55 protein-coding genes (2 of these 55 cut by a window edge) are annotated in these 55,688 nt (G+C 60.2%); 22 read left to right on the forward strand and 33 right to left on the reverse strand.

Going from position 1 to position 55,688, the window contains the following annotated elements; all coding sequences use genetic code 11:
- The 4 genes in view from ASD36_RS19330 to ASD36_RS19345 are tightly spaced (at most 10 nt apart) and all read right to left on the reverse strand, a layout consistent with a single transcriptional unit that may run on beyond the window.
- Window positions 1-733, reverse strand: partial view of a hypothetical protein gene (locus ASD36_RS19330; protein ID WP_060505760.1) — the start only. Its footprint begins 1,337 nt before the window's first position; the window shows 733 of its 2,070 coding nt (coding positions 1-733); its start codon is at window positions 731-733; its stop codon lies beyond the left edge, outside the window.
- 10 nt (window positions 734-743) lie between these two features.
- A complete protein-coding gene (locus ASD36_RS19335; RefSeq protein WP_060505759.1) occupies window positions 744-3,551 on the reverse strand; it encodes a DUF4159 domain-containing protein in 2,808 nt (935 codons plus the stop codon).
- Window positions 3,548-4,468: a DUF58 domain-containing protein gene (locus ASD36_RS19340; protein WP_060505758.1), complete on the reverse strand. Its 921-nt coding sequence runs from the start codon at window positions 4,466-4,468 to the stop codon at window positions 3,548-3,550. The genes ASD36_RS19335 and ASD36_RS19340 overlap by 4 nt, the downstream gene beginning before the upstream one ends.
- A gap of 3 nt (window positions 4,469-4,471) precedes the next feature.
- Window positions 4,472-5,485 carry a MoxR family ATPase gene (locus ASD36_RS19345; protein WP_060505757.1) on the reverse strand — a complete coding sequence of 338 codons (1,014 nt, stop codon included), beginning with the start codon at window positions 5,483-5,485 and terminating at the stop codon, window positions 4,472-4,474.
- A gap of 167 nt (window positions 5,486-5,652) precedes the next feature.
- Here ASD36_RS19345 and ASD36_RS19350 point away from each other — a divergent pair, with 167 nt between their 5' ends.
- From ASD36_RS19350 to ASD36_RS19360, 3 genes are read left to right on the forward strand one after another with little or no spacing between them, the layout of a single operon-like run.
- On the forward strand, window positions 5,653-6,276 hold the full coding sequence (locus tag ASD36_RS19350) for a DUF1285 domain-containing protein (RefSeq protein WP_060505756.1): 624 nt from the start codon (window positions 5,653-5,655) through the stop codon (window positions 6,274-6,276).
- Entirely contained in the window at window positions 6,273-6,905 is a 633-nt protein-coding gene (locus ASD36_RS19355) for a CoA pyrophosphatase (protein WP_060505755.1), read from the forward strand. Before ASD36_RS19350 ends, ASD36_RS19355 begins: the two co-directional genes overlap by 4 nt.
- On the forward strand, window positions 6,902-8,152 hold the full coding sequence (locus tag ASD36_RS19360) for a CCA tRNA nucleotidyltransferase (RefSeq protein ID WP_060505754.1): 1,251 nt from the start codon (window positions 6,902-6,904) through the stop codon (window positions 8,150-8,152). Before ASD36_RS19355 ends, ASD36_RS19360 begins: the two co-directional genes overlap by 4 nt.
- A 12-nt stretch (window positions 8,153-8,164) precedes the next feature.
- Here the strand turns inward: ASD36_RS19360 and ASD36_RS19365 are convergent, their stop codons facing one another.
- Entirely contained in the window at window positions 8,165-8,350 is a 186-nt protein-coding gene (locus ASD36_RS19365) for a DUF1059 domain-containing protein (protein ID WP_060505753.1), read from the reverse strand.
- Window positions 8,351-8,632: 282 nt separating this feature from the next.
- On the opposite strand from ASD36_RS19365, the gene ASD36_RS19370 reads away from it, so the two are divergent.
- The 3 genes from ASD36_RS19370 (at window position 8,633) to ASD36_RS19380 (ending at window position 10,860) form a co-directional block, all read left to right on the forward strand.
- A complete protein-coding gene (locus ASD36_RS19370) occupies window positions 8,633-9,043 on the forward strand; it encodes a DUF4168 domain-containing protein (RefSeq protein WP_060505752.1) in 411 nt (136 codons plus the stop codon).
- A gap of 132 nt (window positions 9,044-9,175) precedes the next feature.
- Window positions 9,176-9,721, forward strand: coding sequence for an adenine phosphoribosyltransferase (locus ASD36_RS19375; protein WP_060506056.1), 546 nt, complete (start codon window positions 9,176-9,178; stop codon window positions 9,719-9,721).
- A 20-nt stretch (window positions 9,722-9,741) separates the two neighbouring features.
- Window positions 9,742-10,860, forward strand: a complete 1,119-nt coding sequence (locus ASD36_RS19380) for a hypothetical protein (RefSeq protein ID WP_060511746.1) — start codon at window positions 9,742-9,744, stop codon at window positions 10,858-10,860.
- A 9-nt stretch (window positions 10,861-10,869) separates the two neighbouring features.
- Here the strand turns inward: ASD36_RS19380 and ASD36_RS19385 are convergent, their stop codons facing one another.
- The 4 genes from ASD36_RS19385 to ychF form a co-directional block, all read right to left on the reverse strand.
- Window positions 10,870-11,337: a MaoC family dehydratase gene (locus ASD36_RS19385; protein ID WP_060505750.1), complete on the reverse strand. Its 468-nt coding sequence runs from the start codon at window positions 11,335-11,337 to the stop codon at window positions 10,870-10,872.
- Complete coding sequence (locus tag ASD36_RS19390) at window positions 11,334-11,789, reverse strand: MaoC family dehydratase (RefSeq protein WP_060505749.1); 456 nt, start codon at window positions 11,787-11,789, stop codon at window positions 11,334-11,336. Before ASD36_RS19390 ends, ASD36_RS19385 begins: the two co-directional genes overlap by 4 nt.
- 82 nt (window positions 11,790-11,871) lie before the next feature.
- Window positions 11,872-13,320, reverse strand: coding sequence for a hypothetical protein (locus ASD36_RS19395; protein ID WP_060505748.1), 1,449 nt, complete (start codon window positions 13,318-13,320; stop codon window positions 11,872-11,874).
- Between the two features lie 177 nt (window positions 13,321-13,497).
- Window positions 13,498-14,601 carry a redox-regulated ATPase YchF gene (gene ychF, locus ASD36_RS19400; RefSeq protein ID WP_060506055.1) on the reverse strand — a complete coding sequence of 368 codons (1,104 nt, stop codon included), beginning with the start codon at window positions 14,599-14,601 and terminating at the stop codon, window positions 13,498-13,500.
- Between the two features lie 188 nt (window positions 14,602-14,789).
- Between ychF and clpS the strand changes: the two genes are divergently transcribed.
- Window positions 14,790-15,101: an ATP-dependent Clp protease adapter ClpS gene (clpS, locus tag ASD36_RS19405; protein WP_060505747.1), complete on the forward strand. Its 312-nt coding sequence runs from the start codon at window positions 14,790-14,792 to the stop codon at window positions 15,099-15,101.
- Between the two features lie 6 nt (window positions 15,102-15,107).
- On the opposite strand, the gene ASD36_RS19410 is transcribed toward clpS, so the two are convergent.
- The 5 genes from ASD36_RS19410 to ASD36_RS19430 all read right to left on the reverse strand — a co-directional run bounded on the left by ASD36_RS19410 (window position 15,108) and on the right by ASD36_RS19430 (window position 20,370).
- Complete coding sequence (locus ASD36_RS19410; protein ID WP_060505746.1) at window positions 15,108-15,569, reverse strand: GNAT family N-acetyltransferase; 462 nt, start codon at window positions 15,567-15,569, stop codon at window positions 15,108-15,110.
- Window positions 15,570-15,573: 4 nt separating this feature from the next.
- Window positions 15,574-16,290 carry an aminoacyl-tRNA hydrolase gene (pth, locus tag ASD36_RS19415; RefSeq protein ID WP_060505745.1) on the reverse strand — a complete coding sequence of 239 codons (717 nt, stop codon included), beginning with the start codon at window positions 16,288-16,290 and terminating at the stop codon, window positions 15,574-15,576.
- 122 nt (window positions 16,291-16,412) lie between these two features.
- The gene (locus ASD36_RS19420) at window positions 16,413-17,129 is read right to left on the reverse strand and encodes a transporter substrate-binding domain-containing protein (RefSeq protein ID WP_060505744.1); all 717 of its coding nucleotides are present in this window, start codon (window positions 17,127-17,129) and stop codon (window positions 16,413-16,415) included.
- Window positions 17,130-17,151: 22 nt separating this feature from the next.
- Complete coding sequence (locus ASD36_RS19425) at window positions 17,152-19,533, reverse strand: EAL domain-containing protein (RefSeq protein ID WP_060505743.1); 2,382 nt, start codon at window positions 19,531-19,533, stop codon at window positions 17,152-17,154.
- Between the two features lie 234 nt (window positions 19,534-19,767).
- Window positions 19,768-20,370 (reverse strand): 50S ribosomal protein L25/general stress protein Ctc, encoded by a 603-nt coding sequence (locus ASD36_RS19430; RefSeq protein WP_060505742.1) that lies wholly within the window; start codon window positions 20,368-20,370, stop codon window positions 19,768-19,770.
- 343 nt (window positions 20,371-20,713) lie between these two features.
- On the opposite strand from ASD36_RS19430, the gene ASD36_RS19435 reads away from it, so the two are divergent.
- Together ASD36_RS19435 and ASD36_RS19440 are read left to right on the forward strand one after the other, a co-directional pair.
- Entirely contained in the window at window positions 20,714-22,801 is a 2,088-nt protein-coding gene (locus ASD36_RS19435; RefSeq protein WP_060505741.1) for a bifunctional diguanylate cyclase/phosphodiesterase, read from the forward strand.
- A 273-nt stretch (window positions 22,802-23,074) separates the two neighbouring features.
- Window positions 23,075-25,171, forward strand: coding sequence for a bifunctional diguanylate cyclase/phosphodiesterase (locus ASD36_RS19440; RefSeq protein WP_060505740.1), 2,097 nt, complete (start codon window positions 23,075-23,077; stop codon window positions 25,169-25,171).
- A 9-nt stretch (window positions 25,172-25,180) separates the two neighbouring features.
- Here the strand turns inward: ASD36_RS19440 and ASD36_RS19445 are convergent, their stop codons facing one another.
- Window positions 25,181-26,365, reverse strand: a complete 1,185-nt coding sequence (locus ASD36_RS19445) for a benzoate/H(+) symporter BenE family transporter (protein WP_060505739.1) — start codon at window positions 26,363-26,365, stop codon at window positions 25,181-25,183.
- A 197-nt stretch (window positions 26,366-26,562) separates the two neighbouring features.
- Here ASD36_RS19445 and ASD36_RS19450 point away from each other — a divergent pair, with 197 nt between their 5' ends.
- The 3 genes from ASD36_RS19450 to ASD36_RS19460 all read left to right on the forward strand — a co-directional run bounded on the left by ASD36_RS19450 (window position 26,563) and on the right by ASD36_RS19460 (window position 29,701).
- Window positions 26,563-27,510 carry a helix-turn-helix domain-containing protein gene (locus ASD36_RS19450; protein WP_060505738.1) on the forward strand — a complete coding sequence of 316 codons (948 nt, stop codon included), beginning with the start codon at window positions 26,563-26,565 and terminating at the stop codon, window positions 27,508-27,510.
- A gap of 168 nt (window positions 27,511-27,678) precedes the next feature.
- A complete protein-coding gene (gene adh, locus ASD36_RS19455; protein ID WP_060505737.1) occupies window positions 27,679-29,187 on the forward strand; it encodes an aldehyde dehydrogenase in 1,509 nt (502 codons plus the stop codon).
- Window positions 29,188-29,314: 127 nt separating this feature from the next.
- Window positions 29,315-29,701: a DUF779 domain-containing protein gene (locus ASD36_RS19460; RefSeq protein WP_060505736.1), complete on the forward strand. Its 387-nt coding sequence runs from the start codon at window positions 29,315-29,317 to the stop codon at window positions 29,699-29,701.
- A gap of 27 nt (window positions 29,702-29,728) precedes the next feature.
- On the opposite strand, the gene ASD36_RS19465 is transcribed toward ASD36_RS19460, so the two are convergent.
- The 6 genes from ASD36_RS19465 to lgt all read right to left on the reverse strand — a co-directional run bounded on the left by ASD36_RS19465 (window position 29,729) and on the right by lgt (window position 35,901).
- Window positions 29,729-30,661: a ribose-phosphate pyrophosphokinase gene (locus ASD36_RS19465; RefSeq protein WP_060505735.1), complete on the reverse strand. Its 933-nt coding sequence runs from the start codon at window positions 30,659-30,661 to the stop codon at window positions 29,729-29,731.
- Between the two features lie 223 nt (window positions 30,662-30,884).
- Complete coding sequence (locus ASD36_RS19470; RefSeq protein WP_060506054.1) at window positions 30,885-31,757, reverse strand: hypothetical protein; 873 nt, start codon at window positions 31,755-31,757, stop codon at window positions 30,885-30,887.
- An 87-nt stretch (window positions 31,758-31,844) separates the two neighbouring features.
- On the reverse strand, window positions 31,845-32,996 hold the full coding sequence (locus ASD36_RS19475) for a Xaa-Pro peptidase family protein (protein WP_060511748.1): 1,152 nt from the start codon (window positions 32,994-32,996) through the stop codon (window positions 31,845-31,847).
- Between the two features lies 1 nt (window position 32,997).
- A complete protein-coding gene (gene pgeF, locus ASD36_RS19480; RefSeq protein ID WP_060505733.1) occupies window positions 32,998-33,792 on the reverse strand; it encodes a peptidoglycan editing factor PgeF in 795 nt (264 codons plus the stop codon).
- A 158-nt stretch (window positions 33,793-33,950) separates the two neighbouring features.
- The gene (locus ASD36_RS19485; protein WP_060505732.1) at window positions 33,951-35,045 is read right to left on the reverse strand and encodes a class I SAM-dependent methyltransferase; all 1,095 of its coding nucleotides are present in this window, start codon (window positions 35,043-35,045) and stop codon (window positions 33,951-33,953) included.
- 10 nt (window positions 35,046-35,055) lie between these two features.
- Window positions 35,056-35,901 (reverse strand): prolipoprotein diacylglyceryl transferase, encoded by an 846-nt coding sequence (gene lgt, locus ASD36_RS19490; RefSeq protein ID WP_082562843.1) that lies wholly within the window; start codon window positions 35,899-35,901, stop codon window positions 35,056-35,058.
- Between the two features lie 190 nt (window positions 35,902-36,091).
- Between lgt and ASD36_RS19495 the strand changes: the two genes are divergently transcribed.
- From ASD36_RS19495 to ASD36_RS19515, 5 genes are all read left to right on the forward strand, one after another.
- Window positions 36,092-36,352: an accessory factor UbiK family protein gene (locus ASD36_RS19495; RefSeq protein ID WP_037099438.1), complete on the forward strand. Its 261-nt coding sequence runs from the start codon at window positions 36,092-36,094 to the stop codon at window positions 36,350-36,352.
- Window positions 36,353-36,784: 432 nt separating this feature from the next.
- Window positions 36,785-37,285: a YbjN domain-containing protein gene (locus tag ASD36_RS19500; RefSeq protein WP_037098689.1), complete on the forward strand. Its 501-nt coding sequence runs from the start codon at window positions 36,785-36,787 to the stop codon at window positions 37,283-37,285.
- 2 nt (window positions 37,286-37,287) lie between these two features.
- Entirely contained in the window at window positions 37,288-38,106 is an 819-nt protein-coding gene (gene proC / locus ASD36_RS19505) for a pyrroline-5-carboxylate reductase (protein ID WP_060505730.1), read from the forward strand.
- A 15-nt stretch (window positions 38,107-38,121) separates the two neighbouring features.
- A complete protein-coding gene (locus tag ASD36_RS19510) occupies window positions 38,122-38,463 on the forward strand; it encodes a tRNA-binding protein (RefSeq protein ID WP_060505729.1) in 342 nt (113 codons plus the stop codon).
- 24 nt (window positions 38,464-38,487) lie between these two features.
- On the forward strand, window positions 38,488-39,045 hold the full coding sequence (locus ASD36_RS19515; protein ID WP_060505728.1) for a dual specificity protein phosphatase family protein: 558 nt from the start codon (window positions 38,488-38,490) through the stop codon (window positions 39,043-39,045).
- Here ASD36_RS19515 and ASD36_RS19520 read toward each other — a convergent pair whose 3' ends face one another.
- Genes ASD36_RS19520 through ASD36_RS19530 form a run of 3 tightly spaced genes read right to left on the reverse strand, consistent with a single transcriptional unit; the run spans window position 39,046 to window position 41,651 of the window.
- Entirely contained in the window at window positions 39,046-40,425 is a 1,380-nt protein-coding gene (locus tag ASD36_RS19520; RefSeq protein WP_060505727.1) for an ATP-binding protein, read from the reverse strand.
- A 26-nt stretch (window positions 40,426-40,451) separates the two neighbouring features.
- Window positions 40,452-41,153 (reverse strand): response regulator transcription factor, encoded by a 702-nt coding sequence (locus tag ASD36_RS19525; RefSeq protein WP_060505726.1) that lies wholly within the window; start codon window positions 41,151-41,153, stop codon window positions 40,452-40,454.
- Between the two features lie 48 nt (window positions 41,154-41,201).
- Window positions 41,202-41,651, reverse strand: coding sequence for a MarR family transcriptional regulator (locus tag ASD36_RS19530; protein ID WP_112834496.1), 450 nt, complete (start codon window positions 41,649-41,651; stop codon window positions 41,202-41,204).
- A 307-nt stretch (window positions 41,652-41,958) separates the two neighbouring features.
- Here ASD36_RS19530 and ASD36_RS19535 point away from each other — a divergent pair, with 307 nt between their 5' ends.
- Window positions 41,959-42,849, forward strand: coding sequence for a branched-chain amino acid aminotransferase (locus tag ASD36_RS19535; protein ID WP_060511751.1), 891 nt, complete (start codon window positions 41,959-41,961; stop codon window positions 42,847-42,849).
- A gap of 105 nt (window positions 42,850-42,954) precedes the next feature.
- On the opposite strand, the gene ASD36_RS19540 is transcribed toward ASD36_RS19535, so the two are convergent.
- Complete coding sequence (locus ASD36_RS19540; RefSeq protein ID WP_060505723.1) at window positions 42,955-43,215, reverse strand: hypothetical protein; 261 nt, start codon at window positions 43,213-43,215, stop codon at window positions 42,955-42,957.
- Window positions 43,216-43,653: 438 nt separating this feature from the next.
- Here ASD36_RS19540 and ASD36_RS31045 point away from each other — a divergent pair, with 438 nt between their 5' ends.
- Together ASD36_RS31045 and ASD36_RS19545 are read left to right on the forward strand one after the other, a co-directional pair.
- Window positions 43,654-43,818 (forward strand): hypothetical protein, encoded by a 165-nt coding sequence (locus tag ASD36_RS31045; protein WP_164491969.1) that lies wholly within the window; start codon window positions 43,654-43,656, stop codon window positions 43,816-43,818.
- A gap of 135 nt (window positions 43,819-43,953) precedes the next feature.
- Window positions 43,954-44,595 (forward strand): MBL fold metallo-hydrolase, encoded by a 642-nt coding sequence (locus tag ASD36_RS19545; protein ID WP_060505722.1) that lies wholly within the window; start codon window positions 43,954-43,956, stop codon window positions 44,593-44,595.
- A gap of 93 nt (window positions 44,596-44,688) precedes the next feature.
- Here the strand turns inward: ASD36_RS19545 and ASD36_RS19550 are convergent, their stop codons facing one another.
- From ASD36_RS19550 to ASD36_RS19575, 6 genes are all read right to left on the reverse strand, one after another.
- Window positions 44,689-45,132: a BA14K family protein gene (locus ASD36_RS19550; protein WP_060505721.1), complete on the reverse strand. Its 444-nt coding sequence runs from the start codon at window positions 45,130-45,132 to the stop codon at window positions 44,689-44,691.
- A gap of 145 nt (window positions 45,133-45,277) precedes the next feature.
- Window positions 45,278-45,493: a cold-shock protein gene (locus ASD36_RS19555; RefSeq protein ID WP_037098666.1), complete on the reverse strand. Its 216-nt coding sequence runs from the start codon at window positions 45,491-45,493 to the stop codon at window positions 45,278-45,280.
- A 548-nt stretch (window positions 45,494-46,041) separates the two neighbouring features.
- On the reverse strand, window positions 46,042-46,938 hold the full coding sequence (locus ASD36_RS19560; protein ID WP_060506053.1) for a DMT family transporter: 897 nt from the start codon (window positions 46,936-46,938) through the stop codon (window positions 46,042-46,044).
- Window positions 46,939-47,079: 141 nt separating this feature from the next.
- Window positions 47,080-48,231 (reverse strand): PQQ-dependent sugar dehydrogenase, encoded by a 1,152-nt coding sequence (locus tag ASD36_RS19565; protein ID WP_060505720.1) that lies wholly within the window; start codon window positions 48,229-48,231, stop codon window positions 47,080-47,082.
- 75 nt (window positions 48,232-48,306) lie between these two features.
- The gene (locus ASD36_RS19570) at window positions 48,307-49,011 is read right to left on the reverse strand and encodes a class GN sortase (RefSeq protein WP_060505719.1); all 705 of its coding nucleotides are present in this window, start codon (window positions 49,009-49,011) and stop codon (window positions 48,307-48,309) included.
- Window positions 49,004-51,352 (reverse strand): marine proteobacterial sortase target protein, encoded by a 2,349-nt coding sequence (locus tag ASD36_RS19575; protein ID WP_060505718.1) that lies wholly within the window; start codon window positions 51,350-51,352, stop codon window positions 49,004-49,006. The genes ASD36_RS19570 and ASD36_RS19575 overlap by 8 nt, the downstream gene beginning before the upstream one ends.
- Window positions 51,353-51,811: 459 nt before the next feature.
- Here ASD36_RS19575 and ASD36_RS19580 point away from each other — a divergent pair, with 459 nt between their 5' ends.
- Window positions 51,812-53,014, forward strand: a complete 1,203-nt coding sequence (locus ASD36_RS19580; RefSeq protein WP_060506052.1) for a pyridoxal phosphate-dependent aminotransferase — start codon at window positions 51,812-51,814, stop codon at window positions 53,012-53,014.
- Window positions 53,015-53,204: 190 nt separating this feature from the next.
- Window positions 53,205-54,374 (forward strand): MFS transporter, encoded by a 1,170-nt coding sequence (locus ASD36_RS19585; RefSeq protein WP_060505717.1) that lies wholly within the window; start codon window positions 53,205-53,207, stop codon window positions 54,372-54,374.
- Window positions 54,375-54,470: 96 nt separating this feature from the next.
- On the opposite strand, the gene ASD36_RS19590 is transcribed toward ASD36_RS19585, so the two are convergent.
- Together ASD36_RS19590 and ASD36_RS19595 are read right to left on the reverse strand one after the other, a co-directional pair.
- Window positions 54,471-55,412, reverse strand: a complete 942-nt coding sequence (locus ASD36_RS19590; protein ID WP_082512257.1) for a lytic transglycosylase domain-containing protein — start codon at window positions 55,410-55,412, stop codon at window positions 54,471-54,473.
- 63 nt (window positions 55,413-55,475) lie between these two features.
- Window positions 55,476-55,688, reverse strand: partial view of a GNAT family N-acetyltransferase gene (locus ASD36_RS19595; protein ID WP_060505715.1) — the end only. It continues 291 nt past the right edge of the window; 213 of the gene's 504 nt are visible here — the last part of the coding sequence; the start codon falls outside the window, past its right edge; it ends in the stop codon at window positions 55,476-55,478.

Consider the following 55,688-nt stretch of genomic DNA (forward strand, 5'->3'; position numbering starts at 1 on the left):
CGCCACGCGGCACGGTGAAAGCGAAAGGCACATCGGTGCCAGGCTCGGCCATTTCCGTGGCGATCTCGTTGCCATTGAGGCTGATCGTCACTTCCGCCGTGCCGCCGGGTGCTGCGCCGTCATCGGCGATACGGAACGTCACCTTCTGCTCTTCGCCGACAATGCCAAAGCGCGGGCCGCTGACGATCTCGACGCGCCGGTCGAATTCATCCGGCTTGCCGGTAATCAGGCCGTGGACCGGGGCATCAAAGCCAAGCGGCTGGTTGATGTCGGGAACATCGTGGATCTGACCGTCGGTGATGAAGATTGCCCCCCCGACGCGGGCAGGCGGCACGTCGGCAAGGGCCGTCTGCAGGGCTGTGAACAGTTTGGTCGAGGGCGTTTCGGTGTTCTCGTCATCAGCGGCCTCGACGATACGCGCTTCGATCTGCGGGAATTTGGCCAGCCGTTGCTTCAGGGTCGCCAGCGCTTCATCGGTCATGGCGCGGCGGTCCGCGTTGTCCTGACTCTGGCTGCGGTCGATGACGACGCCGACGATGGTTGAGAGCGGTTCGCGTTCCTCCTGAAAGAATACCGGATTGGCGACGGCTAGGATCAAGGCTGCGAGTGCGGCTGTGCGGAAGGCAGCGCCGCGGACACCGCGCCAGAAGCCGAGTACCGACAACAGGACTGCGGCGAGCGCCAGCACGGCGATGAAAGGCCATGGAATCAGGGGCTGGAAGTCGAGTGTCATAAGCTTGCCCTCACTGGCCTAGCCGTTCGAGCAGAGCAGGGATATGCACTTGATCGGCCTTGTAGTTGCCGGTCAGCATATACATCATGATGTTGACGCCTGAGCGGAAGGCGAGTTCGCGTTGCTGCTCGTCCGGTGGCACGGTCGGCAAAAGCGGCATGCCGTTGCTGTCGATTGCCCAGGCGCCGGCAAAATCATTGCCGGTGATCATGATCGGGGAGACGCCGTCGCCGGAGCGGGCCGGCCTGCCGGTCGGCTGCGAGCCATTGTCCGGTTGCGCCTCTATCCACAGCGGGCTGCCATTGTAGCGGCCGGGAAAATTCGACAGCAGGTAGAACGACTTGGTCAGCACGTTGTCGGCCGGAACCGGTTCCAGCGGCGGGATATCGAGATCGGCAAGGATCGCCTGCAGCCGCTCGGAATTGGGGCTTGTGCCGGAACCGGATGACAGCGATGAAAACTGATCGCGCGTATCGAACAGCACGGTGCCGCCCGAGCGCATATAGGCATCGATCCGGCTGATCGCCGCAGGGCTCGGCATCGGCGCGTTGGCCGATACCGGCCAGTAGATCAGCGAATAGAATGCCAGTTCGTCCGAGGCAATGTCGAGACCGATCGGCGGGCCGGGTTCGAGCGTCGTGCGATAGGTGAGGAAATCGGTCAGGCCAGCCAGGCCGCGCTCGGAAAGCCGGTCGACATCGGCTTCACCGGTGATGACATAGGCGAGGTGGGTCTTGTCCAGTTGCCGCAGGATGATGTCGTCCCCCGGCTTGCTGTCGTCGGCAAAGGACTGGCCAGGCGTGGCGACCAGCGTGCCTGCCGCGAGTACCAGAACGATTGCCGCCGACGCTGGCATTCTCAGGCGGGCAAAGGCGCCGCCCATGAACAGCACGATGGCGGAATCGATCAGCAGCAGGATGAGCGCTGCAGCAAACAGCGATGGTTTCAGCGACCAGGCCTCGGCACCGATGAGCGGTTCCGTGGTGTAGGGAATAGACAAGCCTGCCTTGTCGATCGGCTTCAACTGGCTATCGCGGGGCAAAAGGTTTAGCGCGGTAAATCCTTCTTCCGAACCATAGAGACCAGGCGGATGCTCGACGCTGGAAACAGGGGTGCTTCCAGCGGTAACTTCCAGCGGCCGTGCCTTGCCGGTTTCGCTGATCAGCACGCCGTCGGCGTTCAAGAGGCGATACGGTGCCAACGTCTGGCCCTTTACCGCACCTTCGCTTGCAACGCCGCCGCTCCGCGACAGCTGGACACTGCGGCGAAGCATTTCGACGAAATCGCCTGATATCGGCAGGTTCGACCAGGTCGCCTCGGCACTGACATGGAAGAGAATGATGCGGCCGGTCCCTTGCGTTTTTGTTGTCACCAGCGGCGTGCCGTCGGCAAGGCTTGCCCAGGTCCGCGAGGACAGGTCTGCGGTCGGCTCGGCAAGCACCTGCCGTTTGACGAGAATGCCTTCCGGCCTTGGCATGCCGGCAAAGGGGCTGAGCGCCGGATAGTCGGCCAGCGGTTGCGGTTCGGACCAGGAAAGCGCGCCGCCAAGCGCGCGTTCACCTTGCCGCAGCGTCACCGGCACCAGTGGATCGTCGGCAGGGGCAGCGGCCAGACGCGGACCGGCAAACCGCACCAGCGTACCGCCGTTTTCGATCCATTTGGTGATCGGCGCGTACGTCTCTTCCGGCAGGCGGCCGATATCGGCCATGATCAGCATCGACGGCTTCTGTGCAAGAAGCTCGGGGATCGAAACCGCCATGTCGGCTTCGTTCGGCTGGATCAGGTCGGCATAGGGCGCTAGCGCCCGGTTGATATAGTAGAGCGGCGAAAGTAGCGGCTGCGACTGGTCGCGGGCTTCGCCGCTGAGCAGTGCCACCCGGCGGCGGCGGAAGCCGTCATCGAGCAGGAACGTGCCGCCGGCGGTTGCCAATCCATCGATGCCGACGCGCGCAAAATCATTCCGCAGTTCGAAGGGGGCGGCAAGCGTCGCCTTGGCAAGACCTTCTCCGGCAGAAAAAGCGACAGAGCCGTTGGCGATCGCCCGGCCGCGTGTGTCATAGGCGGTGACGGGCAGGGTCCGGGCGCCGGCCGTATCGAGGCGAGTGGCGCTGACCACCATCGATTCGGCATCATTGGCGGAATTGCTGATCGCCACGGCGTGATCGTTGCTGCCCTCGATCAACCGCAAATTGGCCGGTGCGAGTGCCGCCAGTTCCGCCATCACCTGACTATCATCGGCCTCGATGCCATCCGAAAGGAAGGCCAATGTGCCGGGCGTGGTGCCGTTGAGCGCTGTCCTTAATGCATTGACGGCTGTTTGCCTGTCCGGCCGCAGCGGTTGCGGTGTTGCTGCAGCAAGGCGGTTGCGCGCGGTCAAGGCAGATCCGGGTACGGCATTGTGGTCCTGGTCGGCAGTGAAGACGACGGCGACCGGCAGGTCTTTCGCTTCCGCATCGCCGATCAACGCTTCGGCGGTTTCGACGCGGCGCTGCCAGTCACTCGATGTTGCCCAGCTGTTGTCGATTACCAGCGCCAGCGGGCCGTTGCCCGAAAGCGTGTTCGTGCGCGGATTGAATACCGGGTCGGCGATGGCGAGGATGATGGCGGCGGCCATCAGCATGCGCAGCAGCGTCAGCCACCACGGGCTTTTCGACGGCGTTTCTTCACGCTTCAGGACGCTGGCGAGAATGCGCAATGGTGGAAACACCTCCACCACCGGTTTGGGCGGTGTCATGCGCAAGAGCCACCAGATCGCCGGCAGGGCAACCAGGGCTGCGAGCATTAGCGGATTGGCGAAGATGAACGGCAGGAAGCTCACAACTGGCCTCCATGGGTGGCGCGCCCGGGCATGCCCGAGAGATACATGTGCACGGCGACCAGCGCCTCGGAGGCGAGGTGATCGGTGCGATGTGGTGTGAACGTCCAGCCGAGATGGCGCAGGTTTTCGCCGAGGCTGTCGCGGCGGGCGATGTAGGCGCGGCGATAGTCGTCGCGAACGATTTCGGCGCGGCCGGCTGTCAGCTTCTCGCCGGTCTCCGGATCGGTGAATTCGGTGCGCCCGGCATAGGGAAAGCTCTCTTCGGCCGGGTCGGCAATCTCAATGACATGGCCACGCAGGCCGCGCCGGGCAAGCGGTCCGAGACGCGCCATGATTTTGTCGGCCGGATCGAGAAAGTCGCCGATCAGGACCAGATCACTGGTGCCACGGATCATGGCCGTCTGCGGCAAGCCACCCGAAAGCGGTGTATGCATCAGCGCGGTCGCCAGCCGTTCGGCGGCATTGCGGGCCGACACCGGCTCCATGACGCCGGGGCAGCCGATCCGCTCGCCGGAACGGGCAAGGATTTCTGCCAGTGCCAGCATCAGCACCAGCGCGCGGCTTTCCTTGGAGACCGAACCGAACTTTGATTTGTACATCATCGACGGCGACAGGTCGGCCCAGAGCCAGATGGTGTGGGCCGCCTCCCATTCGCGGTCGCGCACATAGGTATGATCGTCGCGGGCCGAGCGGCGCCAGTCGATGCGCGACAGGCTCTCGCCGTCGCTATAGGGCCGGAACTGCCAGAAATTTTCGCCGATTCCGCGCTTGCGGCGGCCGTGCCAGCCGGAAATCACCGTATTGGCGATGCGCTTTGCTTCCACCATGCAGTCCGGGATCAGCCGGGCGCGGCTCTGCGCACGGGAAAGGACGTCTCCAGAGGGTGTCGGTTCGACGATTTGGCCGATGGCAGCCATTCATTATCCCTTGGCTTGCTTGACCAGACCGGTAATCACGTCCCGCACCGACATGCCTTCCGCCCGGGCTGCGAATGTCAGCGCCATCCGGTGCTGCAGCACCGGCTCAGCCAGCGCCATGATGTCATCGATCGATGGCGAGAGCCTGCCGTCATAAAGAGCGCGGGCGCGGGCGCACAGCATCAGCGACTGGCCGGCGCGCGGGCCGGGGCCCCAGGCGACGTTCTTGTCGGTTGCGGCATTGCCGTTGCCGGGACGGGCCGAGCGCACCAGCGACAGGATGGCATCGACGACTTTCTCGCTGACGGGCATCTGCCGGATCAGCTGCTGGATATCCCTGAGCTGGGCGGCATCGATAACACCGCCTGCTTCGGATTCATGGGTGCCGGTGGTTTCGAGCAGGATCTGCCGTTCGGCCGCAAGCTCCGGGTAGCCGACATCGACCTGCATCAGGAAGCGGTCGAGTTGAGCTTCGGGCAGGGGGTATGTGCCTTCCTGTTCCAACGGGTTCTGCGTCGCCAGAACATGGAAGGGCTGTGGCAGGTCGTTGCGCTGACCAGCGACGGTGACGTGGTACTCCTGCATGGCCTGCAGCAGCGCTGACTGCGTGCGCGGGCTGGCGCGGTTGATTTCGTCGGCCATCAGAAGCTGGGTGAAGATCGGGCCGGGCACGAAGCGGAACGACCGGCGGCCGTTGTCGTCCTGGTCCATGACTTCGGAACCGAGAATATCGGATGGCATCAGGTCAGGAGTAAACTGGATACGGCTGGAATTGAGGCCGAGCACGGTACCGAGCGTCGAGACCAGCTTGGTCTTGGCAAGGCCGGGAACGCCGACCAAGAGCGCATGACCACCGGAGAGCACTGCCAGCAACGTCTGTTCAACAACGCTCTCCTGACCGAAGATCACCTTGCCGACTTCCTTGCGGATGAGGGCAATCTCGCCCAGCGCCTTTTCTGCCGCAGCGATGATCGCCTTGTCGTCCACCGCGCCGTCTGTCGTTTTCATCACACCCATTGTCTGTCTCCAGTGGCCGGCAACGGCGCCGAATCGCGAAAAGCGCGCTTTCCGTTTCTCTTTTTCAATCTATGCTCCGCCCGGTGGCTGACAAGACGGGGGCAACGCACTATCTCGTGAGGCAGTGCTCGATAAAAAGCAAGAATAGGGCCAAACGGGACGGAACGATGGCGGATGCGGAAATACATCAGGCGGGCGATGCTGCAGGACTGGCGGCGCTGATCACCCGCGCGGCCGGGCAGACGAACGGCCAGACCAGGGGATTACCCCCGGTCGAGCGCTGGAATCCGCCGTTTTGCGGCGATATCGACATGGAGATCCGCGCTGATGGAACCTGGTTCTACATGGGCACGCCGATCGGCCGGCAGCCTCTGGTTCGGCTGTTTTCCACGGTTCTGCGCAAGGACGAGGACGGCAAGACCTATCTCGTAACTCCTGTGGAAAAACTGGGCATCCGCATCACCGATGCACCTTTTGTCGCGGTCGAGATGAACGTCACTGAACGCGACGGCGTGCCCGTCATCACCTTCCGCACCAATGTCGGCGATGTCGTCGAGGCCGGCCCGGATCATGCGCTTCGTTTCGTCGTGCATGGCGAGAACCGTGAATTGAAACCCTATCTGCATGTGCGCGGGCGGCTGGAAGCGCTGGTGTCGCGCGCCGTGATGTACGATCTGGTGGGGCTCGGCGAGACGGTGGCGATCGACGGCACGGCGATGTTTGCCATCCGCTCTGGCGGCGTCACCTTTGCCATCATGCCCGCCCAGGAACTGGAAGCGCTGTCGGCATGACGGATTTGTTGTTTTCAGCCGATGATTTTCGCCGCCGGGCGCTCCGGCAGTCCGGCAGCCCCACGGAAGAGGCCTGGCGGGAACATGGCGATTTTCTGCTCAATCCCGACACTGTTCCCTATCTTGAGACCCTGAAACTCAGGGATGCCGCTGTTCTCGTGCCTGTCATCGACGATGGCGACGAGGCGCGGGTAATCTTCACCCGGCGCACGGCGACACTGCGCAAGCATTCCGGCCAGGTTTCCTTTCCGGGCGGCGCCATCGATCCGCAGGATGATACGCCGGAGCGTGCGGCCCTGCGCGAGACCGAAGAGGAAATCGGCCTTGACCGGCGGTTTGTCGAAACGGTTGGCCGGCTGCCTTATTATATGGCGATGTCGGGCTTTCGCATTACGCCGATTCTGGCCGTGGTCCAGCCGGGTTACGACCTCATCCCGAATCCTGCGGAAGTTGACATCGTCTTTGACGTACCGCTGTCCTTCCTGATGAACCCTGATAATCACGGCCGCGGCCAGGCGACCTGGAAGGGTGCCGAGCGGCATTTTTACAGCATGCCCTATGGCGAACAGCATATCTGGGGCATTACGGCGGGCATTGTCCGCATGTTGTATGAAAGGCTTTATGCATGACTTCCGTTGCCGCTGAAACATGGTTTTCGGCGCCCGCGCTGACGCGCATTTTCGATCTTCTCAACGCCGATGGCGGCGAGGTGCGTGTGGTCGGTGGTGCCGTTCGCAACAGCCTGATGGGGCTTGCCGTCGCCGATATCGACATGGCGACGACGCTTCTGCCGCAAGTGGTGGTCGCACGCGCCAAATCTGCGGGTATCAAGGCGGTACCGACCGGGATCGAACACGGGACGGTGACCCTGGTCATCGATGGAAAGCCCTACGAAATCACGACCTTGCGTCGGGACGTGGAGACGGACGGCCGTCATGCCGAGGTCGCCTTCGGCACGGACTGGACAGTGGATGCTGAGCGGCGTGACCTGACGATCAATGCGCTCTATGCCGATGCGAAGGGCGATGTGATCGACCTCGTCGGCGGTTTGGCCGATGTCGAGAAACGCAATATCCGTTTCATTGGCAATGCCAGCGAGCGAGTGGCCGAAGACTATCTGCGGGTGCTGCGGTTCTTCCGCTTCTTTGCGCATTACGGCTCTGGCCGCCCGGATGCCGACGGCCTTCGCGCCTGCGCCCAGGCGCGCTCGAAACTATCGACACTGTCGGCCGAGCGGGTCTGGTCCGAATTGAAGAAGCTGCTTTCGGCGCGCGATCCGGGCCGGGCGCTGCTTTGGATGCGGACATCCGGCGTGTTGAGCGAAATCCTGCCGGAAAGCGAGAAATGGGGTATCGATGCGATCCCGGGGCTGATTGCCGCCGAACAGGCTTTTGGCTGGCAACCCGATCCGCTGCTCAGGCTGGCATCGATCGTCCCGCCTGACGCCGAGCGGTTGGATGCGATGGCTAAGCGGCTGCGGTTGTCCAAGGCGGAAGCGGTCTATTTCACTGCCTGGACCAAGGCCCCACGTTTGCCGGCCGAGATTGCCGATACCGCATTCGACCGGTTGCTGTATCGGAACGGAGACAAGGGGATAGCAACGTCGCTGCGGCTTTCACTCGCCTCCGTGCGGCAGAAAGCCGAAAACGATCCGGCGCTGCTACCTGAGACGGCACGGCTGCAACGGCTTTTGACGCGGTCGGAGAAATGGCAGAAGCCCGTGTTTCCGCTGACCGGGGCCGATGTTCTGGCCACCGGCATTCCCGCCGGGCCGCGGGTCGGCGAAATTCTTGGCCAGCTTGAGGAGAAATGGGTAGACGGCAATTTCAATGCCGACCGGGCAACGTTGGTTGCCCGGCTGCAATCGACGGTCTGAAAGGGCTGAGGTTCAGGCGACTTTCGCCTCTTCGACAATGCGCGCCTTAATATTGTCGATCATGTTTTCGCGAATCAGCGTTTCTCCGTGCACCGTACGCATGTGTTCCACGGCCCGCCGGACGACTTCGGCGTCGCTGTCGGCGTGGGTGTGCCATTCGCAGCCGGGCACGAGGGTCCCGCATTCAAACAATCGCATGATGCTCCTCCTTGCGTTTGCATAGTCCGCCTGGAAGGCGTTCGGACCAGACGGATGAAGCAAGTATAACCGAAAATGGTGCCGATGGTTCCGCCGATCGCTTGCTTGGCGTTCACAATATTGCGGGCAGCCCCCGTTTTCTGAACGCGACATGGCCTTGAAGCTTCCTTTTCAGGGTCACATTGTCGCCCGATCTGTCCTCAACCCTTGGCACCGGGGGTAGCCCCTTTCGGAAAAATTGGTGAAAACCGTCTTGAGACTGACTTAAGGAAGGACACGCATATGACCATTCGCCACATGCCCGTTGCAGCCCTGACCGCTGCGGCACTCAGCCTGATCGTCATCAACTCGCCGGCCTTTGCCCAAGGTGCAGCCGAACCACAGACGACCCAGCCGATGCAGGGCACGGCTCCCGCTGCCATCAGCGATCAAAAGATCGAAGCCTTTGCCGTCGCCTATCTGCAGGTCGACAAGGTCCGCCAGGATTATGCCGCCAAGATCGGGGCCGAAAAGGACGCGGTGAACAAGCAGAAACTTCAGAACGAGGCCAACAAGCAGATGATCAATGCGGTCGAGAAGTCGCCGGACATGTCGCTTGATGAATACAAGACTATCATCACCGCAGCACAGACTGATCCCGATGTCGCAAAGAAGGTGCAGGAAAAACTCAAGACCACTGATACCGCTCAATAGGCCGATATCGCGGAGCAGGGCAAAACAGGTCCTGCTCCCGAATTGTTTCCAACAGAAAGCACTATAAAAAACGTGAGCTTTGATGTTATGCCTTCGTCTCCCTGAGACGTCCGCAAAGGCATGCCCACCATCATGAGCTCTTCTCTTCAGCAGGAACTGATCGCTTCGATCCGCAACATCGCGGATTATCCGAAGCCAGGCATCATGTTCCGCGATATCACCACGCTGCTTGGCAATCCGCGCGCTTTCCGTAGTGCGATCGATGCGCTGATCCAGCCCTTTGCCGGCACCAAGATCGACAAGGTTGCGGGCGTGGAAGCACGCGGCTTCATCATGGGTGGCGCCATGGCGCACCAGATGTCGGCCGGTTTCGTTCCGATCCGCAAAAAGGGCAAGCTGCCGCACGATATCGTCCGCATCGCCTATAGTCTCGAATACGGCGTCGACGAGATGGAAATGCACCGCGATGCCATCAAGCCGGGTGAGAAGGTGGTTCTGGTCGATGATCTGATCGCCACCGGTGGCACCGCCGAAGGCGCGACCAAGCTCTTGCAGCAGATGGGTGCCGATATCGTCGCCGCCTGTTTCATCATCGACCTGCCGGAACTCGGCGGCCGCAAGAAGCTCGAAGCCCTCGGTGTCGAGGTTCGCACGCTGATCGAATTCGACGGCCACTGAAGAAACGGCGGGAGCCATCTATGACGTCGATACAGGAAGCGATGGCCGCAGCTGCGAATGAGGGAATCATCACCTCAGCGCAGGCGGAGAAGCTGGTGCCGTTTTTGCTGGATGCGAAGATGGCAGCCGGAGGCGGAGAACGCCGGGTGGCCGGTCCGGCGGTGCTCGCCGATGACGCGCTTCTGGCAGAAGAAAGCGAGCAGCCGCGTTTCGTTCGCGGTTTCCACGATATCCTGATCACCATCGGCGTCATCGTGGCGCTCGTCGGCCTCTGGGGTATCGGCAATCTGTTTGCTGTTCTGCCGGCCATCATCATCCTGGCCGAGATCCTGATCCGGAGGCAACGTCTTGCGTTGCCCGCCGTGGCGCTGACTGTGGCTCTCCTCCACTGGACCGGCATGTTTGCTCTGCTGGTCATCGAGGTGGCTGCTCCAGAGGAACTCGACACCCTGATCAACTGGCTGATGGTGTTGCCGATCTTTGCTGCCGTTCTGGCAGCGTTTTACTGGCGATACCGGGTGCCCTTGGCGCTGGCGGCAACGCTTCTGGCGCTGTTCCTGCTCGCCATGGATATCGTGCTTGTGCTGATTGCCAAGGCCTACGGCTCGACCGAGGCTCTTGCCGAGCATTCCGGTCTGGTTTCCAGCGTGTTCCTGATCAGCGCGTTGGGCCTCTTTTCGGCGGCAATGTCCTATGATGTCGCCGATCCAACCCGCAAAAGCCGTAAATCCGACGTGGCATTCTGGCTGCATCTCGCAGCTGCTCCGGCGCTGCTCTACGCCATGCTGTCCTTCATCTTCCTGCGCAATTTTTCCAGCGAATGGTGGGGAGATGCAACATCACCGGCGGATGCGGCCGCGGTGCTTGCGATCGTCATCGTCTTCATGGTCATCGGCCTGATTATCGACCGGCGCGCCTTTGTCACCTCTGGACTGGTATCGCTCGGTCTGGCGATCTGGACGATCCTGCAGCGGGGCGGGGTGGCTTTCAGCGACTATTTTTCCGTCACCGTGCTTGCGGTCGGCGTCGTCGTTTTGATGATCGGTATTTTCTGGCAGGCGTTGCGGCGGGCTATCGTCTCGCTGCTGCCAGCCGGGATCACCTCACACCTGCACCCGGTCTATCAAGCCAAGGTCTGATGACGGTTCTCAAGGGAACTCGATGACCTTGCTTTCGAACCGGATGACCGACTGGCCATCCTGGTTTTCGCCTTCGCACAGGATGGTGTTGATCCGCCATCCCGGCCGTGATTCCAGGTCCTTTGCCGCAACGAAGGTGACGAAATAGGTGATCGTGTCGCCGGCGAAGACCGGCCGCAGCCAGCGCATGTCCTTGAAGCCGGGCGAGGGGCCAAGCTTGGGCGCAACGAGGCCCTCGGCCGCCAGCCGCTTCATTTCACCCAGCCAGTACGGCACGAAGCATTTCATCCATCCGGCGCAGGTGTGCCAGCCGGACGCGCAGAGGCCGCCGAACAACGATTGCCTGGCCAGGTCCGCATCGAGATGAAACGGCTGCGGATCGAATTTTTCGGCGAAATGGATGATGTCTTCGGGGCTGAACGTCACCGTGCCGATGGTTTCGCGCGTACCTGCGGGGTGGAGGTCGGACAGTTTCATGCAGCGTCTCCTGCCGTTTGGCAGCGGATCATGTTGGCATAGTCGCAAATCGCCACGGTCTCGCCCCGCTGGTTGACGACGACGGCGCGCAGCCGCACGATGCCGATCTCGGGCCTTGAGCGCGAGACACGCGCCTCAAGGACGGTGCAATTGCCGGACAGCGTGTCGCCGGCAAGCACCGCTTTCTTCCATTCCATGCTGTCGACGCCGGGAGAACCTTCCGACGCCGTTTCATGGATGTAGCTATCGCAGAGCATCCGCATCATCATCGCGCTGGTATGCCAGCCGGAGGCCGCCAATCCGCCGAGAATGCTGGCCCTGCCGCCTTCCTCGGACAGATGCATCGGCTGCGGGTCGAATTCCGATGCAAAGGCGATGACCTCCTCGGCCTTGACCACGACCGGTTTGAAATCGAACCGTTTGCCGACCGGAAAATCCTCGAAATGAAGCATGGCTGAATATCCTCCAACACGGACGTTCTAGCATCCGCACGTGTCCTGGGAAATGGAAACAGGATTACGGTGGCGGGCCGGATCAAGGCTGGAAAGGCAGGTCCTGACCGTTGATCTTCACCTTCTTGCTTTCGTCGACGGTAATATTCCACATCTGACGGCCATCCGGCGTCTGCTTGGCAAAACCCTTGATCATCAGCAGCATGAAGGCCGCCTGGCCGAATTCCGGCACGGTTGCGGCGTTCTTTTGCATGTAGGAAACCGTATTGTCAAAATCCTTGGCATAGAGGGTGACATCGGTGTTCTGGCGGTCCGGCTGTTCCGGATAGATAGTCGTCGTGCCCGACAGGCTGAAATCGTAGACGGCGGAGCGGGCCGAGACCTCGTCATACCGGATCGTCATGGCGCCGCCCGGCAGGAAGATGCGGCCGGCCTCGGCCGACTGTTCGTCGGTCAGCGGCTTGTCGGCGTCGAAGTTGGCGCGGTCGATCAGATAGGTGATGCCGCTGGCCAGATTGAGCTTTTCCAGTGAAATACGGGCGGTCACGGTTTGGGGAAGCGCCGAGGCAAAGGCTTCCGGCACCTGTCCGGGCGGCAGCGATGGTTTGTCGATGGTGACGCCGAAGCCGACTTTCGCATCGTCCTTCAGGCCGTTGGTGTCGATGGTGTAGCGCAAGGTTTCCGCACCATAGGTGCCGGTGGCCGTGGCGATCTTGAAATTGGCGATCTCGATTGATTCCAGAAGGTTTTCAAACATCGGCAGGTTGGCGCGTATCAGCGATTTCAAGCGAACCTGCTCGGTTGCCAGCAGCTTTTCCTTCTTCACATTGTCGAAAACGAAGAAAACAAGATCCTGCAGCGGCCGGTAGGCAAGGCCGTTGACGGCGACATCCGCTGTCACGGTATCGGCGGAAATATCCACCTTCATCTTTAAGGGATCGATGATCGTTTCGGTAAAGCCGTTCAGCGCCGTGTTGCCGCGAATGTCGATGGTCTGCGGCGTCGCCCGCGTCGAGTTCATCGTCGACGTCATCGATCCGAACCGGGCTTCGACGGATTGCTGCGGTGACACCGACGTCATGAAAATGCCATCTGCGGACATGTCGGCGGTTTTGAAATAGAACAGATCGGGATCGACAATGCCTTCGGCGCGCATCGCGTCGATCTTGTAGGTGAAGTCGGTTTTTTCGGGTCCTGTAGTGAACTGTCCCTTCACATCGAGATCAGCGGCCTGGGAGAAATGCCAGAGTCCATCGTCCATCGGGCGGATCAGCGAAAGCAGTGGCTTCAGGCCGGAAATGCTGAAGGTTTTCGGATCGATGTCTTTCAGAAGCACGGTCGGATCGAAGGTCAGTTCGTAATCGGCGGTGCCGGGCCGCACCTTGATCAGGCCCGTCTTTGCCAGGGTTTCCGGGAGGAATGAGGTGAACTTCCGCTCGAGTTCCTGCGCACCCTGATGGCTGATATCCGCGGCCTGCACTGATTGTGTGATGAGGGCGGTTGAAAGCAGAAGGGCAGGAATCAGGCGCATTGAAAACTCCTCAAATGATTGCGAGGCAACATATAGCCGATCGGCTGAAGGGCAAGCGCCAAGGCGGCCGCAACACGCTACAGACGGCAACGCCGTTCGCTAGAGTTAACGAACGGCGTTGCCGTGTCTTGAGTTTCCTGTCGGAAGCGCAGCCGCCCGTACGGCCCCACGCTCCGTTTAGGTGTTGAAGCGGAAGTGGATGACGTCGCCGTCCTGAACGACATATTCCTTGCCTTCGTCGCGCGCCTTGCCAGCTTCCTTGGCGCCGGTTTCACCGCCAAACGCGATGTAATCGTCATAGGCAATGGTGAAGGCGCGGATGAAGCCGCGTTCGAAATCCGTGTGGATGACGCCTGCGGCGGCCGGTGCCTTGGTTCCGCGCGGAATGGTCCAGGCGCGCGTTTCCTTGGGGCCGACGGTGAAATAAGTGATCAGGTCGAGCAGCTTGTAGCCGGCGCGGATCAGCTGGTCGAGACCGGCTTCATGCAGGCCTAGCGCTTCCAGGAATTCCTTGGATTCTTCTTCCGGCAGCTGCGCCACTTCGGATTCGATCGCAGCCGAGATAACGACGGTTTCTGCACCCTGCGCCTTGGCCATGGCTTCGACGGCCTTGGTATGGGCATTGCCGGTTGCAGCATCGGCTTCCGCGACGTTGCAGACGTAGAGAACCGGGTGGGCGGTCAAAAGATTGAGACCCTGCAGGATGAGCTTTTCTTCCGCATCCAGTGTCGGCAGAAGCGTGCGCACCGGCTTGCCGTCCTGCAGCAGCTTCAAAGCCGCATCCATGACCGGCAGCAAGCTGAGGGATTCCTTGTCCTTCGATGCGGCGCGCTTGCGCGTCTGCTCGGTGCGGCGTTCCAGGCTTTCCAGATCGGCGAGCATCAGCTCGGTCTCGATCGTCTCGGCGTCGCCGACAGGATTGATGCGGCCCTCGACATGGGTGATATCGTCGTCTTCGAAGCAGCGCAGCACATGTACCGTCGCATCAACTTCGCGGATATTGGCGAGGAACTTGTTGCCCAGACCTTCACCCTTCGACGCGCCGCGCACCAGGCCGGCGATATCGACGAACGAGATGCGGGTCGGGATCAGTTCCTTGGACTTGGCGATATCGGCAAGCTTGCGCATGCGCGGATCCGGCACAGCCACTTCTCCGGTATTCGGCTCGATGGTGCAGAACGGATAGTTTGCCGCCTGCGCCTGCGCCGTCTTGGTCAGCGCGTTGAAAAGAGTGGACTTGCCGACATTCGGCAGTCCGACGATACCGCATTTGAAACCCATGGTCTTGAAACCTGTCCGATCGAATTCTGTTGCTGTGCCTTTTGCGGAAACTTGGGCCGAGGTCAAGCCTCAGACCGGTTTTGCAGGCTTTATAGGGGAGAAGCCGCCCGAGTGCATCTTGTTTGAAGCCGGTTTGCGATGCACAATGGATCTTTCCTCCACTCCTGTGACCAACGGGCGGATTTCCGATGGCGGATAACGACACCAGTCTCAAACCCAAAACTGTGACCAAGCCAAAGCTGGAAAGGCCGAAGCTCTACAAGGTCACTCTGGTCAATGACGATTATACGCCGCGCGAATTCGTCATCATGGTTCTGAAGGCGGTGTTCCGCATGAGCGAGGAGACCGGCTACCGGATGATGATGACCGCCCACAAGATGGGCGTGTGCGTCATTGTCGTCTGTGCCAGGGATATTGCCGAGAGCAAGGCGAAGGAAGCCACGGATCTGGGCAAGGAGGCGGGCTTTCCGCTGATGTTTGTGACGGAGCCGGAGGAGTAGGCAGGACTAAATCCCGGCAGGCCGCCTGATCTGAAAGCCGGTCTTGTTCTGCACGAAGCCGCATCCCTCATAGAATCTCAGTGTCGCCGGTTCTTTCGAACCGGTCAGCAACATGACTTTGTAACATCCGGCGTCCCAGGCCCGCTGGAAGGCATCTGTGATCAAAGTCCGCGCATGGCCGCGCTTGCGGTATTCGGCGTGCGTGACGACGTTCTCGATCAACGCATAGGGCGCGCCGCCGCGGGTCAGGTTTGGGATCACCACCAGCGTCACCGAAGAGGTCAAATTCTCGCCCGAGACGCCGATCAGCAGCGTCATACCGGGCTGCGCGATGATCTCGGCGAAGCGCCCGGTTGCGATATCCGACGCCATCTCCGGATCGTCCGGGTTGAGGTGTCGATAGAGTGAAAGCAGGGCCGGAAGATCGTCTGGCGTTGCCGGCCGGATACGGAAATCACCGGTCTGCATGGTTCTATTCGTCCTTGTTGCCGAACAGCTTCTTGAGCATGTCGGCCATCGGGCCGGTCGTCGGCAGGATTTTTGGCTGTGCGCTGTTGCGGGCCTGGCGGATATGCGACTTTCCAGTGGCGGGCTTTGTTGGAGTCTGGACGGGCTCCGGCTTGCCGCCGGTTGCCAGCGTCAGCTTGTTGAGAAACTGCGAATCCTCGGCCTTCACGAGCATGTCGGCATTGTCAGCCAGCGCATCGAGCAGCGGTTCCAGCCAAACCTTGTCGGCCTTGGCGAAATCACCGAGCACATGGCCGTGCACTCTCTCCTTCGAACCAGGATGGCCGATACCGAGGCGCAGGCGGCGGTATTCGCGGCCGCAATGCGCATCGAGCGACTTGATACCATTATGACCACCGTGGCCGCCGCCGGTCTTGATCCGGGCCTTGCCCTCAATGAGATCGAGTTCGTCGTAGATAGCCAGAATGTCCTTAGGCTCCAGCTTGTAGAAGCGCATAGCCTCGCCGACCGCTTCGCCCGAGAGGTTCATGAAGGTCTGCGGCTTCATCAAGAGCACCCGTTCGCCGCCGATCTCGCCTTCCGAAACCAGCGCCTTGAATTTCTTCGACCAGGGCGAAAAGCCGTGACGCCGCTGGATCGCGTCGACGGCCATGAAGCCGATATTGTGGCGGTTACCGGCATATTCGGCGCCTGGATTACCAAGACCTGCGAAAATCAGCATGAGTGTATCTCTAACAGTCGGACAGACTGTCTTGCACCGCGTTGGCGGCCGGATGTCAACCGTCTGGCGTGTGCAAGGGCCGGTTTTCCGGTCTGGCCCTGCGCTTAACGCCGCTATGCGGGTTATCGGTTGGGGCGCAGTCCGTACTTTATGAAGATCTGGTCCTGCGTGCCGTCGGCGATCAGTTTGTCGAGTTGTGCCTGCATTGCCGTGACCATGCTATCCGGCAAATCGAGATTGCAGGCAAAGCCATAGAATTTGCCTTCGAGAACAAGCGCGCTTTCAAGTGCTGCACCCTGGTCGCGCATCATTTCGAAGGTCTTTTCCGAGGTCATCATCAGGTCGATGCGGCCGCTCAGGAGCTTCTTTACCGTCGTTTCCATGTCGGCGGCGAGATCGACCTTGGGGAAAGCGTTCTTGTGCAGATAGTTGGCCGAAAAATCGTCGCGCTGGGTACCGACGGTGAAGCGCTTGGCCTCCTCGGCATTGGCCGGATTGACGCCCGAGCCTGTCTTGCGGACCATCACCATACGATCGATCAGCAGCGGCTCGACCCATTTGAATCGCTTGTCACGTTCGTCATCATGACCGGTGGTGAAAAGACAGGTCCACGGCTGGTTTTCCGTCAGCGACAGCGCCCGTGCCCAGGGAAGAATTTCGAGCGAGTAGGGGGTGCCAAGTGCCTGCATCATCCGTTCGGCCTGCTCGACGGCGGCGCCGCTGATGACCCCGTTTTTGCTGAAATTGTAGGGAGGATACTCTTCCGTCAGCAATTTCAATGTTTCGGCATTCGCCGTGCCCGAGAAAAGGAGAGCGAGTGCGAACGCCATATGTCTCATACCCGTTCTTCCTTTATTGTTGTCACGCGAGGCTGGTCGCCTTTGCTTCGGATTCCATTTCCAGCATCAGCAGCATGTTCTCGATCGGCATCGGCCGGCTGAAAAGATAACCCTGGCCGTAGTCGAGACCCAGCTTGCGCAGCAGTTCCCATTGTTCCTTGGTTTCGATGCCTTCGGCAACAACGGTACAGCCCATCTGATGCGAGATCGTCCGGATGCCCTTGATCAGCATGCGGCTCTTGCGGCGGATGTCGGCTGTCCCCGTTGTCAGCGACCGGGTAAAGGACTGATCGACTTTGACGATATCGACTGGGAACCGGTTGAGATAACTGAGCGAGGAATAGCCGGTGCCGAAATCGTCGAGCGCGATCCGGCAGCCGAATTCGCTGAGTTGCTTCAACACGGCATGCACATCGGGATTGTCGGCCATCAGCACCGCTTCGGTGATCTCGATGACGATGCGGGCAGGGGAGATATGGTGCTTGAGCAGCAGCGCCGCGAGTTTGTGCGGCAACGTCTCTTCAAACTGGAGTGGCGAGAAGTTGACGGCGAGATAAGTCGCCTCGGTCCCTTCCAGCTGTGTCAGCCGCGCGAGGTGGCTGATCGCCTTTTCCAGCACGCGTTCGCCGATGCGGGCGATCGAGCCGGTTTCCTCGGCGATGCCGATGATCTTGGCCGGCGGGAGGATACCTTTTTCCGGATGGTTCAGGCGCATCAGCGCTTCGAACCCGGCGATGCGGCCGTCGCTGAGGCTGACGATCGGCTGCAGATAGGCCTCGAACCAGTCTTCCTTGAGCCCGGCTTCGATGTTCTGTTCCATCTCGTGGCGTTCGCGGGCGGTGTCGAGCATGCTGGTATCGAACAGCAGCATGCCGTTCTTGCCGTCGCGCTTGCGCGCATACATCGCCATGTCGGATTTCAACAGCAGTTCTGCCGCGTTTGCCGCGTGGTCGGGATAAAGGGCGATGCCGACGCTGGCGCTGACCGAAAGCTCGGCACCTTCGACGAGGATCGGCTGGCGAAGGCTGGCGCCGATGCGGTCGCCGATTTCGCTGGCCAGGGCCTCAACGTCCTCGGCGCTGACCAGGATGGCGAACTCGTCGCCGCCGAGCCGTGACATCGCATCGGCCGGGCGAAGCGTGGTGCGGATACGCGCAACAACCTGGCGCAATACTTCGTCGCCGGCGGCATGGCCGAAATTGTCGTTGATCCATTTGAAGCGATCGAGGTCGATGAAGATGCAGGCCAGCTGCATCGTATTCTCATCGGCCTGGCGGATGCCGTCATCGAGCGCCGCTTCGAAGCCCTGGCGGTTGAGAAGACCGGTCAGATGATCGGTGATCGCCTGCGCATGATTGCGGCTTTCGGCCTGCTTCAGTTCCGTGACGTCGGTCATGACCGACAGGGAGAGACCGCCGCGCTCGCCGCTGGTGGCACTCTTCGTCTCCAGAATGAGAACGGTCATGGTTTCACCGTTCGCCTTGATGAACGGGACGGTGACTTCGCAGATATTGGCATGGGTGGTATTGCCGTTGCGGCGGCGGGCCCGATAGGTTTCGTGCCAGTGTTCATCGACGAAATCGGTAAAGACGCGGCCGATAACCTCGGTGCGGTCATAGCCCGTGGCCGTCAGCCAGTAGTCACTGACGGCGGTGAGGCAGTTGGCCGGATCAAGCGAGAACAGCATCGATGGGGTGAGGTTGTAGATGTCGGTAGCGCGGCTATGGGCGAGCTTCAGCTCGGTTTCCTCGCGCTCCAGCTTGCTCTGCATCTCGTTGAAATTATGCGCGAGCGTGCCCATCTCGTCGTCCGATGTCCAGTCGACATGGTGGCGCGAACCGAGCCTTCTTGTGGCTTCGATTGCCGCCGTCAGCCGCATCAGCGGCCGGATGACCGTCAGGCGGTTGCCAAGGATGGCCGCTGCAAAGACAATACCGACCGCGACGATCAGGATAAAGAAGATGCTCAGTTCATCCTTGCTGAAGCGCGACAGGAGACCGGGCGTGGAGACCCATATCTCAAGGGTGCCGACGGATTTCTGTCCGTCGTTCGAATTATAAAGGATTTCCCTGGTGAGAACCTTGTGCGGCAGGCTGGCATCCACCGGACCTTCCGGAAGGCGAATGGAGATCGATTGGGAGCTGTCCTTGACATGCACCGACATGACGGCGGCGTCGCCGATCAGCGATTTTGCGATCTGCTCGACGCCGTCCGTGTCAAAATCCCAGAGGGGTTTACCAAGCGCCTGAGCGCCTGCTTCCATGAGAACCTGCGTGTTCTGCAAGCTTTCACGGGCAACCCGCTCTGACGACAGTGCCAGAAACAACACGATCAACGGAGCGATAAAGACAAGCATCGCACCACAGACGATCGCAATAAAACGATTTTCAACAGAGTGCATCATCGGATGCCCCCGGTTGCGCCACCAATTCCACGTCCCATTAGGATTCTCGTACACTGAAGTCGGATAATCCCCCAGCGCCAACACATCACGAAAATCTTAAATGTTGCTGAAACCTTGCGGCGAAAACTGGGGTGACTGCCGCGGGAGGCAAAACCTTGAGGCGAGCGAAGCAACAAAAAAGCCCGCTTCACGGGGTGAAGCGGGCTTTCAATCCTGGCCGTCAGGCCGGAATTTTTACTCGGCTACAACTTCTTCTTCCTTCGTGCCGCCAGCAGGCTGCGCGATGGTCGCAATCGTGAAGTCGCGGTCGGCGATAACCGGCGACGCGTTCTTCGGAAGCTTGATGTTCGAGATGTGGATGCCGTCGCCGATCTTCAGGCCCGACAGGTCGGCCGTCAGGAATTCCGGAATGTCGTCGGCCGGAACAACCAGTTCGACTTCGTGGCGAACGATATTCAAAACGCCGCCGATCTTGAGGCCCGGGGACTTTTCTTCGTTGACGAAGTGAACCGGAACTTCAACGGTAACGACGCTGTCCTTCGAAACGCGAAGGAAGTCGACATGCATGGTGAAGTCACGGACCGGATCCAGCTGGTAGTCCTTCGGCAGGACGCGGATCTTCTCGCCGCCAACGTCGATCGTGGCGATCGTGGTCATGAAACCACCGGCGTGAATCTTCTGGGTGACTTCCTTCGTAGAGAGGGCGATGGAAATCGGAGCCTGCTTGTCACCATAGATGACTGCAGGAATAAGACCGTTGCGGCGAAGTTCACGGGAGGACCCCTTACCAACCCGTTCGCGCGTTTCGGCCTTGAGCTCGTAGGATGCGTGGCTCATGGTCTTAACCTTTCTGGTGTTTTTGGAGAGCTCATCCGCTTATTTATAAAGACAGGATGAACCGAGACGTTTGACCGCCTCATCCGCGTTTGCCTCCAAGGGTGTCTGCGCGGACGCGCGTCCATAGCCGAGAACGCCCGCAATTGCAAGCAAAGCCCGGTTTTGCCGGCAAAAGCCCGGTTTTGCCGAAAAATCCGCTTGGAAGTGGCGATGCAACCGCGGTTGCACGCACAGCGGGATGTTTTTCAGAACTTGATAACCGTCAAATCATGAAAATCCAACCGCGTTAATCTCTCTTAGTTCTTGCGTGGCAGATTGCGGCCACGTTCAAAACAGGTGCTTCATGCTCAAGGTTCTTTCCTGCATCGCCATAGATCATCACTACGGTTTGCTGTCGCTTGCAACTCTCGTCTGCATTTTGGGTTCAGTCCTGACCATGCGGCTTTATGCCCGTGTCAGGCGCACTGTCGGCGTGCAGCGGCTGAACTGGTTGTTCATGGGAGGGGTCATCGGCGGTTCGACGATCTGGACCACGCACTTCATTGCCATGCTGAGCTTCAGGCCGACGCTCGAACATGCCTATGAACCGATCCTGACCCTGGCTTCCCTGGGCGCGGCGATCGGCATCACGATACTGGGCTTTTTCGTCACCGCCATGCGCAAGACCGGTCCGACCATCGAGCTTGGCGGCGCGATTGTCGGTGCGGGCATCGCCATCATGCACTACATGGGCATGATGGCCTACCAGATCGCCGGGCGGATGGAGTGGGATTACAGCTACTATGCTGCCTCGATCATTCTGGGTGTCAGCTTCGGCGCTCTTGCTACCAGCCGGATTGCCCGCCCGGCCACCCGATTTTGCAAATATGGTGGTGTCGTCGCGCTGATCCTGGCGATCGTCAGCATGCATTTCACCGGTATGGCAGCGGTCACCATCATTCCTGATCCGATGATCCAGCCGTCGGCAGCGCTTATTCCCGATAACCTTCTGCTCGTCATGGTCATGGTGATGATGTGCCTGATGCTGGGGCTTGGTGCATCGACCTATGTCATCGACCTTCATTCCAGCCAGGTCGCAGCCGAACGTTTCCGCCACCTGTCACTGCACGATCCGTTGACGGCCCTGCCGAACCGGGTCGCCTTTGGCGAACATCTCGAAGAGATCATCCGGCGGCAGAAGGACGACACGTCGCGTGTTGCAGTCCTGTCCTTCGATCTGGACCGTTTCAAGGACGTCAACGACGTTCACGGTCATGCGGCCGGTGATGCTGTCCTGCGGACGATTTCCGAGCGGATGGCCAGCGTTCTGGGGGAGGGAGAATATGTTGCCCGCATCGGCGGCGACGAATTCGTGGCGCTGACCTCCAATTTCTTCATGAAAAGCGAAGCAAAGACCTTTGCAGCGCGGTTGATCGCCGAAATCGGCAAACCCGTCGAATGGCAGGGCAAGACGCTTTTGGTTGGCAGCAGTGTCGGTATCTCGCTGTTTCCCGTCGATGCACGCACGCCAGAAGAGCTTTTGGCACAGGCGGATCTGGCCATGTACCGGGCCAAAGCGGCCGGCTCGAATTCAATCCGTCTCTACGAGCCCTCGATGGACGATGCCGCGCGCAGCCGAAGCGTCCTTGCCATGGACATGCGTGATGGCATCGAGCGCAACGAGTTCGAACTCTATTATCAGTATCAGAACAACTCGCTGACGCGCGACGTCATCGGTTTTGAGGTCCTGTTGCGCTGGAAGCATCCGGTGCGCGGTATGGTGCCGCCGACGGAATTCATTCCGATCGCCGAGAAGAACGGCTTTATTCACGAACTCGGTGACTGGGTGCTGTTGACGGCTTGCCGCCAGGCGGCCTCCTGGGACAATCCGATCAAGATTGCCGTCAACGTCGCGCCGGCTCAGTTGGCCGATACGAACTTCCCCAACCGGGTAAGCGAAATCCTGGAGGAAACCGGCCTTGATGCCGCCCGCCTCGAACTGGAAATCACCGAATCGGGCATCATCGCCGACCAGCAGCACGCGCTTCACATCATCCGCCAGTTGAAGCAGCTTGGCGTCAAGATCGCCATGGACGATTATGGGACCGGCTATTCGTCGCTCTCGACGCTTCAGAACTTCCCGTTCGACAAGATCAAGATCGATCGCGCCTTCATCGATGGCGTCACCAGCAACCGCCACTCTGCCGCGATCGTGCGCTCGACCATCATTCTCGCCCAGAGCCTGGATATTCCGGTACTGGCGGAAGGGGTGGAGAACGAGGAACACATGGACTTCCTGCGCAGCGAAGGCTGCCTGCAGGTGCAGGGATACCTGTTTGGCAAACCGATGCCGCTCAGCGAGATCGAGCATGTTGTCAACGCGATCAGTGCTGACCGCTCGGCGGCCGGCGCGGAATCCGAAACGGACGGAGGCAACGCCGTCGCCGCATGATGTACCAGTCGTCCGCGCCCCAATCGCGCGGCCGCAGGTGGAGCTGTTCAGCGGCGCGGACTGAGCGCATCAGGAATACACTTACTGGTTGTTTTTCTGATTCCAGCATTAAGCCTACGCAACTGACAGAACCGTCGCCGGAAGCAGGGTTTCTCCCGCATTGCTTTTGAACGCATGTCCGACATCCCGAGTTGGTCAGTTAGAATAATGTCATTCAATGATTATTAGTGGTTGCGTGAGACGATTCCATCCGTATCAGTACGGGTGGTGTCAATGCTCAAGGTTCTTTCCTGTATAGCCACCGACCATAGCTACGGACTTCTCGCGCTTGCCGCCCTTGTTTGCGTCCTGGGGTCGATCCTGACCGTCCGCCTTTATGTTCGCGTTCAGCGCAGCGCCGGGATGCAGAAGTTGAACTGGCTGTTTATGAGCGGGGTCGTCGGTGGCTCGACGATCTGGATGACGCATTTCATTGCGATGCTGAGTTTCAATCCACCCTTGGCGCATGCCTATGAGCCGATGCTGACGATGGCATCGCTGGCTGCTGCAATCGTCATCACAATTATGGGATTTCTGATCACGGCGGCAGGCAGGCCCAGTATTGTCATCGAATTCGGCGGCTGCGTGGTCGGAGCAGGGATCGCCATCATGCATTATACCGGCATGGCCGGTTACCAGATTGCCGGCAGGCTGGAGTGGGATCAGAGCCACTACGCGGCGTCCGTGTTCCTTGGCATCGGCTTCGGCGCTGTCGCCATGAGCCTGATCGCAAGGCCGGGGGCACCGGCCCGTCAATACGCGGGTATTCTCGCCCTGGTCCTGGCGATCACCACCATGCATTTTACCGGGATGAGTGCGATCACGATCATTCCGGATTCGCTCATCGTTACCTCGAATGACATGATCCCCGAAAGCCTGCTGACGGTCGTGGTCGCCATTATCGGCCTGATGCTGGCGCTCGGCGCATCGACCTATGCCATCGATCTGCAATCGACGCGGGGAGCGGCGGAGCGGTTCCGTCATCTGTCGCTTCACGACCCGTTGACGGGATTGCCAAACCGCGTCGCTCTCGGGGAGAAGCTTCAGGAGATCATCGACCGTCACAAGGACGGCACGGCCGGCATCGCCGTCCTGTCCTTTGACCTTGATCGTTTCAAGGATGTCAACGACGTGCACGGGCATGCGGCCGGCGATGCCGTCCTGCAGGGTGTGGCCGGGCGGATGTCAAAAGTGCTGGGCAAAGGGGAATTCATCGCACGCATGGGCGGCGACGAGTTCGTTGCCCTGTCCAGTAATCTGGCCCGGTATGACGATGCCACCGCCTTCGCGTCGAGGCTTGTCGAGGCGATAATTCAGCCGGTCGAATGGGAAGGGAAGAAGCTGCAGGTCGGCACGAGCGTCGGAATTTCCCATTATCCCGCCGACGCACGCACGCCGCAGGCGCTTCTGGCGCAGGCGGATCTCGCCATGTACCGCGCCAAGGCCGTGGGGTCGAATGCCGTTCGACGCTACGAGCCGGCGATGGATGATGCCGCCCGGGACCGCAGTGCGCTTGCAATGGACATGCGCCAGGGCATCGAGCGCAACGAATTCGAGCTCTACTACCAATACCAGAACAACTCTTTGACGCGCGACGTCATCGGCTTTGAAGTTCTGCTGCGCTGGCATCACCCGGTCCGGGGCATGGTGCCGCCCGCGGAATTCATTCCGATCGCCGACCGTAACGGCTTCATTCACGAGCTGGGGGATTGGGTCTTGCGCACGGCCTGTCAGCAGGCGGCGTGCTGGACGAACCCGCTCAAGATCGCGGTCAATGTTGCGCCGGGCCAACTCACCAATGTCAACCTTGCGGCACGGGTGCAAGAGATCCTGCTGGAAACGGGTCTTGAACCCTGCCGGCTGGAGCTGGAAATCACTGAATCCGGCATCATCGCCGACCAGCAAAATGCCCTACGGATCATCCGGCAGCTGAAGCAGCTCGGTGTCAAGATCGCCATGGACGACTATGGTACCGGCTATTCCTCGCTGACGACCCTGCAGAACTTTCCGTTCGACAAGATCAAGATCGACCGTGCCTTCATCGATGGCGTGACGACCAGTCGTCAGTCGGCGGCGATTGTCCGTTCGACCATCATCCTTGCCGACAGTCTCGGCATTCCGGTTCTGGCCGAAGGCGTGGAATGCGAAGAGCATATGGACTTCCTGCTGAACGAAGGCTGCCCGCAGGTGCAGGGTTACCTGTTCGGCAGGCCGATGCCACTGAGCGAGATCAGTCATGTTGTGAACAGGCCGCCATGCGGTGAGTTGCCCGGTCACCAGGCAGGCGGGATCGAACCGGAAACCTTGCCCATGCGTTCCGCCGTTGGATGACCGGTTGAGTCAGCGTTTGCGGGACTTGGTGAAGCGGGCAAGGGCAAGCATCAGACCGCCGGCCATCAGGCCCCAGAAGGCACCGGAAACCCCGGCGAAACTGACACCGGACGCGGTGACCAGAAATGTCACAGCTGCGGCCTCACGGCCGTCCGCTTCCTTGAACGCGGCCATGGCCGATCCAGCAAAGGCACTGATCAAGGCAAGGCCGGCCACCGCCTGGATCAGGATCGGCGGGGCAAGGCTGACGAAGGCCGTCACGGTGGCCGCAAGGAGACCGAAGACGATGTAACCGGCACCGGCGACGATCGACGACCAGTAACGCCGGGCCGGATCGTGATGCGCGTCCTCGCCGGCACACATCGCAGCGGTGATCGCAGCCAGATTGACCGCATGACCACCGAACGGCGCGCTCAGGATCGAGAAGACACCGGTTGTTGCAAACAGCGGGCCGGGCTGCGGTTCGTAGCCGTTGACCTTCAAGACGGCGATGCCCGGAATATTCTGGGATGCCATGGTGACGATGAACAGCGGCAGCGCGATGCTGACGAAGCCGGCGACGGTAAACGCTGGCGTGACCCACTCGACATGCGGAACCAGCGTTGCCGAAAGCCGTGTCATTGCATCGGCAGGCATATCGACCCCGAAGGCGAGCACCAGCACGAACGCCAGAAGTGCCGCCGGCACTGCAAACAGCCGGTTGATGCTGCCGACGATCACCCAGGCGGCGGCGATGGGCAAGCCGAGCAGCGGATTGAAGGCAATCGCCTTGACCGGCGCAAAGCACAGCCCGATCAGAACCCCCGCGAGCATCGCGTTGGCCAGCGCCGCCGGGATTGCCGCAACGGCGCGGCCCAGCGGTTTCCATAGTCCCGCCACGACGATTAGCGCGCCGCAAATCAGGAACCCGCCGACTGCGGTGTTGAACCCGCCCGCCACGGCACCCGAACTCGCAAGCAGTGCGGCGCCCGGCGTCGACCAGGCTATGCTTACCGGTAGTCGCGTCGAAAGGCTGAGTACGATCGCACACAGTCCCATCGATACCGATAGTGCCATCAGCCCGGAAGCGGCCTGCGCCTCGGTCGCGCCGACGCCCGTCAGCCCGTGCAGTACGACGGCAAAGGAACTTGCAAATCCAACGAAGGCAGTGAGCAGGCCCATGAACAGGCTCTGAAGGGAGAAGTCTCGAAGCATTGTCTGGGACCTGGCTGTAGGACGTGTCTTGAAGACAGATTCGCCTATCATATCGTCATGTTCGTGCAATACCATGTGCTTGCCCTGGCCGATATTTCGGGTCACGGCCGTTTTATCTTTGACCTTTGTTCAACTGGACGTTTTACTGTCACTAAATCTATGGTGAGGTTCGCGTCAGCCCTCAGGGAGGAGAGCCGGTGAAACATTCGGATCATGTTCAAGCCGTTGCGCACCATGTGTCGGCCGCTGCCAGTTCGCCTGTCGCCGCTTCCTGGCGCCGCTGCCTGACCGTGCATGGATTGTCTCCCGAAGATGTCCGCTCACCGCTCAGGCTGTCGGAACAGGAGTTCCGTGCGGCGCGGGAAAAATCCGGGCACCTGATCGAGGAAGCGCAAGCGGAACTGGACCGGCTGTTTTCGACGGTCGGCAAGGCGGGATGCTGCCTCCTGTTGACCGACGAGAACGGCATTGCACTCGAACGCCGCGGCGCGCCGGGCGACGACCACGACTTTCGCGGGCTGGGCCTCTGGTCCGGCACGGTGTGGAGCGAGGCGAGCGTCGGCACCAATGGCATCGGTACGGCAATCGCCGACGAGCGCGCCGTCGTCATCCAGCGTGACCAGCATTTCTTGAGCTGCAATACCGGCCTCTCGTGTGTGACTGCCCCCATCCGCGATCATCTGGGAAGGGTCGCTGCCGCCATCGATATCTCCACCTGCCGCGACGATGCCGGCGAAATGGCCATGCTGTTGTTGTCGCAGGCCGTCCGTGACTCCGCCGCCCGTATCGAAGCCAATCTGTTCCATCGCGCCTTCAACGGCGCGCGTATTCTTTTTGTGCCGGCCGACAACAAGAGCAGCCCGGCGCTCATCGCCATCGACCGAGACGATCTTGTACTCGGCGCTACCCGTGCCGCCCGGTTGAAGCTCAATCTCGACGACAGGCGCATTGCCAATGGCATTCCGGCCGCCGACCTGTTGAACGAGGCTCCGGCGGGGCAGGGGGAGGATCTCCTCGATGCCGAGCGCGCCGCGCTTCGCCGCGTCTTGTCGAGAGCGCACGGCAATGTGTCCTTGGCGGCTGGTACGCTGGGGATCAGCCGGGCGACGCTTTACCGAAAGATGAAGAAACTGTCGGTCAACTGATGGCGCGGTGCTGGTTGCCGCGCTGCAGCATGTTTGCTGTAATTCACCTGTCGCACATCTGAAACACTTGTGGTCAGGCGCAGGCATTGCGCCCCTACGCGTTCCGAAAGTTCCGGCGCACATTTCCTCCCAGCAGATGTTGGAGTCTGTTTCAGGAGGAGAAATTACATGTTGCATCAGAAGATCGTCGAAAATCCGTTCAAGCAGAAATATGGCAACTACATCGGTGGCGATTGGCGCGAGCCGGTCAGCGGCCGCTATTTCGACAACACGACCCCGGTCACCGGCGGGGTGTTGTGCCAGATCGCCCGTTCAGAGGCTTCTGATATCGAACTGGCACTGGATGCTGCCCATGCCGCCAAGGAAAAGTGGGGCCGCACATCCTCGACGGAGCGCGCCAATATCCTGATGAAAATCGCCCAGCGAATGGAAGACAATATCGAGCTTCTGGCAAGGGCCGAGACTTGGGACAACGGCAAGCCGCTGCGTGAAACGATGGCAGCAGACATGCCGCTCGCCATCGACCATTTCCGCTATTTCGCGTCCTGCGTCCGCGCCCAGGAAGGCTCTATCGGTGAGATCGACCACGACACCGTCGCCTATCATTTCCATGAGCCGCTTGGCGTCGTCGGCCAGATCATTCCGTGGAATTTCCCGATCCTGATGGCTGCGTGGAAGCTTGCGCCGGCGCTTGCTGCAGGCAATTGCGTGATCCTGAAGCCGGCCGAACAGACACCGGCCTCGATCCTCGTCTGGATCGAACTCGTCGGTGATCTCCTGCCGCCGGGCGTGCTCAACATCGTCAACGGCTTTGGTCTTGAGGCCGGCAAGCCGCTTGCGACCAACCCCCGCATCAACAAGGTGGCATTTACCGGCGAAACCTCGACCGGCCGGCTGATCATGCAGTACGCCAGCCAGAATCTCATCCCGGTGACGCTGGAACTCGGCGGCAAGTCGCCGAACATCTTCTTCGAAGACGTCATGCGCGAGGACGACGATTATCTCGACAAGGCGCTCGAAGGCTTTGCAATGTTCGCGCTCAACCAGGGAGAAGTCTGCACATGCCCAAGCCGTGCGCTGGTGCATGAAAAGATTTACGATCGCTTCATGGAAAAGGCCATTGCGCGTGTCGCTGCTATCAAGCAGGGCAACCCGCTCGACATGTCGACGATGATAGGCGCCCAGGCGTCCAGCGAACAACTAGAAAAGATCCTGTCCTACATGGATATCGGCCGCCAGGAAGGTGCCGAGGTCTTGATCGGCGGCGAGCGTAACAATCTGGAGGGTGAATTTGCCGGTGGCTTCTACGTCAAGCCGACGGTGTTCAAGGGCCACAACAAGATGCGCGTGTTCCAGGAGGAAATCTTCGGGCCGGTCGTGTCGGTGACAACCTTTAAGACTGACGAGGAAGCGCTGGAAATCGCCAACGACACGCTCTATGGCCTCGGTTCTGGCGTCTGGAGCCGCGATGCCAACCGCTGCTATAATTTCGGCCGCAACATCCAGGCCGGCCGCGTCTGGACCAATTGCTACCATGCCTACCCGGCGGGTGCTGCTTTTGGCGGCTACAAGCAGTCCGGCATCGGCCGCGAAACCCACAAGATGATGCTCGACCACTACCAGCAGACTAAGAACATGCTGGTGAGCTACAGCCCCAAGGCGTTGGGTTTCTTTTGATTTTTTCCTTCTCCCCGCTAGCGGGGAGAAGGTGCCCGAAGGGCGGATGAGGGGCCACTTGAGCTTGCCCCTCATCCTAACCCTCTCCCCGTAGGCGGGGAGAGGGGATTAACTCGGAAGGAAACTCATGACAGACACCATCAAGGGCGAACCACGGGTGCTTGCCACCGACGCGGCACTGGCGTTCCTTAAGGAGATCCGTCAGGATCATCCCGATGTGCTGTTTCATCAGTCCGGTGGCTGTTGCGACGGTTCGTCGCCGATGTGTTATCCCGCCGACGACTACATTGTCGGCGATAACGATATCAAGCTGGGAGAGATTGGCGGCGTGCCGGTCTATATCAGCGCCAGCCAGTTCGAGGTCTGGAAGCACACACAACTGATCATCGACGTCGTGCCGGGCAGGGGCGGCATGTTCTCGCTCGACAATGGCCGCGAGCGCCGGTTTCTCACCAGGTCGCGGCTGTTCGCAGGCGGCGAGGCCTGCGCCATTCCGATTGTCAAAAGAGCATAGCGCCGGCCATGCCGCCGATTGAGCGGATCAATCGAACAGGCTGGAGACCGATTCTTCCTGGCTGGTGCGGTTGATCGCTTCGCCGATAAGGCTGGATGTCGAGATGACGCGGATATTGTGGGCCGATTGGACCGCCGTGGTTGGCTGGATCGTGTCGGTGATCACCAGTTCCTTCAGCTTCGACGACGTGACACGGGCGACAGCACCGCCGGACAGAACGCCGTGGGTGATATAGGCCGTGACGCTGGTGGCGCCGTTCTTCAAAAGTGCTTCTGCGGCGTTGCAGAGCGTGCCGCCGGAATCAACGATATCGTCGATCAGCAGACAGTCCTTGCCGGTCACGTCACCGATGACGTTCATGACTTCGGATTCGCCGGCGCGTTCGCGGCGCTTGTCAACGATCGCCAGCTGGCAGTCGAGACGCTTGGCCAGCGCCCGGGCGCGGACCACGCCGCCGACGTCGGGCGAAACGACCATGACGTTTTCAAGATTGTAATGTTCCTTTACGTCACGCGACAGGATCGGCACGGCGTAGAGGTTGTCTGTCGGGATGTCGAAGAAGCCCTGGATCTGGCCTGCATGCAGATCGAGTGTCAGAACGCGGTCGGCGCCGGCTTCGGTGATCAGGTTGGCGACCAGCTTGGCCGAAATCGGCGTGCGCGGGCCGGGTTTGCGGTCCTGGCGGGCATAGCCGAAATAGGGAATGACGGCGGTGATGCGGCGGGCTGAAGATCGGCGCATGGCATCGATCATGATCAGCAGTTCCATCAGGTGGTCATTGGTCGGAAACGAGGTCGACTGGACAACGAAGACATCTTCGCCGCGCACGTTCTCCTGTATTTCCACGAAGATTTCCTGGTCGGCAAACCGTCTGACGGTCGCTTTGCCCAGGGGCAGGTTGAGATAATTGCAGATCGCTTCGGCCAGGAGCCGGTTCGAGTTGCCTGCGAAAACCTTCATCGATGGTCCGCCTGTGCTGGCGCGAATATTTATTACGCGCAAATTCCGTAAGCCAGCCTGGGTCTCGATCGTCCCAAGCTTATGCGCGCTTCATAACGCGCTTGACTTCGAATGCAAGAGGATTGCCGCGTTGCAGCGTAGTTTATCCTAAAAAGATTTGCTCAAACGTGGTGAAGTGAGGATATTTCGCCTCACACCAACGGATTTTCCATCCCGCCGCTTGTCAACCGGCGTTGCTGTCACGCCAGCTGAGATATTCGTTGATGGTCTTGGTGGCGATCGCCTGCATCGTCTGCGGCGGGACGGCGGACCAGAGATTGGCGGCCGTGGCATTCACCGTGTCCTGCCCCTGGATGCGGTGCAGCCGGTTGCCGGCGCCATCCAGTACGTCCCAGACATAGACCACAGTCGTCTTGCCGCCGTCGTTCAGTGCCGAGAAATAGCCTTTCAGGATATGCTGGCTGCTGGTGTCGGATGCGGCCTTGATCGTCAGGCCGTGCGAGCGGGCCTCGCTGCCGAGCTGTTTGGAGAGCGGCGTGACGACCTCCACCGGCGCACCGATGATCGGCAGGAAGCGGATGGTGCCCGCTGCCGCAGGGGCGATCGCTGCCGCCTTCTGCGGCTGCTGGGCTTGTGGTTCCTGCTCGGCAACCTGCTGTTCGGGCTCTGTGGGCTGGTCGTTTCGTGTGGCGCCATCGTCCTGCGATGTCTCAGCCTGCCCGGTAGCAATTGATCTGCGGCTGACCTGCTGTTCCTGTGCCGGAATCTGGCCTTGCTGCAAACGGTTGGCCTGTGCATCCAGCGACCCGGCCGGATCGGTATAGTCGACATCGCCCTGCGCCATCACCGTGCCGCTTGGGCCTTCCGAAAAGCCCTCCTGTTCCGGCGAGGCCAGTTGCGCGCTTTGCACCGGCGTGGACGCCTGTGGCGTAACGTCAACCGTCTGCATGGAATCGAGATCGGACTGGTTGACCGGCGGCGAGCGGAAGGTGCCTGCGCCAACATCGACCTGCGGGGTGAGATCGTCCATGCTGTTGCAGCCCGTCAGGGCCACAATCATTCCAAGGCTCGCAAGAAGCATGATCCGCTTGTGCATCGTCCTACCGTCCGGTTCGTCGGTGACGGAATAGGCGAAGGCCCCCACCTTCTTTCCGCCGTTCAAAGGGACGATAGATCAATTTTCCTAAGCAGAGATGAAGTCCAGTCCATAGCGCGACAATGCCTTGGGCGCGCCGTCTGTGGTGAGGTAAGTCTGGCCCAGCGTCATGGCCGTGCCGCTGTCTGAGTCCATGATGATCATGTGGACGAACAGGGACATGTCGGGTGCGATCTCCTGTGGATTGCCCATGTGGAACATCTGATGCTCCATCCAGGAGGGTGAGAATCGGGCGCCAAGCGAGTAGCCGCAGGCGTTCAGCCGGTGCCGTGTCAGGCCGCGTTCGTCCATGATCTTCGAATGAACGTCGAAAACGGTGCCGAACGTGTTGCCGGGACGAAGCACCATCTCGATGGCCTGGATGGTGTCGCGGCAGGCGCTGTAGAGCTCGCGGTGACGGTTGGTCGGCTCTCCGACAACGACGGTGCGCATCATCGCGGCATGATAGTGGGCGCTGACACCCGCCCATTCCAGCGTCAACTGGTCCTGTGCGTCCAGTGTACGGCGGCCGGCCTTGTAGCGGCAAAGCAGGGCATCGGCGCCGGAGCCGATGATGAATTCGTTGGCGGGATAGTCGCCACCGCCGGCAAAGACTGCGCCCTGCATGGCGGCCAGGATAGCGGCTTCGCTGCCGCCTGCATGGATCAGCGGAATGGCGGCATCCAGCGCGTCGTCGGCAAGGCTTGCGGCCTTTTCGACATAGGCGATCTCGGCGGGGCTCTTGATCAGGCGCAGGCGGCTGACCAGCAACGAGGCATCGACCAGTTCGCCGAAACTCGTCAGCTGCTGATCGAGCAGCCGGGCAATGCGGCCGGTCATGCCATGGGTGTCATATTCTATGCCGATCCGGGCTCCGAGCAGGTCGAGGTCGCTCAGCAGGTTTTTCAGGTCCATCGTCGGGTCGGCGTTGACCCGGTCGACCCAGACCTCGACGCGCTCGATATTGGAGGTGTGCTTGGCCTGGCGCAGATCGGCCGAACGGGTCAAAAGCACCATCGAGCCGTCGGCTTTCACCACCAGCGTCTGGAAAAAGCAGTAGCCGAACGTGTCGTAGCCGGTCAGCCAATACATGCTTTCCTGCGCAAACAGCAGCATGGCAGCCAGCTTTTCTTCCTTCATCCTGGCCGTCAGCCGTTCCAGCCGCGCTGAAAATTCGTCCTGCGTGAAATGCAGTGCCATGTCATGCCTCCCGTATGGATATTGCAGAAATTTGCCGGCCGTAATCCGGCTCGCTGCGATGCGTCGTGCGGCGGTAGGAAAAGAAGCGTTCCTCATCCGCATAGGTGCAAAGATCGAGGTTTTCTGCGATGACGCCGGCATCCGTCAACCGCCTGGTGGTCAGCCCCGGCAGATCGAACATGGCGTGGCCCTCGCGGGTGGATGGCGTAAAGAAGACGGCGTAGGCGGGATCTTTCTCCAGAAAGCGTTCGACGAATTCGGTGCCAACCTCGTAATTCCGGCGGCTGATCGAAGGGCCGAGACTTGCGGCGATACGCTCGCGGCGCGCCCCCAAAGAAATCATCGCCTCGATGGTACTTTCGAGCACGCCGGTCAGCGCCCCCTTCCAGCCGGCATGGGCGGCACCAATCACGCCGGCCTCAGCGTCGGCAAACAGAACCGGGCCGCAATCGGCCGACAGGACGCCGATGACAAGGCCGGGCGTCGCGGTCACCAGCGCGTCGGCTTCAGCGCGCGTGCCGTCATAGCTGGCGTTGACGATCACGGCGTCTGGCGAATGAACCTGATGCACCGTTGCCAGTTTTTCTGGTGGGGCACCAAACCAGGCGCTGACGCGGGCGCGATTTTCTTCGACACGGCTGCGCTCGTCCCGGGATCCAAGCCCGACATTCAGGCCTCGGTAGATGCCGTCCGAAACGCCGCCTTCGCGGGTGAAGTAGCCATGTCTGATGGCGTTTCCCGCTGTTGAAGAGAGAAGCGGGCTTTGCACAGGCGATAGCAAGGCATCATCCTTCATCGGTTGTTTTGCCTTTTCGATATGCTGCGATGCGGTTGGTTTTCCGGGCGTCTCGGCTGTGTCAGCCCGGGTGATTTGGCCGGATGTTGGCCTTTAGGGACGGTCTCTGTCAATCCATCGAAACGACAGCCGGCGTCGCCGCCATGTCTTTGTAGCTGCTATTTCTGAAAAGGCACGAGGGCTACATTCGGGCTGCTGACAGCGAGAACCTTGAACAATTCGCCCATTTTTCCTTCGCCAGCTCCAGCCAGCCGTTCGGCGTCGGCCCGGATGTTTTCCTGGGTTTCGGGGCTCTTGTTTCGGCCAATGGCGGCGGCGCGTTCGGCCAGGCCAAGCGCGATCAGAAAATCGCCCTGATAGGTCAGCCCGTTGATTTGCAAGCCTTCGGCGACTGCACGCCGGGCCAGTTGCTCGAAATCGACATGGCTGGTGATATCGGCCTCGCCGGGGTGGGCAAGTGGCGGATCGAACTGATGGCTGCGCACGGCCTGCAGCGTGTCCCCGAGACCAGTTGCCATATGGCCGTAGTCAATGATCACGGCTGTTCCGCCATGGGTACGGATGCGCTCGCTGAGCGTTGCCATCACCGCATCGCGGGCAGGGGCGACTTCAAACACCGCTCCGAGTGGCGCTGCAGGGCCTGAGGACGGAAGCATGTCAGGATCGATACTGGCTACGCCGGCCGCAAACGTCAGTTCTCCCTGCGCATCAAGGCCGACAAGACGCTCCCTGAACCCCTGTGCCGTTTTGACGAACTGGCGGATGGGGATGGCGTCGAACAGTTCGTTGGCAGCCAAAAGCAGAAAGCCGCCCGGCAGCCTATCGAAACTGTCGTGCCAGGAAATCTTGAACTTGTGGGCGATCAGCGTCTGCTGTTGGACCTTCTGCAACCGCTCACTGGTCTCCACCAGATGGACGCTCGCCGCGTCATAGAGCGCGGGCGACAGCTTGGCGACGACGCGCAGGATATCGGCCATCATCGTGCCGCGGCCGGGGCCGATCTCGGCAATATTGACCGGAACCGGTTCTCCGTGCCGTTGCCAGGCCTGGACAAGGAAAATGCCGATCATCTCGCCGAACAACTGGCTGATCTCGGGTGCCGTGATGAAATCGCCGGACTGGCCGAAGGGCTCGCGCGTCCTGTAATAACCATGGTCCGGATCTGCCAGGCAGAGCGAAAAGTAATCGGTGACGCTGATCGGCCCGTGCGCCAGAATGAGTGCCTTGATCTTTTCTGCAAGCGGGGTCGTCATGAAAACCCCATCAGGCTGTGACGGCGCTGGCACGGCGTGCCCGCAGGATGGCCCAGAGGCCGATCAGCACCATCGGTATCGATAGAAGCATGCCCATGGTCAGCCAGCCGCCCAGCAGGTAGCCGAGTTGTGCGTCGGGTTCACGGAAGAACTCCACGAAGATACGCGCCAGACCGTAGCCGGTGACGAACACGCCGCAAACCAGGCCAGGCGTCTTCAGCGCCTTGCGGTAGTAAATCATGACGGCAAGTACGGTCAGCAGCACAAGGCCTTCGAGCCCGGCTTCATAGAGCTGGCTCGGGTGACGGGCGAAAGGACCGCCGGTCGGAAAGATAACTGCCCAAGGGGCTGACGATAGCCGGCCCCAGAGTTCGGCATTGATGAAATTGGCGATGCGGCCAAAGAACAGACCGATCGGCACCACCGCAGAGACGATGTCGAACAGGCTCCAGATGACGATCTTGTGGCGCTTGGCAAACAGGATCATGGCGATCATCGTGCCGATCAGGCCGCCATGGAAGGACATGCCGCCGTTCCAGATTTCCAGTGCCCGCACAGGATTGGCGATTACGCTCTGCAGGTCGTAGAACAGGATATAGCCGATACGTCCGCCACCGACGATACCCGCCGCAACCCAGAGCAGGAAGTCGTCAAGCTGTGCCTCGGTCGCCGCCGGCGTTCCGTTGGCCCAGAGCGTGGTGTTGCGGACCAGTCGGCGGGCATATTGCCAGCCGATCAGGATGCCCGCCACATAGGCGAGGCCATACCAGTGGATCTGCAAAGGACCAATGGAAATGAGGACCGGATCGATTTCCGGAAAAGGCATGATCGAGAAGAGTGTCGCTATTGTTTCCAAGGTCTTGCTTCATTTCCATCGTTGTTTGCCGGAACATGGCCCTGCGGCAAGGCAGGGTCAAGGCAAGCTGCGTTCACGAAAGCCTGACATCCCCGGTATTTTTCCTTGCATCGGTCAGCATGTGCTCCTACCTCCTTTCTATAGGCCCGCGCTGGCGGGCAATGGATGCCAAGGACCGGAGACCAAGACGATGAGCACAGGCGCAAACCGCATTCTGGATGATTTTGCCAAGTTGATGACGGACGCGGCGGGCGCAGCCCAGGGGGTCCGCAAGGAAATGGAAACGGTGTTTCGCGCCCAGGGCGAACGGCTGCTCAACTCCATGGATATCGTCAAGCGCGAGGAGTTCGAGGCCGTGCGTGAAATGGCGCTCAAGGCGCGGGATGAAAACGATGCGCTGCTCGCCCGCATCGCAGCGCTTGAAGCGCGTCTGGCAGACGCCGGCAAATAAGCAGAATCAACGCGGTGGCGTGTGCTGCGCCGCCGCGTGACCGGTTTGCGGGGCAGGTGTCCCGGGACGGTACAAGCCGTTCTTTTTCAGATGCAAACGCGCCGCCTTTTTCATAAATCTTTCACCCTGTGGACACTGCCGAAAAACGCTTATGGCAGAGTCATTTAAGAACGGGTGCTGAATCAATTTAAGAGAGCCTATCCACAAGCGCCGGCGCTATTTTTCACCCGGGGGGCTTTCATGCGGACTCCGGCATTATACACTGATTTTAAATGATGATTCGAAACGGATCACGCAAGCTCCAGGCAGGGTATGTTAGCCAGGATGGTCGTGTTTCCGGTAATCATAAGTGTTTGTTTCTGGTGTTTGAGTTTGCAGCCTTGTGTGTGAACACGATGTCGCATGTCTGCGCCAGGACTTTTGGGGTGATGCATGAGCCTGATGGAACTGGAACTTGAGCGCCAATCGAACCCGGTCGATATGATCGAGTTCGTCGCTGCCAACAATGATTGGTCCTTCGAGCGCTCGGGCGAAGATGAAATCGCCATGACGGTGGAAGGGAAGTGGACCGATTACCACGTCTCCTTCTCGTGGATGGAGGAGTTCGAGGCGCTGCACCTTGCCTGCGCCTTCGACATCAAGGTCCCGGAAAGCCGCGTCAACGAAGTGATCCGGTTGCTCTCCCATATCAATGGTCAGGTGCTGATGGGGCATTTCGACCTCTGGCGTCAGGAAGACGTGGTGATTTTCCGCCAGTCGCTGCTGCTTGCCGGTGGTGCGGAGCCGACCAACCAGCAGGTCGAAGTTCTGCTGTCGAGCGCGCTTGAAGCCTGCGAATCCTATTTCCAGGCCTTCCAGTTTGTGGTCTGGTCAGGTGTCGATGCGCAGAGCGCTGTCGAAGCCGTTATGTTTGAAACCGTCGGAGAGGCGTGACAATGGCTGTGCATGCGTCAGGTCCGGTCGTTCTGATCGGTGCAGGCAATATGGGCGGCGCAATGCTCGCCGGCTGGTTGAAAAGTGGTATCTCCGGTGCCGATCTTCTGGTGATCGATCCCGGCCCGCCGCCGGCCATGGCCAAGCTGATTGCCGACAACGGCGCGCGCCATGTGACGGCTGCGCCCGCGGACTTGAAGGCCGGTGTTCTCTTCCTTGCGGTCAAACCGCAGATGATGGGCGCGGTCCTGCCGCCATTGAAGAGCCTCGTCGGTCCTGAAACCGTGGTGGTTTCGGTTGCGGCCGGAACGACGCTGTCCTTCATGCAATCGCATCTCGGTGACGCTGCCATGGTGCGCGCCATGCCGAACACCCCGGCGATGATCGGCCGTGGCGTCACCGGCGCCTTTGCCAATGGTGCCGTATCGAGCGCACAGCGTGATCTCGTCCACAATCTTCTCAAAGTATCCGGCCCGGTCGAATGGGTCGAAACCGAAGCCGATATCGATGCGGTCACCGCCGTGTCGGGCAGCGGCCCGGCCTATGTATTCTATCTCGTCGAGTGCATGGCGGAGGCTGGCCGCAAGGCCGGTCTTCAGGCGGACCTTGCCATGCGGCTTGCACGGGAAACCGTCGCGGGGGCTGGCGAACTCTTGCACCAGTCCCCCGACGACGCTTCAAGGCTTCGCCAGAACGTGACGTCTCCCGGCGGCACCACGGCGGCAGCCCTCAACATCCTCATGGCCGATGACGGCATGCAGCCCCTGTTCGATAAGGCGATTGCCGCAGCCCGCAAGCGGGCGGAAGAGCTGGCCGGCTAGTTCAGGATTCTTTTCATGACCGAGACCATCAGTTACGCCGATTTCGAGCGCGTCGATATTCGCACCGGCACAATCATCGAGGCGTCGCCCTTTCCCGAAGCACGCAAGCCGGCGATCAAGATCGTCATCGATTTCGGTCCGGAGATCGGCATCAAGAAATCCTCGGCGCAGATCACCGCCCACTACACGCCGGAAAGCCTGATCGGCCGCCAGGTACTCGGCGTCGTCAATTTCCCGCCGCGGCAGATCGGCCCGTTCCGCTCGGAAGTCCTGACATTGGGCTTCGAGGACGAAGCCGGCGCGATCGTGCTTGCCGCCACCGACAAGCCGGTGCCGAATGGCAAGCGGCTCCTCTGAGGACTTTTGGTAAGGAACCTTGCGATGGACCTGAGTGCTGTTCGAGACTTCATCCGTGTCACGTGCCTGCGCGATGCGGCCATGGTCGCCACAGACTGGTCGGCCTCGCATGTCGTTTCATTGCTAGACCCGGAATTGGCCGAAGAGCACGTTCCGCGTATCTCCCCCGCACAGCACCATGTGGTGCGTCTGCGCGACCAGGAAAATGCATTGGCGACCAGCCATTTTCCGGATGCAGTCACGGCGTTCTTCGATACCGTCCTTCCGGCCATTGAACGGGAAGACAGCCGGATCCTCGTGCATTGTCATGCGGGTGTCAGCCGCTCGACTGCCTTTGCCTATGGCATCATCGCCCACCGCTTTGGCGCTGGCCGTGAGGATGAGGCTTTTGCAGCACTGCTGTCGATCGTCAACAAGCCCTGGCCGAACCGCCGCATCATCGAAATTTTCGACGCGCACTGGCAACGGGAAGGGCGGCTTCTCGCCCCGCTCGACGTCATGCGGTCAAAGCATCCGAAACGCATCGACGCCTGGCACCGGTTTAACGAACGGCGCGGCATGATCGGCACCTATTCACGTTGATCATACCGGAACCCGGACCACAGCCCTCAATCCACCCATTGGGCTATCCGCCAGCGTGACGTTGCCGCCATGACTTCTGGCGATGTCCAGGGCAATGGCAAGGCCGAGGCCTGTTCCTGAACTGTCGAGATTGCGGGCTTCGTCAAGCCGGAAGAACGGTTTGAACACGTCTTCGCGCGAGCGTTCTGGGATGCCGGGGCCGTCGTCGTCAACGGTGACGGTCAGCCATTTGCTGCTGTGCTTGGCATCGATATGGACGGTGTTGGCGTAGCGGTAAGCGTTCGATGCCAGATTGGCGACCAGCCGGGTGAAGGCATTCGGCCGGACGCGGATATTGTCGTCGCCTTCCACTGAGGTCGTGACCGTCTTGTCCTGCAGCTCACCCTCGAGCGTCAGCCGGTTCATCAGGTCGCTCAGCTTCAACTGCCCGACGTCTTCCTCCGCCTCGCCGCGGGCGAAGGCAAGGTAGCCTTCGAGCATGCTCTGCATATCCTCGACATCCTGGTTGAGATTATCGAGATCGGCACTGTCGCCGGCAAGCGCCAATTGCAGCTTGAAACGGGTCAGGATGGTTCGAAGGTCGTGGCTGACGCCGGTCAGCATCGCGGTGCGCTGTTCCATCTGGCGCTCGATGCGCTCGCGCATCTGGATGAAGGCAAGGCCGGCTTTACGGACTTCCTCGGCGCCGCGCGGGGAAAAATCGTCGATCTTTTGGCCCTTGCCAAAGCTCTCGGCTGCCTTGGCGAGTGCCAGGATCGGCCGGATCTGTCCGCGCAGGAACAGGATGGCGATGGTCAAAAGCACCAGCGAGGCGGCAACCATCCAGACGATGAAGATATGGGTGTTGGAGGCGTAGGCCTGACTGCGGCGGGCATAGACCCTCAGGATTCGCTGGTCGTCAAGCTTGATCCGCACTTCGACGAGATCGGAATTGCCGACGGTATCGATCCAGAACGGCTTGCGGATCTGGTCGGATATCTCTTCGCTGAGGATCTGGTCGAGGATTTCGAAAAAAGGTTTTGGGCGCGGCGCCGGCAGTTCGCCATCCGGTTCGATCGAGATGCGCAGGTTGAGCCGGTCACGGGCAATCTGGATGATATCCGAGTAATCACTGGCGGGCATTTCATCGATCAGGTCGATGACGGCGGCAATATCGCCGGTAACGGCCGCCGAGAGCCTTTGCGTGACCAGCTGCCAATGCCGTTCCATGAAGACGAAGGCGACCACCGACTGCAGTAGCACCATCGGAATGATGACGATCAAAAGCGAACGGGCGTAGAGCCCCATCGGCAACCGCCGCCTCAGCCAGCGGACACTGCGCTTCCAGGCCGTATCACCGGTTTGTCCGCGATAGCGCCGCAGGATGTCAAAGCTTGCCATGGATACCCAGCCGGATGGTCATCGCACTAGTCCACGCTCAGCCGGTAGCCGATGCCACGTACGGTCTGCAGCCAGACAGGATTGGACGGATCGTCCTCGATCTTGCGGCGCAGGCGGTTGATCTGCACGTCGATCGTCCGTTCGCCGACCTCAGCCTCGTCGCTGACCAGTTCATGGCGCGGGATAGTCTCGCCGGCGCGTTGTGAAAACAACATCATGATCTCCTGTTCGCGATCGGTTAGCCGGATATGGTCGGCGCCGCGGCGCAGTTCTTTGCGCACCACGGAAAAGGTGAAGGGGCCGAAGATGACCTGCTCCACCTTGGGGGCCTTTGCCGGCGTATTGCGCCTGAGGATGTTGTTGATGCGAAGCACCAGTTCGCGCGGGTCAAAGGGTTTGGGTAGATAGTCGTCGGCACCGGCCTCCAGGCCCTCGATACGGGCATTGGATTCGGCGAGCGCCGTCAGCATGATCACCGGCACGGTCTTGATCTTGCGCAGGCTCTGCGTCAACGAAATGCCGGTTTCACCGGGCATCATCACATCGACGATCAGAAGGTCGTAGTCGATGCCTTCGAGCTTGCGGCGTGCTTCGTCCGCGTCGGCAGCGGTGGTGACGCGAAAACCCTTTTCCATCAGATAACGGTTGAGAAGATCACGAATACGGCGGTCGTCATCCACGACCAGCAGATGGGCAGCATCATCGTCGATCCTGATGGTCTTTGTCATCTGTCGTTGGCCCTGTCATCTCGCATAGGCCGGCTGTCTTGCCGGGTGTCAATTATCGCCGGCATTTTTCATGCCGGCCAGGAAACGTTTGACCAGTTCGCGCGCGCCGGGACCGGTTTTTTCCATGGCCTCGGCGATGCGCCGTGATTGTGGCTCGGCCAAGGCCCTTGCGAGCGTCTTGCCTTCCTTCGTTGTATAGAGCATGCGCTGCCTGCGGTCCTCCGGTCCAGCAACTTGATGAATATACCCTGAATCGATGAGCTGTTTCAAAACACGCGCCAGGCTCTGCTTGGTGATCCGCAGCGTATCGAGCAGATTGGCGACCGTCATGCCCGGTTCGCGATCAACAAAGTGCAGCACGCGATGGTGCGCGCGCCCGAAACCGCGTTTTTCGAGAATCACATCCGGGTCGGACGTAAAATCCCGGTAGGCAAAGAAGAACAGCTCGATGATTTCAAAATCAACCGCGTCCGTGTTGTCTGCCCCAGCCGATGGCATCTCGTTTTCGGCTTTTTGGTTCGGCTGTCCCGCCACTCAGTCGTTTCCTTTCAATTGCAGAGCATTCTACGAAACATTTGAAAAAATATGTCAGCTATATTGACATATTTTTTCGTGGTTGGTAAGTCTCTAACTGCAGAAGGGCGAACACCCGACGCTCGTCTCATCCGTGAAGATAGGCCGCGCCGCTCCGATCGCCAATTCAAAATCACCATAGCGGATTTCCGTCGTTCACGTTTGCCGATAAATGGGAACCGGGAAGACAATCAACATAAAGAATGGTGCGTTGGCGCCAAGGGATGAGACAATGGCAGCAGTTCCTTTTGATCAGTTGGACGGTCAGATCTGGTTCAATGGTGAGTTCGTTGACTGGAAGGATGCCAAGGTTCACGTGCTGACCCACGGGCTTCATTATGCCAGTGCCGTGTTCGAAGGCGAGCGAGCCTATGGCGGCCGTGTTTTCAAGCTTAACGAGCATAATCAACGTCTGCACAAGTCGGCGGAAATCCTTGGCTTCACCATTCCTTATTCGGTCGGGGAACTGGATGCCGCGACGGTGGAACTGCTGAAGCGTCAGGGCTTTTCGGAGGCCTATGTCCGGCCGATCGCCTGGCGTGGTTCGGAATCGATGGGCGTTTCCGCCCAGAACAACCGCATCAACGTCGCGATCGCCATCTGGCAGTGGGGCAGCTATTTCAATCCGGCTGAAAAGCTGAAGGGTATCCGTCTCGATATCGCCGAGTACCGCCGCCCCGATCCGAAGACCGCCCCTTGCGCCTCCAAGGCCGCCGGCCTTTACATGATCTGCACCATTTCCAAGCACGCGGCGGAAGCCAAGGGCTATGCCGATGCGATGATGCTCGATTATCGCGGTCAGGTGGCCGAGGCGACCGGCGCCAATATCTTCTTCGTCAAAGACGGCGTAATCCATACGCCGGTGCCGGACTGCTTCCTCAACGGCATCACGCGCCAGACGGTGATCGGACTGGCCAAGCGCCGCGGCTACCAGGTGGTTGAACGGGCGATCATGCCGGAAGAGCTTGCCGGTTTCTCGGAGTGCTTCCTCACCGGTTCTGCTGCCGAAGTGACGCCGGTATCTGAGATTGGCCCCTACACGTTCAAGCCGGCGACGATTTCCGAGACGCTGATGAACGACTACATGAAGGAAGTCTATCCAGCCGCCGTTGCCGCCGAATAAGCCGCAGGCAAAATCAATGAAAAAAGGCGGCCGATGAGCCGCCTTTTTTTGATCGTTGAGTATGCTGGGTTCACGCGGCCATGCACGCGCCGTAAATCAAATGCTTCAGGCCTTGCTTCCGCCCATGACCATGCCGGCAAGCCCGGTCAGGACGCCGCCGCCGACAAGTCCGCCGATGGCCTGCGTAATCAGTCCCGTGGCTGCGGCTTCGCCACCCACCATCTGAACGAGAAACCCGCCACCAAGACCGCCGATGGCACCGACGATCGTGCGCACGACAATGCTAAGTGCCTGTTGCTTGAGAACCGCGCCCGTTGCGTTTCCACCCGCTGCGCCGGCAATCAATTGCGTAATTATTGCTTCCATTGCTCGCTGCTCCCGTGTCCGCCACTGGCGTCCGGCCCCCCGGACTCACCTGGCACGCCGTCGATCCGGCATGCTCAGGTTGAGGCGAAAAATGGTATGAGTCAATTTCGCAACTGCGAAATGAGATTTTGAGTCCGGATCTCCTTCTGGTGGAGAGGCCCCACGGCGGTTTTCGCGAGACTTCTCCCGGCTGAAAACGTCGCCGAGCTGGGGCTATCTTGCTCAAAAAAACGGCACGAAATCCTGCCTTTGCCCTTCTTGCCACTCGCGTTTTTTTTGGCCATGCACCAGCCGTCTGGCCGCCGGCGCCAGTGCGCCTTGGCATGTTCCCTTTGGAACTGCGAATATTTCGAAATTGTAAAATACTGAATTCGTTCCGCTTTACCGGAACCTTTAAGCAATTCCGGTGTTTAGACGCCAACTGAGAGGATGAATGATATGTCGCAGACAATCTCCGAGGATTCACACTCCACCGCGCGCCAGCTGCGTCCCGTTGTCGTCACCGTTGTCGCTGCAAAGCTTGCGGTTTTCGCTCTGTTGATGACAACGATCAACTTTCAGGCGCCTTTGCCGGTCGCCGTCGAACTGGCGGAAATGCGCTAAGGCGATTTGTCCTCCGCCTTCCAGATAGGGCGCCTTTCGCAGCTGCTCTGTGTTTCCCTGGCGTCTTTGCCGTTTTCATTGCGGTGCGTCCGTCCTATATGCTGTTCAACGAGTGAGACAGCGAGGCACGGCTACATGTTACAGGCGGGCGTTATCCCGGTTACCCATTTCCAGCAAAATTGCACGGTTCTGTTCGATACCGAAACCAAGGAAGGTGTCATCGTCGATCCGGGTGGTGACGTCGATCTCATCCTGCAGACCATCAAGGAAAATGGCATCACGCTGAAGGCGATCTGGCTGACCCATGGCCATATCGATCATGCCGGCGGTGCCAAGGAGCTGAAGGAAGCCCTCAGCCTCGATATTATCGGACCGCACAAGGATGACCGGCCGCTGCTTGAAAAGCTGGAGACCCAGGCTGAAAAATTCGGACTGGCCATGAAGGTCGAGAACGTCTTGCCGGACCGGTGGCTGGAGGATGGCGACACCGTCTCGTTCGGTGAGCACGTCTTCGAGGTTCTGCATTGCCCCGGCCATGCGCCCGGCCATGTCGTCTACTTCAACCGCGAGCAGGGGTTTGCGCATGTCGGGGACGTGCTGTTTCGCGGCTCCATCGGCCGCACCGATCTGCCCGGCGGCAATCACCAGCAACTGCTCGATTCGATCCGCGACAAGATCCTGCCGCTTGGTGATACCGTCGGCTTCATCTGTGGGCATGGCCCGGGCGGGCAGATCGGCGAAGAGCGCCGGACCAACCCTTATCTGCGCGGTCTGTAACGGCCAGCATCGGTCCTGTGCCAGGGGCAGGGACAATAAAAAAAGGCACGTGCCGGTCAGCACGTGCCTTTTCAGTGAAACGAGACTGTCGCCTCAGCCTGCCTGGCAGAAATAGTCCCGGCCATCATAACCGCGGAATGTGCCGGACTGGGAATCGAACGAGCGGTAACGTTGCGAGCAATACCGGTACCAGCCGGGTGTCCAAGGCTCCAGTCCACCGTAGTTCTGAACAACGACCGGGCGTGCGCGGCGATAGACCGGGCGCGGCTCATAATATTCGGGCTCCGGATCGATATAGACGCGTTCCTGGTAGCGCGGTTGGCTGGCAATCGCGCCGCCGATGATGACGCCGGTAGCAAGGCCAAGTGCGCCCAGCGCGACAGCGTCGCCATTGTTGTGGCGGCGATAGTCTCTGTCGTAGCCACCATGGCGATAGCCGCGACGGCCCCAGTCTTCGGCCTGGGCGGACGATACTGTCGGAATGACCGTCGCTGCGGTGGCGATGGCAAGAACGGCAGCTTTGATAACCTTGTTCATTGATTCGATCCTGTTTTCGGCCGGACAATTCAGTCCTTGATGATGAAAACAGATTAGTCTGGCGAAACTGAACGCAGGCTGAATGAAAAAACCCGGCAACGAGGCCGGGCTTCAACGTGAATCTGTTTGCAGAAACTCGGGCCGTTTAGCCAGAAACCTGCAGGTTGACCGCCTTAGGGCCTTTGCCGCGGCGATCCGGTTCCGTGTCGAAGCTGACCTTCTGATTTTCGGAGAGTCCGTTCAGGCCCGAGGCCTGGACTGCGGAGATGTGCACGAAGATATCGGCGCCACCATTGTCCGGCTTGATGAACCCAAAGCCCTTGTCGGTGTTGAAGAATTTAACAATGCCAGTCTCGGCCATACGTCAGGTCCTTTTTCCTCTGCCCGGATGCAGCGGGCAGCATTACGATATTTTGCCCCAAAGGGCGTGCGGCAGGCAGTTCTCGACTATGAGGAAAGGGTCCTGTAATTGCAGCCAGCCATCGAAGAATTCCGTCTCTTTGCCTGACTGCCCGGGACATTGTGCGTGTCCGGCGCGCGTTAATATAAAGGTCTTCCCGTGTTCGCAAATTGCCCGAACACAGTAAGATTGCTGTGTTTATTTTAAATTGGCAAGCAAAAGTTTTTTGAAACAAGTGTGCCGTTTTGGTTTGTTTAAAAAGCAATCAACTGCCAAAAAATGCGGTTCTTCGGCCGATATATTGCAAACTATTGAAAATATTATCATTTGGCCGCGAATACGCATTTTTTAAGCCGTTTGAGGCTGAGTGTGCCTGAGAAGATTAAGGCAACACGACCCGTTTCCCCGGGTATCTTAAATATTAACCGTTTGATAAAACTGGTACTTGCGGGTGTTCTAATGCAACGCAGTCAACACTCGGAAAGCTACGCCTTATGACCGGCGAGGCATCAGGCGCCGGCTGCGATGCGTTTTGGCTTTGTCAGTTCGGGCACGATCTCGGCGATCAGCATGGCGGCAAAGATCGTTGCGCAACCAATGTAGCCAACGGTGGTGATGGATTCACCGAGCAGCAGAACGCCGAGCAGCGCGGCAAACAATGCTTCGCTCGACAAGAAGATCGCCGCCTGCGGCGCTGTCGTATAGCGCTGCCCGACCACCTGGCAAATGAAGCCGATGCCACTGGAAAAGAAACCGGCATAGAGGATTTCGGGCAGGGCGTTTGTAATGGCCGTCATATCGAGTGGTTCGAACAACGCTCCGGCTAAACAGCCCAGAACCGCACAGACGGCAAACTGTACCACGCACAGCAGCATCGGCCGGCCGGTACTGCCAACGAAAATGCCGACCAGCATCACCTGCAGTGCCCAGAAGGCAGCGCAGATGATGGTCAGGAAATCGCCGTTGTTCAGGCCGGCAAGCGTGCCGCCGCTGAGAAGGAAAATGCCGAGCAGCGCCATGCCGGCTGCCGGCCAGATGACCCAATGCGGCTTGCGGCGCAGGAACACCACGGTCAGGATCGGTACGAACACGACGTAGAGCCCGGTCAGGAAGCCGGAATTGGTGACGCTGGTCGTCAGGAGACCAAGCTGCTGGGTCATCGCACCGGCAAACAATGCCAGCCCGATCCACAGGAAGTTGCGGATGTTGGATTTCGGTGTTGGTTTCTCTGCCTTGCGATGCTCCCACAAAGCCAGCGGTGCTGCTACCGCGGTTGCAATGGCAAATCGAAGGCCGATGAACCACATCGGGCCGATCGATTCCATCGCTGTGGATTGAGCAACGAAACCGGCCCCCCAGATGGCGCCGGACATGAGCAGGAAGAGATTGGCCTGAAAGCGCGTCACGATGCTGGTCCTGATGTATCGGCACGAAGGCCTCATATCGGAACGATTTCAGGGCAGCAGTGCGTTGGATCCTATTTGCATCTGAGCTAACATCTGCACGGATTTTCGGCAAGCGGTCGTCTGGCGCAAATTGTCGGGCTATCAGCTCCTGTTGCCAGGTGCGGAAACCCGCAGAAGCGCGCCGCCGTCTCCGTCCGTCAACATCAGGATCGCCCCGTCGGGCGCAACCTTGACGTCGCGAATGCGTCCGAATTCGCCCTCGAACAGCTGCTCTTCGGCAACAATCGCGCCGTCTTTATCCCGTTCCAGCCGCGTCAGCAGTTCGGATTTCAGCGCTGATACCAACAGGTTTCCGTTCCACTGGGGAAACATGGCGCCGCGATAGACGTCGATGGCGCCGGGCGCGATGGATGGATCCCAGTAGTGAAGCGGTTGTTCGTAGCCATCGGCGGCCTGCCCGGTACCGATCTTCGCGCCGGAGTAATCCTTGCCGTAGGTGATGACCGGCCAGCCATAGTTCTTGCTCGGCTGCGGCGCGTTGATTTCGTCGCCGCCGCGCGCGCCGTGTTCGACCGTCAGCAATTGGCCACTGTCCGGGTCGATGACAATGCCCTGCGGATTGCGGTGGCCTTTTGACCAGACTTCGGCAAGTCCGGCCTTGCCGTCCTTGTAGGGATTGTTCTCCGGAATGCTGCCATCCGGATTGATATGCAAAATGGCGCCGGCATGGTCGCGCATGTCCTGTGCCCGAGCCCGTTCGCCCCGATCGCCGATGCCGAAGAACAGACTGCCATCGGCGGCCACCGCGATCCGCGACCCGAAATGCTGGCCCTTGCCGGTGAACCTATTCATCCGGAAAAGTTCCTGCACCTGTGTCAGGCTTTTGCCATCCTTGGAGAGGGTCGCGCGAACGACGGCCGTGCCATAGCGGCTGCGCTCTGCGACCGCCATGGAAAGAAACAGCGTGCGATTGGTCTTGAATTTGGGATCGAGCGCGACGTCGAGAAGCCCACCTTGTCCCTGCGGCGCCACGTCCGGAACGCCGGTGACTGGCTCGGACGCCTTTCCGTCACGGATGATGCGAAGGGTGCCGCCAAGCTCTGAGACAATGTAAGCGCCATCCGGAAGCACTTCGACTGACCATGGATTGTCGAGGCCGGATGCGATCGTATCGACCTGGACGGCCGCCTTTCCGGTCGTAAACTGCTTGGGAGTGTCGGCGAGGGCAGGGACGGCGGCAAAAGCCGACGCCAGTCCGGCGAATTTCAACAGGCTTGCGAATGGCGTCGTCATCTCATTCTCCCACGGATACCCGTTGAAGCTGGGTCTTGAGACACGCGGATCAAGGTCCCGAGCGAGGTTTTGCGATCAAAAGGATTTGACCGGGAGTTTACCTGATTCACCTTGCGCGGCGAGCGTTGATGGGTCTGCATCCGCGACAAGTTCGGCATTCATGATGTAACGCAGCGGGCCTTGCTCGGCGGCATCGAACGGCCAGCAGGTGGCGAGTACCAGATTGCGGCCGGGCGCATTGGCGTTGATGCCGCTTTGGTCCCAGCGAGCGATGCGGCTGCTGCCGGCGCGAAAGGTGAGGTTGGTGCCGTCGTTGCGGGTGACGACCAGGAGATCGCCCGGCTTGACGTCCTTGAGCCAGCGGAAATGCGTGTCGCGATGCGCGGCGATGACCGACGTGCCGGGTTCCCCCGGCGCAGGCGTATTGGCCAGGCGGGCCGGGCCAAAGGCCAGGGCCTCGCCGCTGGCGCCGGAAAGCACGACCGCCGTCTTACCAATCCGGGGTGCGGTGATTTCCGCCTCGGTGGAAAAGTCGGCCCAGGGCCAGGGTTTGACATTGGTTTCACCCTGCAGTTGCGCCTCAAAGCTGCGCTTCAAAAGAACCTGCGAAACCTCCGCCTTGGCCTTCATGTAAAAGCCTTTGCCGACCAGCATCAGGCCGGCGAGCGCGATCAGCAGGATTCCGGCCAGCACAATCGTTTCCAGCGCGGTGAGGCGCGCCAGAAAACCGGCGCGTCCTTCCTTGTCCTGATTTTCCTGGTTGCCGGGCTTATCAGACACGGTCGCTTGCCTCCAAAGCCAGGCCACGCAGTTGCCAGCGCCACAGGCTGAACGTTGTCGCCGCCATCAGGGCAAAGGCGAGCAGCAGCAGGCCGATCAGGATATGCCGGTCGGCAAGCGTTGCCGTCTGCGGCAGGTCCACCTGCTTGCCGGCGTCGGCGATTACGCTGGCGGCGCGCGCCGTCGGTGCTGCGGCCATCCGGTCGGCGACCATCATGGCCTGCTGTTCGCTCCGTTCAAGCGATGCCTTGCGCTCGCCTTCCGGCATGGCCTGCTGTGGCTTCTCGCCGAACACCTTCTCGAAATCCCAGCCCTCGGGCAGGTTGAGCGGCAAGTCGGTGCTGACGACCGGCTCACCGGTCGGACGGGACGGCGTCACATCGACGGCGACAAGGCTGGTGACGCGCGAGACAAGGTGGTTGGCAAGCGCTACCGTCTCAATCTGCTTGTCAAGCGCCGCCTGATCGTTGACCGCATAGGCATTGGCTTCGAGATCGTCGATCTTGCGGCGGGCCCAGAGCTTGGCTATGCCCTGGCCTTCGGAGGCCTTGGCAACATCCATTTCGATCCGCCACGGCTGGTTGCCGGTCTTGCCGGTGATTTGCAGCTTGCCTGCGGGCGTTGCGCCGTCAAGCTGCGCTGTCAGCACCACCGGCTCGCCGCGGTAAAGGTCGGGCATCGGGTTCGGGGTGATATCCCGGGCATTGGCCCCGTCGAAGTCAGCGGCGATGTCGGTCATCACAGGGTTTTCGAGCTTGGCAAACAATTCACCCATGCGCGCAGCAACCTGATCTTCCGAGCCGATCAGCGTGAAGGTGCCACGGCCGATTTCGGCGGCCTTGGTCATGAAATGCGTGTTGGGTGCCGAGCCGATGCCGACGGTGAAGACGCGAGCCTCGCCACGGTTCTTCGAAATCTCCTCGAACAGCTGTGCCTCGTTGCCGATCGCGCCATCGGTGAGGAACACCACCTGCCGCAGCGCTCCGGGTTCGACCGGACCCTGGGTGCGAAGGGCTGCTTCGAGCGCCGGCAGCATTTCCGTGCCGCCATCGGCGGTCAGGCCGCGAACGAAGGCGATGGCATCCTCACGTTTGTCCGGTGTTGCCTGGACGAGCGTGGGGAAATGCACCTCCATCGTGTCGTCGAAACGCACCACGTTGAACTTGTCTTCGGCCTTGAGCTTGGAAATTGCCAGCGCCAAACTATCGCGTGCCTGCTCGATCGATGGTCCGGCCATCGAGCCGGAGTTGTCGATGACGAAGATGACCTCGCGCTTTGCCGGTGTTTCCGTTACAGCGGACCCGGCGGGAGGCGTGACGAAGCCCAACAGATAGGTCTTGCCACCCTGGGTTTCGCGGAACAGGCCCGCATTTGGTGTCTTGCCGGCGATGGCGTTCCAGCTTAGCGCGAAATCCTTGTCGGCCGGCACGCTGCCGCCCTTCAGAGAAATCGTGCGCGCCATGTCATCGACCGTCTGCATGTCGGTCTGATGGAACGGCGAGGTGACTGTGCCAAGCGGGAAACCGGCATTGAGATTGACGGTCAGCGTCACCGGATTGATCCTGGCGTTCTCAGCCGGGTCGAGTACGGGGGCGGCGATCTTGTCGCGGTCCGGTACCGGATCGTTGACCGCATAGCCGGACTTCGGATCGAGATCGACTGTCTGGATGATTGGGTCGGGATTGTAGCGCGGTGCGACGACCATCGGGAAACGCAACGAGAACTCGCCACCCGACTGATGAACGCTGCTCTGGTATTCGATCTGCACGACGATGGTTTCACCCGGTCCGATATTGGCAACCTGGTTGGTAAAGATGTTAGGGCGCTGCTGTTCGAGAAGTGCCGTCTTCTTGCCCTCGGCCTTGGCTTCCTCATAGACCTTGCGGGCCTCTTCGCGGGCCTTGATCTCACCCTCGATGAAGCGGTCGCCGATCTGCATTTTCAGCGTATCGACCGCAGAATTTTCCGGCAGCGGGAAGACATAGGTACCTTCGACCCAACCCTTGCTCGGGTTCTGGAAGCGCTGGGTGACGCGGGTGCGAATGATCGGACCGTTGACGTCGATCACCACGTCGGTCGCCAGACGCGGCGCCTCGACGAAGGACCCCGGTTCCTTGGAGGGAAAGAGCAAGGCACCGGTCCCCATGTCGTTGGGGCGCACATAACCGGCAAGACGCTGCGGCTTGCCGTCATTGGTCTCGGCCACGGCGTGCGAAAAGACACCCATCACGAACAAAAGGACGAGTGTCAGGGCAGCAAGGGCTGCGACGATCGCATATTCGATGTGCCGCGCGGTCATGCGGCTTGGTCGCTTTGCTGAGTTTTCGGTGTCCAGAAGCATTGCAGGCCCCCTCGGCGCAAATGGATTCGTGTGCCTTCAGAAAAGGCTCCGAAATCGGCTGCACAAGGACGGAATTGCGGCAGGCCGAGGCATTTGTTGTGACCAAATCAAGGCGTTGCGGAAAGTGGCAAAAGTTTTTGTTTTTAATGAATAAATCTCGGTGAAGAAACGTTATTGCGCTCCGTCCGGATACGGCAGCCCGGGGCGACGTTTCTCATTGGCAGGGCTCAAAAAAGCAGAGTCGTTTCAATCGTCTGCGCAGCTCAGCCGACAAAGTGATTCATCCAAACCTGTGATGTCACTGAAGAAACATTGTCATGGTTACGCATTTTGCCGGTTTTATCGGTTCTTTGCGCTTGAAACCGGGGCGGTCTTTCGACATACACCTAACCGCTATGGAGCCCGGCGATGCCCGCTCTTGGCCGCATGCTGTTTCAACCTGATCAGGACAAACATATCATGGCCTTTCTTGCCGACGCCCTTTCCCGTGTAAAGCCATCCGCCACCATCGCCGTTTCCCAGAAAGCCCGGGAACTGAAAGCCAAGGGCCGCGATGTGATCGGGCTTGGTGCCGGAGAGCCGGATTTCGATACGCCGGATAACATCAAGAAGGCCGCCATCGACGCGATCAACCGCGGCGAGACGAAGTACACGCCGGTCTCGGGCATCCCGGAACTGCGCGAAGCGATTTCGAAGAAGTTCAAGCGCGAAAACAATCTTGAGTACACGGCTGCCCAAACAATCGTCGGCACCGGTGGAAAGCAGATTCTTTTCAACGCGTTCATGGCGACGATGAACCCGGGTGATGAAGTCGTTATTCCGGCACCTTACTGGGTTTCCTATCCGGAGATGGTGTCGATCTGCGGCGGCACGCCGGTATTCGTCGAAGCGACCCAGGCCAACAATTTCAAGCTGACAGCCGAAGACCTCGACAAGGCGATCACACCGAAGACCAAGTGGTTCATCTTCAACTCGCCGTCGAACCCGTCGGGCGCTGCCTATACGCATGCCGAACTGAAGGCCCTCACCGATGTGCTCCTGAAGCACCCGCATGTCTGGGTGCTCACCGACGACATGTACGAACACCTGACCTATGGCGACTTCAAGTTTGCCACGCCGGTTGAAGTCGAGCCAAAGCTCTATGACCGCACGCTGACCATGAACGGCGTCTCCAAGGCCTATGCCATGACCGGCTGGCGCATCGGCTACGCAGCCGGCCCGCTGTCGCTGATCAAGGCGATGGACATGATCCAGGGCCAGCAGACCTCGGGTGCCTGCTCGATCGCCCAGTGGGCGGCTGTCGAGGCGCTGAACGGCACGCAGGATTTCATTCCTGAAAACAAGAAGATCTTCGAAGGCCGCCGCGACCTCGTCGTCTCGATGCTCAACCAGGCCAAGGGCATCGAATGCCCGTCGCCGGAGGGGGCGTTCTACGTCTATCCGTCCTGCAAGGGCCTGATCGGCAAGACGTCGCCAAACGGTAAGCTGATCGAAAGCGACGAGGACTTCGTTTCCGAATTGCTGGAATCCGAAGGCGTCGCCGTCGTTCACGGTTCGGCCTTCGGCCTCGGCCCGAACTTCCGCATCTCCTATGCGACTTCGGAAGAGCAGCTCGAAGAAGCCTGCAAGCGCATCCAGCGCTTCTGCGGCGCCTGCAAGTAAGGCATCGTCACTGAACGACAATGGGCCCGCCGGAAACGGCGGGTTTTTTTGTTGGAGCTTGGCTACCTCGCCATTTCTCTCTGTCGCGAAATCTGACAGTCGCCGGGGTAAATCTTTACCCTTGAATGTGCGCTTGGCTTCCGCTCCAACCCAATTCCCGATACACAACAGCGTACCGAGGAGCCCCGTCATGACTATTGCGCCGCATCACAGGATCTATACCTGTTTCTTCCTGTTTGCCGTGTCGCTTGGCGCGTTGCTGGCCCGCATGCCGGACCTGCAGGTGGCGCTGGGGGTGAATAAATCCGAGCTCGGGCTGACGCTGATCGGCATGGCAGTCGGGGCGCTGATTTCGCTGACATTCTCTTCGCCGCTGATTGCGCATCTGGGCGCGCGCACCACGGCCTTCATCACCGTTCTCGGGACGGCCACCGCGTTTGCGATTGTTCCCTGGGTTGGCGCGCCGGTGCTGGTGTTCGGCGTGCTGTTTACCGCCGGGTTGCTGGCCGGTGCGCTGGAAATCAACCTCAATGTCGAGATCGACCGGCTGGAGGCGCGGCTTGGCCGAGGCATCATGAACAGGGCGCACGGGTTCTGGAGCTTCGGTTTTTTCGTCACCGCGCTGATCGCTTCGGGCGTCCGCCAGGCGGAAATCTCGATGCAGCTGCATTTGGGGATAACGCTTGTCGTCGTCGTCGTTGCCGGTGCATTTGCCATTTCGGGTATCCGCAACGCGCCGGCGCGGGCGGTTTCGCACGAGGCCAAGGCGCCGTTGTTCGCCGTGCCGACGCTTGGCCTGCTGCCGCTCTGCATCATTGGCGTTGCGGCCTTCTTGGTCGAAGGCGCGGGGATCGACTGGTCGGCGATCTACATGCGCGACGTCTTTGCCGTCGAGCCGTTCATCGGCGGTCTGGGGCTGACTCTGTTCACCTTCTTCATGGCGATGGCCCGGCTGTTCATCGATCCGGTCGTCGACCGGTTTGGCGCCCGCAACGTCGCCTCGGTCCTGCTTGTGCTGTCGGCCATCGGCCTCACCGCCGTCTGGCTGGCGCCGCATGCCTATGTCGCGCTGTTCGGCTTCGCGCTGATGGGTGGCGGATGCAGTGCGGTCTATCCGCTGGCAGTGTCTGCGGCTGCGCAGCGCACTGACAGGCCGGCGCAGGTGAATGTCGCGGCCCTCGGGCAGGTGACGTTCATCGTCTTCTTCCTCGCACCACCGCTGCTCGGCTTTGTTGCCGAACATGCGGGCATCCGCACATCCTATCTCGTCTGCCTGCCGCTGATCATCTACGCGCTGTTTTCGGTCAAGGCGCTGGCGCCGCGCCGGAGTGTGGCGGATGCGGCTACTGCTGCGGTCTAACGGCCGGCTTTTTTCCCTAGATAGGCCAAAATCCCTCGACCAGCGCATCGAAGGTGACGCGGTAACGCGGGCCTTTGGAGAGCACAGGGTGACTGTTCAGTTCTTGAAGACAATGCAGGCGCCGCCGGTCTTGCGGATATCGGCGCAGACTGCATCGGCTTCCGCCCGCGTCTGGCGGCCGATGCGGGCCGTGTAGCGCAGCCGGTTTCCGAAGGCCCGGTTGCGCTCGCGCTGGATCAGCGGTTTCTCCGTATTAAGCGGCGAGGGCATGCGGCTGACGGTGGCCAGAAACAGCCGTTCCGCAACCGATTTCTGAAAATGTGCTGAAAGCTGCGCCCCCCAGGGTGTCCAGGTGCCTTCCTCTTCAAACTCAACCTCCTTCAGCCGCCGCTTGTCAGCAAGGGCGGTGCAGGCATCGTAGAAGGATTTGTCCTTGTCGAGCCGCAGATCGAGCGTCTGAGGCGGATTGTCCTTCCATTCCTCGACCGGATGGGCGGTGATGGCCAGCACATAGGCGCGCGTTTCGGACGGCAGATTACCGGTTTCCAGAAAGTTGCTAAGCCCGCCTTCACCGGCATTATAGGCGGCAGCGGCAAGGCCGAGATTGCCGAAGCGATTACGCAGCAGATCGAGATATTCGGCCGATTTTCCCAAGGCTTCCAGCGCGTCGAAGCTATTGGTGAGCCCGCGCAGTTTCGCGGTCGAAGGGATGAACTGCGCGATGCCCTCGGCACCCTTCGGGCTGACGGCATCCGGCCGAAACAGGCTTTCCTTCCAGATCAGTCGCGCGAAGAAGTCGGGTGGGAGCGCATTGGTTTCAGCGAAATGGCCAAGCGCCGTGCAGATGTCACGGCTATAGCTTTTGGCGCGCACGCAAAGCGTCGCCGTGCCGGTATTGGCGGAGTAGACGCACGGTGGTGCACGCCATTCCGGCTGCGCCAGGGCAATCGGGCTGTGCAAAAACGTCCCGCTAAGCACCGCGGCCGTAGACAGCGCTGCAAGCCATATCCGCTCCTGCCAACGTCTTTTGTATCTCATCCGCCAGGGGACCGTCCGCTTCGACGGCCCTTGATAGCATCGATCGGCGAAACCGGAAAATGCTTATGGTTTTTCCGGCAGGGTCAGCTGCATGAAGGTCAGGTCCAGCCAGCGGCCGAACTTGGTGCCGACTTCCTTCATCTGGCCGGTGATCTCGAAGCCGAGCTTTTCGTGCAGGCGGATCGAGGCGGCATTGTTGGCTTCGATGCCAGCGACCATCACATGCTTGCCGCAGTCCGCCGCCCGCTCGATCAGGGCAAGCATCAACAGCTTGCC

Origin of the sequence: Rhizobium sp. Root1334, from assembly GCF_001426665.1 — a bacterium.
GTDB lineage: Bacteria > Pseudomonadota > Alphaproteobacteria > Rhizobiales > Rhizobiaceae > Pararhizobium.

What these genes read in the sequence shown, in the direction of transcription:
- ASD36_RS19340 (WP_060505758.1), bottom strand. Translation starts at nt 4,468, where the DNA reads ATGGCTGCCATCGGCCAAATCGTCGAACCGACACCCTCTGGAGACGTC.
- ASD36_RS19345 (WP_060505757.1), bottom strand. Translation starts at nt 5,485, where the DNA reads ATGGGTGTGATGAAAACGACAGACGGCGCGGTGGACGACAAGGCGATC.
- ASD36_RS19350 (WP_060505756.1), top strand. Translation starts at nt 5,653, where the DNA reads ATGGCGGATGCGGAAATACATCAGGCGGGCGATGCTGCAGGACTGGCG.
- ASD36_RS19355 (WP_060505755.1), top strand. Translation starts at nt 6,273, where the DNA reads ATGACGGATTTGTTGTTTTCAGCCGATGATTTTCGCCGCCGGGCGCTC.
- ASD36_RS19360 (WP_060505754.1), top strand. Translation starts at nt 6,902, where the DNA reads ATGACTTCCGTTGCCGCTGAAACATGGTTTTCGGCGCCCGCGCTGACG.
- ASD36_RS19365 (WP_060505753.1), bottom strand. Translation starts at nt 8,350, where the DNA reads ATGCGATTGTTTGAATGCGGGACCCTCGTGCCCGGCTGCGAATGGCAC.
- ASD36_RS19370 (WP_060505752.1), top strand. Translation starts at nt 8,633, where the DNA reads ATGACCATTCGCCACATGCCCGTTGCAGCCCTGACCGCTGCGGCACTC.
- ASD36_RS19375 (WP_060506056.1), top strand. Translation starts at nt 9,176, where the DNA reads ATGAGCTCTTCTCTTCAGCAGGAACTGATCGCTTCGATCCGCAACATC.
- ASD36_RS19380 (WP_060511746.1), top strand. Translation starts at nt 9,742, where the DNA reads ATGACGTCGATACAGGAAGCGATGGCCGCAGCTGCGAATGAGGGAATC.
- ASD36_RS19385 (WP_060505750.1), bottom strand. Translation starts at nt 11,337, where the DNA reads ATGAAACTGTCCGACCTCCACCCCGCAGGTACGCGCGAAACCATCGGC.
- ASD36_RS19390 (WP_060505749.1), bottom strand. Translation starts at nt 11,789, where the DNA reads ATGCTTCATTTCGAGGATTTTCCGGTCGGCAAACGGTTCGATTTCAAA.
- ASD36_RS19395 (WP_060505748.1), bottom strand. Translation starts at nt 13,320, where the DNA reads ATGCGCCTGATTCCTGCCCTTCTGCTTTCAACCGCCCTCATCACACAA.
- ychF (WP_060506055.1), bottom strand. Translation starts at nt 14,601, where the DNA reads ATGGGTTTCAAATGCGGTATCGTCGGACTGCCGAATGTCGGCAAGTCC.
- clpS (WP_060505747.1), top strand. Translation starts at nt 14,790, where the DNA reads ATGGCGGATAACGACACCAGTCTCAAACCCAAAACTGTGACCAAGCCA.
- ASD36_RS19410 (WP_060505746.1), bottom strand. Translation starts at nt 15,569, where the DNA reads ATGCAGACCGGTGATTTCCGTATCCGGCCGGCAACGCCAGACGATCTT.
- pth (WP_060505745.1), bottom strand. Translation starts at nt 16,290, where the DNA reads ATGCTGATTTTCGCAGGTCTTGGTAATCCAGGCGCCGAATATGCCGGT.
- ASD36_RS19420 (WP_060505744.1), bottom strand. Translation starts at nt 17,129, where the DNA reads ATGAGACATATGGCGTTCGCACTCGCTCTCCTTTTCTCGGGCACGGCG.
- ASD36_RS19425 (WP_060505743.1), bottom strand. Translation starts at nt 19,533, where the DNA reads ATGATGCACTCTGTTGAAAATCGTTTTATTGCGATCGTCTGTGGTGCG.
- ASD36_RS19430 (WP_060505742.1), bottom strand. Translation starts at nt 20,370, where the DNA reads ATGAGCCACGCATCCTACGAGCTCAAGGCCGAAACGCGCGAACGGGTT.
- ASD36_RS19435 (WP_060505741.1), top strand. Translation starts at nt 20,714, where the DNA reads ATGCTCAAGGTTCTTTCCTGCATCGCCATAGATCATCACTACGGTTTG.
- ASD36_RS19440 (WP_060505740.1), top strand. Translation starts at nt 23,075, where the DNA reads ATGCTCAAGGTTCTTTCCTGTATAGCCACCGACCATAGCTACGGACTT.
- ASD36_RS19445 (WP_060505739.1), bottom strand. Translation starts at nt 26,365, where the DNA reads ATGCTTCGAGACTTCTCCCTTCAGAGCCTGTTCATGGGCCTGCTCACT.
- adh (WP_060505737.1), top strand. Translation starts at nt 27,679, where the DNA reads ATGTTGCATCAGAAGATCGTCGAAAATCCGTTCAAGCAGAAATATGGC.
- ASD36_RS19460 (WP_060505736.1), top strand. Translation starts at nt 29,315, where the DNA reads ATGACAGACACCATCAAGGGCGAACCACGGGTGCTTGCCACCGACGCG.
- ASD36_RS19465 (WP_060505735.1), bottom strand. Translation starts at nt 30,661, where the DNA reads ATGAAGGTTTTCGCAGGCAACTCGAACCGGCTCCTGGCCGAAGCGATC.
- ASD36_RS19470 (WP_060506054.1), bottom strand. Translation starts at nt 31,757, where the DNA reads ATGCACAAGCGGATCATGCTTCTTGCGAGCCTTGGAATGATTGTGGCC.
- ASD36_RS19475 (WP_060511748.1), bottom strand. Translation starts at nt 32,996, where the DNA reads ATGGCACTGCATTTCACGCAGGACGAATTTTCAGCGCGGCTGGAACGG.
- pgeF (WP_060505733.1), bottom strand. Translation starts at nt 33,792, where the DNA reads ATGAAGGATGATGCCTTGCTATCGCCTGTGCAAAGCCCGCTTCTCTCT.
- ASD36_RS19485 (WP_060505732.1), bottom strand. Translation starts at nt 35,045, where the DNA reads ATGACGACCCCGCTTGCAGAAAAGATCAAGGCACTCATTCTGGCGCAC.
- ASD36_RS19495 (WP_037099438.1), top strand. Translation starts at nt 36,092, where the DNA reads ATGAGCACAGGCGCAAACCGCATTCTGGATGATTTTGCCAAGTTGATG.
- ASD36_RS19500 (WP_037098689.1), top strand. Translation starts at nt 36,785, where the DNA reads ATGAGCCTGATGGAACTGGAACTTGAGCGCCAATCGAACCCGGTCGAT.
- proC (WP_060505730.1), top strand. Translation starts at nt 37,288, where the DNA reads ATGGCTGTGCATGCGTCAGGTCCGGTCGTTCTGATCGGTGCAGGCAAT.
- ASD36_RS19510 (WP_060505729.1), top strand. Translation starts at nt 38,122, where the DNA reads ATGACCGAGACCATCAGTTACGCCGATTTCGAGCGCGTCGATATTCGC.
- ASD36_RS19515 (WP_060505728.1), top strand. Translation starts at nt 38,488, where the DNA reads ATGGACCTGAGTGCTGTTCGAGACTTCATCCGTGTCACGTGCCTGCGC.
- ASD36_RS19520 (WP_060505727.1), bottom strand. Translation starts at nt 40,425, where the DNA reads ATGGCAAGCTTTGACATCCTGCGGCGCTATCGCGGACAAACCGGTGAT.
- ASD36_RS19525 (WP_060505726.1), bottom strand. Translation starts at nt 41,153, where the DNA reads ATGACAAAGACCATCAGGATCGACGATGATGCTGCCCATCTGCTGGTC.
- ASD36_RS19530 (WP_112834496.1), bottom strand. Translation starts at nt 41,651, where the DNA reads ATGCCATCGGCTGGGGCAGACAACACGGACGCGGTTGATTTTGAAATC.
- ASD36_RS19535 (WP_060511751.1), top strand. Translation starts at nt 41,959, where the DNA reads ATGGCAGCAGTTCCTTTTGATCAGTTGGACGGTCAGATCTGGTTCAAT.
- ASD36_RS19540 (WP_060505723.1), bottom strand. Translation starts at nt 43,215, where the DNA reads ATGGAAGCAATAATTACGCAATTGATTGCCGGCGCAGCGGGTGGAAAC.
- ASD36_RS31045 (WP_164491969.1), top strand. Translation starts at nt 43,654, where the DNA reads ATGTCGCAGACAATCTCCGAGGATTCACACTCCACCGCGCGCCAGCTG.
- ASD36_RS19545 (WP_060505722.1), top strand. Translation starts at nt 43,954, where the DNA reads ATGTTACAGGCGGGCGTTATCCCGGTTACCCATTTCCAGCAAAATTGC.
- ASD36_RS19550 (WP_060505721.1), bottom strand. Translation starts at nt 45,132, where the DNA reads ATGAACAAGGTTATCAAAGCTGCCGTTCTTGCCATCGCCACCGCAGCG.
- ASD36_RS19555 (WP_037098666.1), bottom strand. Translation starts at nt 45,493, where the DNA reads ATGGCCGAGACTGGCATTGTTAAATTCTTCAACACCGACAAGGGCTTT.
- ASD36_RS19565 (WP_060505720.1), bottom strand. Translation starts at nt 48,231, where the DNA reads ATGACGACGCCATTCGCAAGCCTGTTGAAATTCGCCGGACTGGCGTCG.
- ASD36_RS19575 (WP_060505718.1), bottom strand. Translation starts at nt 51,352, where the DNA reads ATGCTTCTGGACACCGAAAACTCAGCAAAGCGACCAAGCCGCATGACC.
- ASD36_RS19580 (WP_060506052.1), top strand. Translation starts at nt 51,812, where the DNA reads ATGGCCTTTCTTGCCGACGCCCTTTCCCGTGTAAAGCCATCCGCCACC.
- ASD36_RS19585 (WP_060505717.1), top strand. Translation starts at nt 53,205, where the DNA reads ATGACTATTGCGCCGCATCACAGGATCTATACCTGTTTCTTCCTGTTT.
- ASD36_RS19590 (WP_082512257.1), bottom strand. Translation starts at nt 55,412, where the DNA reads ATGAGATACAAAAGACGTTGGCAGGAGCGGATATGGCTTGCAGCGCTG.